Here is a 55,404-nt window from a genome sequence, read left to right as displayed (position 1 = left end):
CGTGGTCGATGACGCAGGCGATCCGCCCGTCGCGGATCATCACGTTGTTCTCCCAGAGGTCCCATTCGACGAGCACCGGCTCGGTGACCTCGTCGAGGGTGCCCGCGTGCTCGGCCAGCACCTTCCGCACTTCGGCGTAGTCCCAGCCCAGGTCCACCGCCCGGCGCTCGCCGTCGGCCAGGATGTTGTCGAACATCGTCGTGAAATGGGCGCGCCACGAGGCGGCGAACGGTCCGCCGAGCGGCCCGAACCCGGGCCCTCGGAGGGCATTGAGTTCCCGTGTGACCGCGCCGAGCGCGACGTTGTAGCGCTCGAGTTCGGATGGCGGTAACTGCCCCTTGACCATGCCCAAGTTGGACGCGTCGACGTACCCCATGAAGAAGTAGTCGGCATCGCACAGCTCATGGCTGGAGTCGGCGAAATGGACGTCCGGCACGGGCACGGTCGTGCGTTCGCGAATCAGCCGGATCGCCTCGAGTTCGGTGGCCATCGCCCCGCGTTCGTAGGTCAGCACCTCCACCCCGGCCGGCGGCGCGATTTTGAGAACCACCTGCGCGCCGTCGCGCAAACGGATCCGGTACGCGACGTTGAACCACCCGTGACTCAGTTCGGTCGCCCAGTCGTCGCCGTCGGCGACGCGGCTCATGCCGTACGCCCGCGAGACCATGGCTCGCAGAGCCGGAAGCGACTGCCGGTTTTTGGTAATGCTCTCCATGGGATCCCCCGAAATCCATGATGTTGGATGCGCGAAGTGCCCAAGCATGGTAGGTCAAAGAGATGACGGCGACTGCGGGACTGTTCCGGCGAAAGCCGGTCGACGACATCACCGACGACACCCGGACCGACCTCAACCCCTCGCTGGGGTTGTTCCAGCTGACCGCGATCGGCGTCGGCGGGATCATCGGCGCCGGCATCTTCGCGCTGGCCGGCGCGGTGGCGCACGAGACCGCCGGCCCGGCCGTGCTGATCTCCTTCCTGATCGCGGGCGTGGCCAGCGCGGCCGCGGCCCTCTCCTACGCCGAGTTCGCGGGCATGATCCCGAGGGCCGGCTCGGCCTACACCTACGGCTACGCCGTGCTGGGCGAGATCGTCGGCTGGTTCATCGGCTGGGACCTGCTGCTCGAATACACGGCGATCGTCGCGGTGGTGGCGATCGGCATCTCCGGCTACTTCTCGTTCCTGATGTCGGACATCGGGGTGCACCTGCCGTCCTGGATGCTGGGCGCGCCGGGCACCGGCAAGGGGCATGTGGTCGACCTGTTCGCCGTGCTGCTCTGCCTGCTCATCGCCTATCTGCTGAACCTCGGCATCCGGGCGGCCGCCCGCACCGAGACCGCGGTCGTCGCGGTGAAGGTGGCCGTGGTCCTGCTGGTGGTGATCGTCGGCGTCTTCCACGTACGCTCGTCGAACTATCACCCGTTCTTCCCGTTCGGCGTCGGCGGCGCGATCACCGGGGCGTCCACGGTGTTCTTCGCGGTGTTCGGCTACGACGCGATGAGCACCGCGGCCGAGGAGTCGAAGGACGCCCGCCGGCACATGCCGAAGGCGATCCTGTACTCGCTCGCGATCTCGATGGTGCTGTACGTGCTGGCCTGCCTGGTGCTGACCGGCATGCAGAATTACAAGGACGTCGACCCGAAGAGTGGCTTCTCGACCGCGTTCGCCTCGGTCGGTCTCTCCGGCCTGGCCGACGTCATCGCGGTCGGCGCGATCATCGGCATCTTGACCGTTATGTTCACGTTCATGCTCGGCGTGACCCGCGTCTGGTACTCGATGAGCCGCGACGGCCTGCTGCCGCAGTGGTTCGCCCACCTGCACCCGGTGCGCAAGGTGCCGACCCGCGTCACCTGGATCACCGGCGCCGCCTCGGCGGTCATCGCCGGCTTCCTGCCGATCAACGACGCGGCCGAACTGACGAACATCGGCATTCTGTTGGCCTTCGTCGTGGTCTGCGTCGCGGTGATCGTCCTCCGCTACCGCCGGCCGGACGTGCCGCGCAGTTTCCGCCTGCCGGTCATGCCGGTGGTCCCGGCGGTCGGCGTGGTCTTCTCGCTCTGGCTGATCACGTTCCTGTCGCCGATCACGTGGCTGCGCTTCGCGGTCTGGTTCGTGATCGGCCTGATCATCTACTTCACGTACGGCCGGAAGCACTCCCGGCTGAATTAGCCGGCCGGTGCCGGGCCGCTGCGGGCGGCCCGGCGCCGGGTCAGCTTGCGGTGCAGGTCAGATCGGGTACGGGGTTGGAGCCGTTCCACGAACCCAGGAAGCCGAACGAGGTCGTGCCGCCGGCGGCCAGGGCGCCGTTGTAGCTGACGTTCCGCCCGGTCACCGAACTGCCGCTGCTGGTGACCGTGGCGTTCCAGGCCTGGCTGACCGTCTGGCCGTTCGCGTAGGTCCAGGTCACCGTCCAGCCCTTGATGGCGGACGGCCCGGCGGTCACCTTCACGTCGGCCTGGAAGCCGCCGCCCCACGAGCCGGTGATCGAGTAGGCCGCCGTGCAGCCGCCGCCCGAGGAAGGGGGAGTGGTGGGTGGGGTCGTGGGCGGGGTGGTGGGCGGGGTGGTCGGTGGTGTGGTCGTGCTGGTGCCGAAGATGGTGGCCTGCTTCGAGGTGGCCCGGATGCCGTTGGGGCCGTTGACGATCCGCTGGCCCCAGGTGGTCAGCTTGGTGGCGTCGAAGTTGTCGGTCATGTCGAGGATCGGGTCGTTGTTGCCCGCCCATGACCATCCGATGTAGCCGATGCCGCGCTTGACCGCCTCCGACATCAGGGTCTGGTCGTCGACCTGGGTCGAGTCGTACTGCCAGCCGAACTCGCCGATCACCAGCGGCCAGCCCTTCCCGGCGAAGGTGTCCAGGTACGAGGTGATCGACGCGGCCGTGTTGAAGACCGCGTACATGTGGATGGACAGCATCGTGTTGTGCTGCGAATCGGCGTCCAGGACCGTCTGCGCGTTGTCGCGCATCGTGAACTGCCAGTCCTGGCCCCAGTTCGGCGCGTCGACCATCAGCATGTGCTGGAAGCCGTTGCTGCGCATCTTCTGGATCGCGGCGACCGTGGCCGCCGTCCACTGGCCCGGGTTGGTGTTGCCGATCGGCTCGTTGCCGATGTTGATGATGACGTAGTCCTCCTGGCCGGCGAGCACGCTCTTGAGGCCGATCCAGTAGTTCACCGCCTGGTCCAGGGTGTACGCGGCCGAATCCTCGCCGTACCCGGTGGTGTCGTGGTCCTCGAGGACGCAGATCAGCTTGTTCTGCTTGCAGAGGGCGATCACGTTGGCAACGTCGGTGGCGGTGTTGGCGGTCCAGCGTCCGCCGCTGAGGACGACGCGTACGGTGTTGGCGCCGGTCGCCTTGATGTCGGCGAACGAGCCGGTCTGCCCGGCGAACCAGGTGTGCTCGTGGTTGATGCCGCGCATCACGAACTTGTTGCCGTTCGACTCGACGATGCTGGTTCCGCTGATGTGCAGCCCGGTGGCGGCGAGCGCGGGACGGGTGAAGAACAGCGTGGACGCGAGCACGGCGAGCACGGCGGCGCCGATGCTGATCAGACGTCTACTCATGGCCTGCCTCGAATAGAAGAGCAAGATATCGACGTCTACCTATGTACATGAGCATGCACCGGTCCGGCAAGCGCTTTCCTGATCACGCGAAATGCTCGAAGCCATAAATATTCTTAAATGGACTATATGTAAGACTGACTCACGATTAACCTCCGACGACGTCCCCACAACGGAGGTAATCCCCATGAAGTACCGCAAGACGATCATTAGTGGTCTCGTCTCGGTCGTCGCCGCCGGAGGCGTCTGGGCCGGGATGTCGGTCAGCGAGGCCGCGACAACCGGCCTGGCCGTACGCGGCGGCGCGCCGTACATCTACAGCAGCGTGAGCGGCACCAAGGACCCGGTCAACGTCATGAAGGCGACCGGGGTGAAGGCGTTCACCCTCGCCTTCATCCTCAACAAGGGCACCTGCTCGCCGGTGTGGGACTCGGGCACGCTCAACGACTCGGGCAAGCAGAGCATGATCAGCAAGATCCGCGGCGCCGGCGGTGACGTGGTCGTGTCGTTCGGCGGCTACTCCGGCAACAAGCTCGGCAACTCGTGCTCCAACGAGACCGCGCTGGCCGGCGCCTACCAGAAGGTGATCGACCTCTACCAGCTCAAGGCGATCGACATCGATCTGGAGGCGGGCGAGGTCAGCCAGTCGAACAAGGTCCTCAAGGCACTGAAGATCGTCAAACAGAAGAACCCGGGCGTCTCGACGATCCTGACCCTCGGCACCGGCAAGAACGGCCTCGAGGGCGACGAGGCGGTCATCCCGGGTCAGGCCGCCGCGATCGGCTCGCCGGTCGACAACTGGACGATCATGCCGTTCGACTTCAGCGACAACGACTCCGGTGTCGACCACGGCGCGGTCACCGTCTCGGCCAGTGAGGGCCTGCACAAGCAGCTCAAGTCGGCGCTCGGCGGCAGCGACGCGAGCATCTACGCCAAGCAGGGCATCTCGTCGATGAACGCGAAGACCGACGCCAACGGCAACGTCACCGTGGCCAACTTCAACACCATGCTTTCGTACGCGCAGCAGCACGGCCTCACCCGCTTCACGTACTGGGAGCTCAGCCGGGACACCGCCAACCTCGACTACACCAAGGTGATCGGCAAGTTCCAGGGCTGAACCAGAGGGTCCGGGAAAAGACGACAACCTGATCAGCGCGGCTGCGTGGCCGTTCGGGAGCGGGCGCGGAATACTCAGTTACCGATGCTGAGCCCCGCACCGCTTCTCACGCCGCCGTGGTGACCGCGACGAGCCGTCCGCTGCCCCGGCGGTGGCGTGCGGCCTTCGTCGTCGCGTCGGTGGCGGCGTCCTCGCCGGTGCTGGCGCACCCGGCCGGCGCGTTCGCCCGGACGGCCGCGATCCTGCTGATCCTGGTGCAGGCGGCGGCCCTGTGGTGGCTGGCCGACCGGCCGTGGCTCGGCACCGCGGTGGTGCTGGCGGTGAGTGCCGGCCTGCAGCTGATGTTCCCGGCGTTCGGGCCGGGGATCGCGTTCGTGGTGCTGTGCACGTACGCCTGGGTGCGGCCGGCCGCCGAGACGCTGTGGGTCCTCGCGTTCGCCGTGGTCGCGGTGTGCCTTCCGGCGGTCGTGCGCGGGCGGTGGGCGATGGCCGGTCTGTGGCTGGGCGCGGTGCTGCTGGCCTGGAGCTGGGGCGCGCTGGTGCGGGCCCGCGGCGAGCGGCGGGTGGCCGAGCGCCGGCAGGCGGTGCTCGAGGAGCGGGCACGGATCGCCCGCGACCTGCACGACGTGCTCGCCCACACGGTGTCGGTCATGGTGGTGCAGGCGGCCGCGGCCGACGACGTCTTCGAATCCAACCCCGATAAGGCGCGGGAGGCGTTGCGCCGCACCGAGGAGACGGGCCGGCAGGCGCTGGCCGAACTGCGCGGTTTCCTGCGCGCGGTCCGGACCGACACCGGGGCGGACGATCCCGGGCCGCAGCCGACGCTGGCCGACATCAAGCGGTTGATCGAGACGATGGGGGAGGCCGGGCTCGCGGTGACATTGCGGCGCGAGGGCGACGGCGAGGTGCCACTGGGCGTACAGGTCGGCGCCTACCGGATCGTCCAGGAGGCATTGACCAACACGCTGCGGCACGCGCGGGCGTCGGCCGCGGAGGTGCTGGTGCTGGTCGGCGAGGCGGAGGTGCGGGTGCGGGTCCGGGACGACGGCCGCGGTGCCGCGCCGGGGCGCGGCGGCGGCCACGGGCTCATCGGGATGCGGGAGCGGGCCTCGCTGCTCGGCGGCTCCCTGCGGGCCGGTCCGCGGACGGACGCCGCCGGCTTCGAGGTCGAAGCGCTTCTTCCGGTACGGGGTGAGCCGTGACCATCAAAGTTCTGATCGCCGACGACCAGGCACTCGTCCGATCGGGTTTCCGGATGATCCTCGAGTCCCGCGACGACCTCGAGGTGGTCGGCGAGGCGGGCGACGGCGAGCAGGCGATCCGGCTGGCCGGGCAGACCCGCCCCGACGTGATCCTGATGGACGTGCGGATGCCCGGTCTCGACGGCGTCTCGGCGACCGCCCGGCTCACCGCCGCCCCGGACGCGCCCAAGGTGATCATTCTGACCACGTACGACCTGGAGGAGCCGCTCTACGCGGCGCTGCGGGCCGGGGCCAGCGGCTTCCTGCTCAAGGACGTCCGCCCGGCCGACCTGGTCGAGGCGATCCGGGTGGTGGCCGGCGGTGACGCCCTGCTCGCCCCGACCGCGACCCGGCGGCTGCTCGACCGGTTCCTGGCCACCGACGTGACCCCGGCCGCGCCCTCGGGAAGCCTCGACCGGCTCACCGACCGCGAACGTGAGGTGCTGACGCTGCTCGCCCGGGGCGCCTCCAACGCCGAGATCGCCGACCGGCTCACGGTCACCGAGGCCACCGTGAAAACCCACGTCTCGGCCGTCCTGCGCAAACTCGAGGTGCGGGACCGGGTGCAGGCCGTCGTTCTCGCGTACGACCTCGGACTGGTCCGGCCCCGGCCCTCATCCTGAAGTCGTAGACCCAAGACCGGTCCCGCGCCGGAGGCGACCGGTCCCGCGAATTTCTACCTTGAAGAGCATGACTACTCCGCAGCAGCACCGGGCGATCCGTCAGGTCGTGGTCCTGCTCGTCGCGAGCATCTCCACCAGCGTTCTCGTGACTGTCCTGAGCGTGACGTCACACGCCGCCCGGCTCGGACCCAACCAGATCCTGATCCTGCTGGTCGCCCTGCTCTACGTCTGGGTGATCCGCCAGTTGCGGGCCGGCTCGCCCGCCGCCTACCGCCGGGTGCGCATCGTCTCGGCCGCCGGTTTCCTGGTGGTCGCCGGGCAACTCGCGTTCGGCGGCTTCCCGGTCTGGCTGCGTGCGCTCGAGGGAGCGCAACTGGCACTGCTGGCCGGGCTGATCGTGGCAGTGAACCGGCCGGTCGTGCGGGCCGCGTTCCCGGCCGTACCGGATGAGCGGCCGCGCAACCGCCGGGCCGCGCTCGTCCTCGCCGTGCTGGCGCCGCTCTGCGCCGAGGTGAGCCTGGGCACGGTTCCGCTGCGGATGGCGTGGGCGTGGCTGGTCTTCGCGCCGATCTACTCGGCGGGCGCGCTGTTCCTGCGCGAGATCCTCCGGCGGACCGCCGGCGGGTACGGCAACGCGTTGCTGCTGGGCGTGGCCTACGGGCTGGTCGAGGAGGGGCTGGTGCTGCAGAGCCTGACCAGCCCGCACCTGTACGGGGCGGCCGGGTGGGGCCCGCGGCTGCTCGGCGTGAACACGGCCTACACCGAGCTCAACCTCGTCTACCACGCCCTGTTCAGCATCACGATCCCGGTCATCCTGGTCGAGTACCTGTTCGCACGCCACGGCACCGCGCCCTACCTGCGACGGGGCGGCGTGATCGCAACCGGGGTCATCGCGCTGCTCGGCGCGGCACTGCTGCGGGTCAGCGTGCCGCCGGCCGAGGACCCGGGCTACACGATGCCGGCGGTCGCGGCCTCGGTGGTCGCCCTGCTCGCCGTTGCGGTTGTGCTGCTTGCTCGACGCGTACATCTGAAGCCGGCCCACCGGTGGGCCGCACCCGCGACGCCGGCCGTCGCCCTCGCCGCGGCCGTCGCCGCCTTCGGCTTCCTGGCCCTGCTCTGGCCGCTCGGCGACGCCACCCGGTCGCTGTCGATGACCGGCGCCGCGGTGATCGTGGCCGCCGCCCTCTACGCGGCCTGGAACATCGCCTGGACCCGGCGGCACCTGGTGGCCGCATGCTTCGGCGCCCTGGTCGGGCACTCGGTCTTCGGCCTGGTCGGCAACGCGCACACCCTCACCGACCGCCTGTTCCTGGCCGTCGTCGCAGTCGTGACGGCGGCACTCGGAGTTCTCACCCACATCAAAGGAGAAGGTCATGACAACGCACGAGGACGCGTGGAGCGGGACGATCGTGAAGAAGTCCCGGGCGCTGCTGGACGGCTCCAATCTCTATAGGCGCCTGAAGATCCGGCTCGACGACGGCACGCAGCGCGACGTCAAGGTCGGCCGGGACATGTGGCGGCAACTGGAGGTGGGCGACCGGCTCGTGAAACGGCAGGGCGAGGACCCGCGCCGAGGATGACGCGGACGGCAGCGGGTTCCCGCGGTTCGGCGGCCGGCGGCGGTCAGGCCGCGACCAGTCCCAGGGACGGCGTCGTTACGCCCGGGAAGACTGCCGCGGTGTTGGGCAGGCCGCAGCGGACGCGCAGCACCTCGGCGATCACGGCCCGGTAGTCGGTCGTGACGGCCAGGTCGCCGTCGACCAGCTGGGACGCGGCCAGGCCGGGCCACCGCCCGTACACCTTGCCGCCCTTGACGTTGCCGCCCAGCAGCAGCATCGCGTTGCCGTAGCCGTGGTCGAGCCCGCCGGAACCGTTCTGCCCGGCCCGCCGGCCGAACTCGCTGATCGTCACCAGGGTGACCTTGCGCATGCCGTCCGGTCCGAGGTCGGCGGCGAACGCGGCCAGCGCCGACGCGAGCGCGTTCAGGTGGTCGTAGTAGCGCTTGCCCGACACCGCGGTGCCGAGATCCTCGTGCATGTCCCAGTCGCCGTAGTCGAGCGTCGCGGTGCGCAGCCCGACGTTCGCCTTCACCAGCCGGGCGACGTCCTTGAGTGCGGTGCCCAGGTCGGTGTTCGGATAGGTCGCGGCGGGCGGGTAGCCGGCGGTCTGCAGCTGCCGGGCCGCGCCGAGCGCGCCGAGCATCTGGCCGGTGGTGGCGGCGAGGGCGTCCGGCGCACCCGCGTACATCTTGGCCATCGTGGCGGCCAGCGGCCGCCCGTCCACGTCGCCGTCCAGCTTGAACCCGTCGATCGAGGTCAGGCCCAGGTGCGGGGCGTCGCCGGCGAGCACCCGGGCGGGCCGGGCGCTGCCGACCGAGACGCCGCCGAAACCGGCCGGTGACCCGAGGCCGCCGAGCACGCGGTCGAGCCAGCCGGTGCGGATCGAGGTGCCCGGGGCGGCCCGCTCCAACTCCTCCATCGCCGCGAAATGCGACCGGTTCGGCGCGGGCTGGCCCGCCGCCTGCACCGCGGCGAACGTGCCCGCCTGCCAGTACGGCAGCAGCGGCGCCAGCGCGGGATGCAGGCCGAAGAAGCCGTTGCCGGCGAGCAACTGCTTCTGAGGTACGCCGATGGTCGGCCGCAGCCTGTAGTAGTCCGGGTCGGCCGCGGGCACGATCGCCGACAACCCGTCGAAGCCACCCCGCAACGAGAGCAGCACCAGCACGTCCCCGGTGCCGGTCGGGTCGGCGGCGAACGCGAAACGGGTGTCGAGCATCGCCGCGGTCAGGCCGGCGGCCGCGCCGGCGAGCAGGGTCCGGCGTCGGCAGCGCATGTCGTTCAAGGCATTCTCCTTGTCGCGGCTCATCGCAGGGCGAACGTCGGCGAGTTGAGCAGCATCGCCATCAGGTACGGGAACATCCAGTCGACCGCCGGATCCTTGGCCTTCACCGGGCTCGCCGGTGTCTTGCCGAAGAACCCGGCGAGCGCTTCCCGCTGCGGGCCCGGCAGCGTGACCTGCAGCAGGCGGTTGGACACGGCGTCGATCAGTGCGCCGTACGTGGCCGGTGCCGGCGTACCGGAAAAGGCCGTGACCAGCGACGAAGGCCGCACCAGCGTGGGCGGCCAGTAGCCGGCACCGATGTTCAGGTGGGCGTTCCAGCGCACCAGCTGACCTGAGGGCGAAGCCCAGGCGGCGGCCACATCCGGATAGCCGTTGGGCGGGCCCCAGGCCAGCGGTGCCTGACCGGCGTTCGAGCAGATCCAGTAGAGCGACTCGATCGCCTTGGTGCCCGACGGCTCGGGACCGTAGTCGAGGGTGCGCAGCGTGGCCACGACGTCCTCGTACGGCGTCCGGGTCTTCGCCCCGGCCGAGGCGGCGAACTCGGGCGACGAGAACAGGGCCCGCAGCACCGGTGCGATCGCCGACCGGTTGTCGACGTAGACCTTGACCAGGTTGGTGACCAGAGTTGCCGGCGGCTCGTCGGCGACGAACCGGGTGCACAGCTTCGTGACGATCCGGACCGCCGTCGCGGGATGCACGGCAAGGTAGTCGAGCAGGGCGAGCGCGGCCTGCTCACCGCCGGCCGCGGTCGCGTTGGCGTGGGTGAAACCGAGGACCGTCACCGCGCCGACCGCGTGCCGGCTCGGGTCGTACTGATATGTGCCGGTGGTGTAGTTGACGGTCAGGCCGGTGAGCAGGCGGGCGGCGTTCTTCACGTCCGCTTCCGCGTAGGTCAGGCCGACCGTGTGGAGTTCGAGCAGCTCGCGGCCGTAGTTCTCGTTCGGCGCGGCCTTGGTCGACGACCGGTTGTCGAGGTAGGTGAGCATCGCCGGGTGCCGGGCGGACGCCTTGAGCAGATCCGCGAAACTGCCGAGAGCGTACTTGCGGATCACCGCCGCGTCGTAGTCGGCGCGGCTGTCCCAGACGTCACCCGTCGGGCACGTCACGTTGAGGTGGTTCGACCAGAACTCGGTCATCACCTCAAGCAGCTGGCGCCGGCTCCAGATCGCCCGGGCCGGCGTGGCGAAACTGACCTGCCACATGGGCGTCCAGTCGTACTGCTTCAGCGTCTTCGCGGCGACCGCGGCGTGGATCGCCGGGATCGTCGCCGCGCACCACGGGAACCGCGCGACCAGGCCGTCCGTGACCGGGTCGGCGATCGAGGCCGGCTTGAGCTGGGCATCCAGCCACCCGGCGGCGCCGAGCGCCCGGATCTCGGCGATCGAGGCGGGGCTCGGGCCGTACGTGGCCCGCCGCAGCAGGTGCAGCAGAGGGTCGGAGGTCGTCACGTCAGGACCATCGGCCGCGATGTCGGATCATGGGGCAGTTCGTCGCCGCCGCAACGAGATTGCTACTGCACGCGGAGCGAGGGGGGCGCGATCACTGTGCGCGCCTTGCCGGTCAGTTCACTGATCGGCGGGTCGGCAGAACATGGCTAAGCGGCGGCGCCTGCCGGGGCCAGCACGATGTCGAAGCGGACGCGGGACCACGGGCGGTTGCCGACGTCGCGGCCGTCCGGGGTGGGGGTGCCGGCCGGCTGCGACTCGAAGTCCTTGACCAGGGAGTCGCGCACGCCGAAGACCGCGTCGGAGGAGAGCCGTTTGTCGCCGCGTACGAAAATGTGCGTGACCAGCGTGCGCAAGCGTGCCGCCTCGACCATGAAATGCAGGTGGGAAGCCCGCATGGGCGACCGTCCGGTCGCCTCGAGGAGGCGGCCCACCGGGCCGTCGTGGGGGATCGGGTACGGCGTCGGGGTGATCGCCCAGAACCGGTACCCCCCGTCCGCGTCGGTGTAGAGGTGACCGCGGGCGGCGACCCGGTCGTCGTCGTATTGAACGTCGTAGAGGCCCTCGTCGTCGGCCTCCCACACCTCGATGAGTGCGCCCGGCACCGGCCGGCCCTCGGTGTCGGTGACCGTGCCCTCGACCCAGCACGGCTCGCCCGGCGCGCCGCCCGAGATGTCGTCGCCGAGCGCGAACTCGGGGGACCGCTCGGTGAAGAACGGCCCGACCACGGTGGCCTCGGTGGCGTCCGCGTACGCCTGGTTGTTGATCGTGATGGTCTGCATCGACACCCCGAGCACGTCCGACAGCAGGATGAACTCCTGCCGGCGGGCATCGGTGATGTGACCGGTCGCGGTGAGGAACCCGATCGCCTGCTGCCACTCGGCCTCGGTCAGCCGGACCTCGCGGGCGAACGCGTGCAGGTGCCTCGTCAGCGCCTGCATCAGCTCCTTGAGCCGCGGGTCGGGGGCGCCGTCGAACGACTCGACGACCCTCTCGGTGAGCTGTTCTTCGCGGTGTTGCTGCTCGCTCACGCTCTTCCTTTCGCGAGGATCGTTACCAGCGCTGACTTGAGCGCGCCTTCCGGGTCGGCCGGCATGGTCGCCGCCCGCCAGCCGATGTGCTTGTCGGGGCGGACGAGCAGCACGCCGTCCTCCTCGACCTCGCGCAGCCGGGCCCAGTCGTAGTAGAGATCGGTGACCGCGCGTCCGGGCCCGATCACCACGGTCCCCAAACTTACGCCCAGGTCGGCCGCGACCTTGGCCGCCGCCTCGGCCCACTTCTCGCCGGCGATGCCGGTGAACAGCGTGAACCGGGTCATCGGGGCCAGGTCGACCGTCGACACCCGGCCCTTCTCGCTGCCCACCCAGGCGTGCGGCAGGCGGGCACCGGGGACCGTGCTCGGCTCGAAGTACAGCTCGGGGTCGCGGGTCGGCTCCCGCCGGGTGCTGCCGTCGGGCACGATCGCCGGCGAGGCGTAGAACTGGCCCATCTCCACGCCGTGCGCATTGAACTCGTAGTGCTTGAGCTCCATCGCCTCGACCAGGGCGGCCCGCTTGGCCGCGCCAGCCGGCGTGTTGGCCTTGCGCTCCTCGATCGCGGCCGCCATCGCGGCCTCGTCCTTGGCGTCGAGCAGGCCGAGCACCTCGAAGAACTGCACGAACTCGCGGCTCGACCGGTTGGCCCGCTTGACGATCTGCTCGGCGATCGGGGCGCGCTCGATCGAGTAGGTCTCGAGGAGTTCCGGGCCGGCGTGCTCCCTGATCACCGCGGCGAGCTTCCAGGCGAGGTTGTACGAGTCCTGGATCGACGTGTTGGACCCCAGGCCGTTCGACGGCGGATGCCGGTGCACGGCGTCACCCACGCAGAAGACCCGGCCGCGCTGCAGATGAGTCGCAAACATCTCGTTGTTGCCCCACAGCGAGGTGCCGGTGATCTCGACCGCGATGTCGGGCAGGCCCAGCAGGTTACGGACGATCTGGATCGCGGCCTCGTCGTCGACCTCGGGCGGTGGCCGGCTGATGTCATAGCCCCAGACGATCAGCCACTCGTTCCACGGGCGGACCATCCGGACCAGCCCGGCACCGATGCCACCCACGTCGGACCCCGGCTGGATCACCCAGTAAAGAACACTCGGCCGGTGGCCGACGTGCTGGGAGATGTCGGCCTTGAACGTGATGTTCATCGAACCGGCGATGTCCATCGCGCCCTCCATCGGCAAGCCGATGTCGGCCGCCACCTGGGAGCGGGCGCCGTCGGCGCCGATCAGATATTTCGCGCGGATCGTGTAGGTCTCGCCGCTCAAACGGTCGTGCACCTCGATCGTTACGCCGTCGGCGTCCTGGGTGTGGCTCACGTATTCGGTCGAGAAACGGAGTTGGGCGCCGCGGGCGGCGGCGTTCTTCACCAGGATCGGCTCGAGATAGGTCTGCGGGATGTCGACCGGCAGGCACGGCGACGCCAGGCGGTAGTCGGCCTCCCGGGCCGGATGCGTGCCCCACGTGAGGATGCGGCCGATCTCCTCCCCGGCGATCGACGTGCAGAAGACGGTGTCGCCCATCAGCTCGTGCGGGGTCGCGTCGGCCTGGACCTGATCTTCTATGCCCAGGTCGCGGAAGATCTCCATGGCCCGTTGGTTGGTGATGTGAGCTCGTGGGGTGTTGGCCGTCCAGCGGTACTTGCTGATCATCACGGTCGGTATGCCCAGCGTGGCCAGGAAGAGCGCCGCGCTCGCGCCGGCGGGGCCGGAGCCGACCACGACAACGTCGGTGTGGATCTCGGTCATCGCCATCCCGTCCTGGTTCCTCGTGTGCGGCCATTCTGCGGGGTGGGCGGTGTCATGCCGGTGTCTTGGGCGGAAACGCGATAGTCCGGCGGAATCGCACACGCGGCCGGCGTCGAAGAACAGGAATATGACATCATGGTTGTCATGTCTGAGGTGCGTGGGTCATCCCTCTACGCCGTTGTGCGGGAGGTGCGTCCGCTGGTGCTCAACTCGGTTCGGGTCGTCGAGGCCGGCGGGCGGGCGAACGGGCTGAGCGTCGGGATGCGTGCCGTCCTCGAGGTGCTCGCCGAAGCGGGCGCGGTCACGGTGCCGGAACTGGCCGCGCGGCTCGAGCTGGCCCGGCAAGGAGTGCAGCGGCTGGTCAATGAGCTGATGGGGCTCGGCTACGTCGAGGCCCGGGACAATCCGCGGCACCGGCGGTCGGTGCTTATCGCGGTGACGCCGGTCGGGCACGGCGTCTTCTCGCGGCTCCGGGCGGCCGAGCTGGAGCAGCTCGGTGGGATGGCGGTGGAATGCAGCCCGGAGGAGATCGCGGCGGCGGCGAAGGTGCTCCGGGCGCTCAATCGGGACGTACGGAAGCGGGCGCTCGAGCTGGGCGGGGCGTCGTGATCCCCGAGGCGGAGATATTCAGACTGACCAGCGACAACCGTTTGAGGATCGCGGCCGTACTGGAGGAGCTGGACGACGCGGCGTGGGAATCGCCGACGCTGTGTCCGGGGTGGACTGTGCACCACATGGCGGCGCACCTGGTGCAGCCGATGCTGGTCGGGTTCGGGCGGTTCTTGCTGGTGTCAATGCGCTTCCGGGGCGACACCGCGCGGACCGTGGACCACTTCACCCGCCGGTTGGCGCGCCGGTCGCGGGACGAGCTGGTCGCGCTTCTCCGCCGTCACGCCGGTGACCGGCTGGACCCGCCGCGGGTCGGGCCGATGGGACCGTACGCCGACACCTGCGTGCATCTGCGCGACATCGCGCGGCCGCTCGGCCTGGACGCCGACGTGCCGGTCGGCCAGTGGCAGATCCTGCTCGACTATCTGACCGGCGGTGACGGCCGGGTCGCTCCGGGGCTGGTCCAGCCGGGCCTTCTCGACGGGCTGCGTTTCGCGGCGACCGATACGGAGTGGACCGCTGGCCAGGGTGCCCTGCTGAGCGGGCCGGCCGAGGCGCTCGGCATGGCGATCACCGGCCGGGCCGTCGCGCTGGCCGACCTTCGAGGGCCCGGCGTCGAGGTGCTGGGCCGCCGCCTCCAGCCGCGCTGAGCGACCCAGGCCTGGGCGGGGGATCGCGGAAGGGGAATCAATGGGCCTGCCGGCGTACGCCGCACCGGCTAGGTCAGCGGGGCCGGTGGGCGTGGGCCTGCCGGCGTACGTCGGACGGGCGGAGCCCGAAGCGGGAGAGGAACGCCTGGCTGAACCGGCTCGGGGTGCCGAAGCCGCAGCGGGACGCCACCTCGGAGACCGGGAGCTGCGGGGAGCGGGTCAGCAGGGCGTGGGCGCGGTCCAGGCGCCGGGTGAGGACGTATTGCGGGAAGCTCGGGCCGGCGAGGGCGAAAGCGCGGGAGAGGTGGCGTTCGCTGATGCCGATCGCGGCGGCCACCCGGGTGGCGGACAGGCCAGGGTCGGTCAGGTGGTCGTCGATGTAGGCGTGGGCGTTGGCCAGGTGGACCGGCGCATCGGCGCGGGGCCGGCCGCCGAGGACGGTAGCCAGGAGGCCGAGCGCCGCGTCCTCGTCGAAGAGGCCGGTGGAGTGCGGACCGGTGGGAAGTGGGCCGGGGGAGAGCGGGCCGAGGGCTCGGCCCGTCAGGCGGGCCAAGGCGCGGGTGGCCGGGTCGGCGGTATTCGTGAAGGTTCGGACCAGGGGAGCTGGGAGGTCGGGGCGGCCGGTCAACTCGCGGAACAGGGGTCGGGGGATCTTGATCGCCAGTTCCTCGAGGCCGCCGGCGAAGCCGCGCATGAAGGGGCGGTCGGCGTCGCAGATCAGGGCCTGGCCGGGGTGCAGCGTGAGCAGGCCGTCGGAATGGTAGAAGAAGGCCTCGCCGACCAGCGTGAAGTAGACCGCGATCGAGTCGGACGGTTGTCGGCGGATCAGCGGGGCGGGGCGTTCGACGACGTGGGCGTTGCCGCGGACGCGGGCCAGGTGGATGCGGTCGAGCTGGAGGTTGAGCTCGGTGGCGTCGAGCTCCGGCTCGCCCAGCATCGAGCAGCGCAGGCCGATGAGCGCGTGGGCGTTGTGTTCCTCCCAGAGCGCGACCCGCTGGGCCGTGGGGAGACCGGCCGTGCTGAAGCTGACCGCCTGCGGCATGAGCACACGATATCGCCGTCGTGGTGCTGCTCGACCGCGCGCATCTCGAACTGCCTGCTGGGCGGCACCGACAACTTCGCGGCCGACCGGGCGGTTGTCGCGCCGGTTCCACGTACGCGCGGCGACTCTCTTGACAGCGCGTATGGTCGCATGACAAGTTGCTCTACGACAAGGCAATCTGGCAGGTCGGACCGTAGGCACAGCCGCGCCGTTTGTTGTCGCATGGGCAGGGCTTGACATGGCACGCTTATGACAGCATCCGCCGAGAGGTGAGGCGATCCGATGAGCGTGGCAATGCTGGAACATCCGGAGCCGTGGACCGAGGACGAATACTTCGCGCTCGGCGAGACCGCGAACCGGGTCGAGCTGATCGATGGGAGCTTGTGGGTGAGCCCCGCACCGAGCAAGCGCCATCAGCACATTGCCTTTTTGCTTGCGGCGGCGCTTTATCAACCCGCCGAGCGGGCCGGGCTCCTGGTCCTCCAGGACGTCAACCTTCGGTTGACCGGTGGTCGCATCGTGCAGCCGGACGTCGTGGTGGCCATGACGGACGACATCGGCACGACGGTCGAGGCCGCCGAAGCCAGACTGGTCGTCGAAGTGGTTTCGCCGGGCAACGCGGGGACGGATCGGCTGCTCAAACCGCAGTTGTACGCGGCGGCCCGAATCGGATGGTACTTGCGGGTCGAGCAGCCGGGCGATTCGGTGGAACTGCATTTCGACAGGCTGGCCGGCGATCACTACGTTCGGGTTGCGTTGGCCGCGCCGGGCCAGGTGCTGGCTTCTGAGGAGCCGTTTGCGTTCGAGGTGGAGGTGGCCTCGCTGCTGCGTCGCCGGGCCCGTGACTGACCTTGGACATGCCTCGGCGCGGTAGGTTCGTTGCGGCCTCGACGGAGAGGGAGCGATGAACGACTACCCGCGGGGGATCGCCACGCCGGCGCTCTACTGGTCGGTCCGCACGCTCGCTGGCCTGCATCCCGGTCCCGGCGCGATCCCCGAGACCTGTGACATCACCGTCGACGGGTCGCGGTGAACCCCTACGACGAGCTCGTGCGGCGCGACCCCGGGCTGGAACCGGTGCTGACCGCGACCGGCCGCCCCGATCCGTTCGAGTGGCACGACGGTGAGCGGACCCAGGGTGACCCCTTCGCCGGGATGGTGTTGCACATCAGCAGCCAGCAGATCAGCACGGTGGTGGCGTTCCGGCTCTACGACCGGCTGGCCGCCGAGATGGGTGGCCTGCCCGACCCGGCCGGCGTGGCCGCGCTGACCGGGGAGCGCTGGCGGGAGCTCGGCTTCTCGCACGCCAAGGTCAAATATCTGGGTGCGTTGGCCCGGCAGATCCTGGACGGCGAGCTCGACCTGGCCGCGCTGGCCGGCCTCCCGGACGACGTGGTGCGGGCCCGGCTGACCGCGCTGCCCGGCGTCGGCAACTGGACGACCGACCTGTTCATGATTTTCCAGTTGCATCGGCCGGACATCTTCCCGGCCGGTGACCTGGCCCTGCGTCACGCGGTCGGCCGCTGGCTGCCGCCGACCGGCACCTCGATCCGCGAGGTCGAGGAGCGGGCGGCGCGGTGGGCGCCGTTCCGGACGTACGCGGCGGGCGCGTTCTGGCACAGCTTGAAGATCAGCCGGACCGCTTAGCCCGCACCGCGGCGGCGAGCCGGGTCGTCGATGAACTTGGATGCCCTTTCGTTCGTACTCCCCGCCGGGAGGCGAGCGATGAACGACGACACGGTCGAATTTCGGGCGCTCCGCGGCGGGCCGCGCCGGTGGATCCTCTGGTCCGGGGGCGTCTTGGCGTTTCTGGCTGTCGCGGCCGTGGTGCTGCTGACGCTGCCGGTGCCCGGCCTACAGGGCTATCTGGTCGGGCAGGTCAGCGACAAAGTGGCTGCTCAAATGGCCTGCCCCGGCGTGCTGCCGGCGCCGCCCTCGGTGCATGTGGGAGGCGGGCGCCTGGTGCCTCAGGTGCTGCGCGGCCGGTTCTCCGAGATCACGGTTGCGGTGCCGGACGTGACGCTGAGCGGTGTCCCGCACGCGTCGTTCGCGGCGACGATGCGGGACGTCCGGTCGCCGTCCGGCGGGGTGACCCACGTCGGCGCGTTCGACGGCACGATCAAGGTGGGCTTCCGCAACCTGCCGGCGCCGTCCGGTACGACATTCGCGCGGGCCTCAGACGGCACCCTCACCGCGCGGACGGTGGTTCCGGCGTCCGCGTCCGACCAGGTCAAAGCCAAGCTGTTCCTGTCGATGCGGATCAGCGGCGAGACGGCCGAGTCGGTGCCGTCCCGGCTGCAGATCTTCGGCCGGACGCTGCCGGCCGGCCAGGTCGGTGACCTGGCCGGGGGCGTACGCCGGCAGCAGTTGCCGCACCTCCCGGACGGGGTGACCTACCGTTCGATCGAGCCACGGTCCGACGGCGTACACGTGTCGCTGGCCGGGGTGTCGACGACGACGCTGTCGACCCTGCCCGCTTCGGTCGGCGGGCACGACGTGACGTACTCGGCGGCCGACGGGCTTCTCGACATCCACACGTCGATCATCAAGATCCCGGTGGCCGTCATCCGCACCCGGCCGGTGCTGTCGGGCGGCTCGCTCACCCTGCAGCCGACGGCGGTGCACGCGCTCGGGTCCGACCATGCGACCAACGACCCGCTGGCCAGGCTGGTGCTCAGCCAGGTCGACCGGAAGGACCTGACGCGCGCGCTACCCGTCCTGCCCGCCGGCGTCGTCTACCGGTCGGTCGCGGTCGACCCGGCCGGCATCCACGTCACGATCGGCGGTACCACGGTCAAACCGTTCTCGTCGCTGCCGCAGGACGCCGGCCATCCGGCCGTCTTCGGTGCCGCGGACGGCCTGCTCACTGCCACGGCGACCGGGTCGGGGGCGGCCACGCCGATCGTGCTGCACTCCCGGCCGGTGATCCACGGCCGGACGCTCGACCTGGCGCCCTCCGAGGTCGAGATGTTCGGGACCCGGTTCCCGGCGGCCGACGTCTTGAGTCAGGTCAAGGGCCAGCAGACCGCGTACCCCCTGCAGGCGCCGGCGAAAGGCCTGGCCTACGCCGGGGTTTCGGTGCTGGCCGACGGCCTGCTGATCCACCTGACCGGCCGCGACGCCGACCTGCCGCGGGGATCGCTGACCCCAGGGGGCTGCTGATCGGTACGGAACCCGACAGCGCGTGAGGTGACCGAGGCGTAGCGTATTCCCACCCTTCCAGCGTGGGGAGGCCTCCCCATGAGGCTCACCGTGGCGCAGCTCAAACCGTGGATAGTCACCGCGCTCGTCGTGCTGGTGATCCTGCTGGCCGGCGGGTTCTATCTGACCCGGCTGGCGCTCCGCGACCAGCCTCTCGCGGGTCCGTCCTGGGCGCCGGGCTCGCCGACGGCCGCGCCCGCCTCGCCGTCGCCCGAGGCTCCGTCCACGTCCGGCCGCGTGACGTCGGCGCCCCGGCCGTCGTCCCGCTCGCCGGAACAGCCCACCACCACGCGGACACGTCCGACGCCGAGCCGGACCACGCCACCGCCGCCGCCGGTCAAGGTTCCGACCGTGCTCGTGGCCGGCCCGACCGTCGACAACGACTTCCCCGACAGCACGGGCTGCCACGTCTTCTGGGTCGACGCCCCGGGCCTGAGGGTGACCGTCGCGCACGTGGGTTTCCGCACCGGGCAGACCCCGTCGCCCGACCCGTCCGCGTCGCCGAGCGTCGAAGCCCGTCCGCTGCGCGTCGCCTACGTCGCCTGCAATGGGCCTGCCGACAACGGCACCGTCGCGGACGTCGGCTGCGGCACCGGCCGGGTCGTCTCGCAAGGGCACGGCTGCGGGGTGCGGATCTCGGCCGACGAGCCGACCCGGACGGGTCTCTACCAGGGGAAGGTGAGCTTCGACCTGTCCGCGCTCTGCACCGGCACCAGGGCGAAACCGTGTTCGGACATCGACTCCCCGTACCGGCCGTCGTCCGATCGGCCGGTCACGGCCACCTGGGGCGTGACCTGCGCGGTCCGGCTCGACTACCAGGGCGATCCGGGAACATCGGACGTCGATCCGGTGTGCAGTGTCCGATCACCGTGACCCCGCAGAGCCCGCCCTGCGCCCGTTCGGGGCCCGGCTGGAGAAGATCGCCGCGGTGCTGCCGCCGGTCACGGTGATCACGGCGACGCTTCTCTGGTACGGATATGTCGCCACCCGGGCCCGCTTCCGGTACTTCGGCGTCGACCTGGATCTGACCGGCCTCTCCAACCAGCAGCTCCTCTTGTACGGCGCCGAGTCGACGTACCCGGTGGCCGCCCTCCTCCTGCTCGCCGCCCTGGCCGTATTCGCCGCGCACCTGGTGACCCGCCGGGTCCTGCAGTCACCCCGCCGGCGGCGTCTTCTCCCCGCGGCCGCGGTAGCCGCCGCCGTCGGCCTGCTGCTGGTGGGCCGGGCCCTGGTCGGCATGCTCCGGCCTTCGGTGGCCGCGACCGAGAATCCGCCAGGGATCACCCCGCTGTCCCTGACCGTCGGCGCGCCCCTGGTCGTCTACGCCGGTTGGGTGGCCCGTCGGGTGGTCCTGCGCTCCTGGTGGGGGAGCGGCGTCGCCGTCCGCATCGAACGCATCCTGGTCGTGACCGCCTTCGGCGTCCTGCTGATCGGCCTGCTCTGGACGGCGACCAGCTTCGCCGGGGCGTACGGTTCGGGCCGCGCCGAGCAGGACTCCCGCTCCCTGAGCCGGCGCCCCGAGGTCGTGCTGTTCACCGACGATCCGCTGCCCGCGGTGCCGTCCGGGGTGACGGTCACCGACCTGGGGCCGGACGCGAAGCCCCGCTACCAGTACCGCGGCCTGCGCCTGCTCCTGCAGTCCGGCGACCGGCTGTTCCTGGTGCCGGCCGAGTGGACCGACACGTCGGGCACGCTGGTCGTGCCCTACGACGACAAGATCCGGCTGCTGCTGCTCGCGCCGCGATAGCGTGCGTGCCGTGCCGATTCGCGATTTCACCGACCACGACTGGCCGCAGGTCTGGCCGATCATCCGCGACGTGGTCCGCTCCCGGGAGACGTTCCCCTACGACCCTACGATGACTGAGGACGACGCGCGGTCGACCTGGATCGAGTCGCCGCCCGGGCGTACCACCGTCTTCGACGACGGACGGGTGCGGGGCACGGCCAAGATGAGCGCCAACCGCCCCGGTCCTGGCGCCCACATCGCGACGGCCAGTTTCATGGTCGCCGCGGACGCCCGGGGCCGCGGCGTGGGCACCGCGCTCGCCGAGGACGCGCTGGCCTGGGCCCGCGGCACCGGATTCGCGGGCATGCAGTTCAACGCGGTGGCCGAGTCGAACGAGTCGGCCGTGCGCCTCTACCAGTGCCTCGGCTTCAAGGTGCTGGGCACGGTTCCGCGCGCTTTCGAACACCCCGCGCGGGGCCGGGTCGGCCTGCACCTGATGTATCTGGAGTTCTGAGCGCGCGGGCCGGGCGGAACCGTGGTCTGACCTGGCGCGCCCGGGTCAACGAGACGAAGGCCAACCGCGGCACCGTCGACCGGATCGCCGCCACGGTCCCGCTGGCCGCCGCCCATCCCGGGGCGTCGCTGCACACCGGCTATCACCTGCGTTACCAGCCGGCGGCCGGCGGGCGTGACTACGGGCGCTGGATGACGCCGTGCGGGTCCAGCACGTACTTGCGGGCCGCGCCGCGGTCGAAGTCCTGATAGCCGCGCGGTGCGTCGTCGAGGGAGATCGGGGTGGCGTTCACGTTGCGCGCGATCTGCACCTTGTCGTGCAGGATCGCCATCATCAGGTTGCGGTTGTACTTCATGACCGGGCACTGGCCGGTGACGAACGAGTGGGACCTCGCCCAGCCCAGGCCCAGTCGCAGCGACAACGAGCCGACCTTCGCCGCCTCGTCGATTCCGCCGGGGTCGCCCGTCACGTACAGGCCGGGGATGCCGATCGCGCCGCCGGCGCGAGTGACCGTCATCAGCGAGTTCAGTACCGTCGCCGGCATCTCCGTCTCGGCGTCCTGGCCGTGCCCGCGGGCCTCGAAGCCGACCGCGTCGACCGCCGCGTCGACCAGCGGCTCGCCGATCGCCGGGGTGTCCTTGCCGAGGATCTGCTGGACCTGGTCGAGCGGGTCGCCCTCGGCGACGTTCACGGTTTCGCAGCCGAAGCTGCGGGCCTGCGTCAGACGCTCCTCGTTCAGGTCACCCACGATCACCACGGCGGCTCCGAGGAGGTACGCGGAGGTGGCCGCCGCCAGACCCACCGGGCCCGCCCCGGCCACGTACACGGTGGAGCCGGTGGTGACGCCGGCGCTGACGCACCCGTGGTAGCCGGTGGGGAAGATGTCGGCCAGCATGGCCAGGTCGAGGATCTTCTCCATGGCCTGGTCGGGGTCGGGGAATTTCAGCAGGTTCCAGTCGGCGTACGGCACGAGGACGTACGAGGCCTGCCCGCCGATCCACCCGCCCATGTCGACGTACCCGTACGCCGAGCCGGGCCGGTCCGGGTTGACGTTGAGGCAGATCCCGGTCTTGCCCTCCTTGCAGTTGCGGCACCGGCCGCAGGCGATGTTGAACGGCACCGAGCACACGTCGCCGACCTTGATGAATTCGACGTCCGGTCCGACGTCGACGACCTCGCCGGTGATCTCGTGGCCGAGCACGAGGCCCTGCGGGGCGGTGGTACGCCCGCGCACCATGTGCTGGTCGCTGCCGCAGATGTTGGTGGCGACCGTCTTGAGGATCGCCCCGTGCCGGACCTTGCGGCCGATGTTGGCCTTGTTGACGCCGGGCCCGTCCTTCAGTTCGTACGTCGGGTAGTCGATGTCGTGGACCTCGACCCGTCCCGTTCCTTCGTAGACCACCGCGCGGTTTCCTGGCATCGTTGCCTCCCGTCGTGACGTAACTCCTCTCCGGAGTCTTGTCTCTCGGACGGGTCGGCAAAACCGCCGCATTGTGGCAGGTCCCGCCGATTGCGGCATTGCCCCACAAACTTCCTAGACGCCCTTGCGGTTCAGGTCGTGCAGGATCTCGCGCAGGATCGCCGGGGTACGCCCGGGCGGCTCGGCGTCGATGAACAGCCGGCTGATCGCCGCCGCGTACAGGTCTACGTCCTCGGTCTTCTCCAGGTAGAGCCCGCTGGTCAGGTGCTCGATGTAGACCACGTCGGGCAGCTCCTCGTGCGGGAACCGCAGGATGCTGAACGCGCCGCCGGCCGCCGCGTGACCGCCCGAGTCGAACGGCATGACCTGCACCCGTACGTTCGTCGTGTTGCCGAACGCGAGCAGCGATTCGATCTGCTCGCGCAGCACCGGGTAGCCGCCGATCGGCCGCCGGAGCACCGCCTCGTCGATCACCGCCCAGAGCCGCGGGCCGTCCTCACGTTCCAGCAGCTGCTTGCGGGCCATCCGGAGCCGGGCCCGCCGGTCGATCTCCTCCTTGGACGCGTTGTCGTGCCCGAGCCGGATCACCGCCCGGGCGTACGCGTCGGTCTGCAGCAGGCCGGGCACGAACTGCACCTCGTACGTGCGGATCAGCTCCGCCGCCTGCTCGAGGTCGAGGTAGTTCTGGAACCAGGTGTCGAGGACGTCGCCGTACTGGTGCCACCAGCTCGGCGTGTTGGCCTCCTTGGTCAGCAGTTTGAGGCGCTCGTGCTCGTCGGGGTCGTCGACGCCGTAGAGGATCAGCAGGTCGGTGACGTCGCGCTCCTTGAAGCCGACCCGGCCCAGCTCCATCCGGCTGATCTTGGACTCGGACGCGCGGATCGCGTATCCGGCCTGGTCGCGGCTTATGCCCTTGGCCAGGCGCAGCGCACGTAACCGCGCGCCCAGTTGTAACCGGCGCACGGTGGAGCCGCCGGTGTCGCTTCCTGTGGTCACGAAGACCTCCCCGCCGGACCGGGCATGTTTCGCCCGGGCGCCCCCGGCCGTCCTGTCGACGGTGCTCGGTTCCCCTGAACACGAGCACCGTTCGCCCCTGCTTATCCAGGCGGTCCATAGTGGAGCCGCCTTGATCGTTTGGCGCAAGCATACCCAGGTGCCGGTGTGGGCATGCGTCAATGCGTAACCGTTTCACGTCCGACGGTGACAAGCGGGGCGAGGACGACAATTAGGGCGCGGGTCAGCCGGCGACGGCGAAATAGACCAGAGCGACGATCGCGATCACGAACAACAGCACAAGCGCGCCGACCAACAGCGTTCCGGCGATGCCGCCGCCCTCGTCCTCCTCGGATTTCGGGCGCTTGGCGTCGGTGCTCGGCATGGGGGGCCTCCAGCAAGGATCTCGAATGAACCTCGCGGAGGCTAATGGCGGCGCGACCCGGCCCACGAGAGCCGATTCCGCACCGCGAAACTCAGCCGTGGTGAGAAAGCACCTGGCGCACGAGACGGCCCGTGCGATGCAGGTGGGAATGCGGAAAGCGCGGAGCCGAACCGAGCACGGCCAGCGCGCCCACGACCCGATCGTCCTCGTACACCGGGACTGCGGCGCCGGCCATGCCGGCCAGGAACTCGCCCGACTGCATCGCATAACCCCGCTCGCGACTGGCGTCGACGTCGGCGGCCAGCCGCCGCGGATCGACAATCGTTGCGACCGTACGCGCGGTGAGCCGCAACCGGGGCACGACGGCCGCCACACCCTCGGGTGAAAGGCCGGACAGCGCCGCCTTGGCCAGGCACCCGCTGGCGAGCGGGTAGCGGTTGCCGACCGCCGAGGTGACCGCGGCCGCCGGGCGCACGGGATGGCGCTTGCCGATGATCAACAGCGACAGGCTCTCCCAATCGACCTCGGCCACCAGGACCGTCTCGCCGGTGCGCCGGGCCAGCTCGTCGGCCGCCTCCCGGGTGCGCCGGGCGATCGCCGAACCCTCGGCCACCACACCACCCAGCTCGAGCAGGCGCGGGCCGAGCAGGTAGGTGCCGTCGGCGGCCTGGCGCAGGAAACCGTGCTCCATCAGGGTCACCGCGAGCCGGCGCACGCTGGGCCGGGGCAACCCGACCGCGTCGGCCAGCTCCGACAGGTGCAGCCGGGGATGCGCCGGGCTGAACGCGCTCAGGATGTCGAGCGCGCGGGCCACCGACCGAACCTCATTGGACATCGGGACTGTTTTAGCCGCCGAGCCGGTGCGATGGCAAGTCCGGCCGGCCCAGACCCAGAATGCGTGGGAAGGTCACCGCGAAGAAGTCGTCGATCGGTCCGGCGCTGCCGGTGGCCTTGGCCAGCAGGGCGGCACCCTCCCAGGCGCTGCCCAGGGCCCGGGCGACCTCGTCCGGCCGGCCGCCGGCGGGCAGCGCTCCGTGCTCGGCCAGGCGGCCGACCGGAACCGCGAGGGCGTCCAGCCAGGCGGTGAACGAGTCACGCACCGCGGTGTCGACCCGGGTGCCGCTGCGGGCCACCTCGGCCGCGAAGTTGCCGAGCAGGCAGCCGCGGGCGAAGTCGTCCCTGGCCAGGTCGGAGCGGAGATAGTCGAAGTGCCTGCGGAGGGCGTCGAGCGGCTCGGACGCCGGATCCAGAAGGATGTCGGTGCCGCGGGATCCGGCGTACTGCTCGACTATGAGGACGCCGAGGGCGTCTTTGCTCGGGAAGTGGTTGTAGAAGGAGCCTTTGGGGGCACCGGCCCGGGTGGCGATCGCGGCTACGCCGGTGGCGGCGTAGCCGTTCTCGTGGAACTCGGTGGCGGCCGCTCCGAGGAGAGCGTCGCGAAGGCTGCGTTGGGCCATTTCCCCAGGTTAGCTCCAAGGCGACCGATCGTCTCCGGGCCGTTCCCGTAATCTGGCACCGTGTTTGCACATCAGATAGGTTCGGGCACCCCGGTAGTACTGCTCCACGGATTCGGTCTGGACCATCGAAGCCTGCTCCCGCTGGATCCGACGTTCGAACGCTCGGGGCAGTGGCGGCGAATCTATCTCGACCTGCCAGGCGCGACCCGGTCACCAGCGAATGCGGTCAGCAGCTCGCAAGAGGTCGCCGACGCGGTGATCGACGAGATCCGGGCGCGCGTCGGCGAGCAACCGTTCGCCGTCCTGGGAAACTCGTTCGGCGGGATGATCGCCCGCTACGTAGCCCACGAGCTTCGCCCGCAGGTTCTCGGACTCGCCACGGTGGCCGGCGTCTTCATCGCCCCGCACGCCGAGCGAACCGCACCGTCCCGGACGGTGTTGCGGCAGCAACCGGAGATCGAGCCGCTCCTCGGGGAGGCGCTCGAACACTACCGGGTGGACGCCGTGGTGGAATCACTCGACGACGCACGGGCATTCCAGCAGTACGTTCTGCCCGGCATCGAGGGCGTCGATCAGCGTGCCGTGGATCGCATCTCGGAGCACTACGCACTCGACCACGAACCGGAAGACGCGCACCCCGAACCTTTCCAGCAGCCGACCCTGCACATCACGGGCCGGCAGGACGACGTCGTCGGCTACACCGACGCCTGGAGCCGAATCGGTCACTACCCACGTGCGTCCTTCGCCGTACTCGACGCGGCCGGTCACAACATCCTCTTCGAGCAACGTGAGCTGTGCTCGGCTCTCATCGCCGACTGGCTGCGGAGAATCCGGCAGGGCATATGACGGCCCCGGGCGGATGGCGTTCTCCCCGACACCCGAGGCGACGACGCGAGCAAGAAGGTCGGTGGCCCCGCTCAGAAGGGGTGGAGGCCGGGGTGGCCGTCCCGGAGGGCGAAGGATCTGAGGGTGGTGGCGGGGGCGCCGGGGAGCTTGACGTAGTCGAGGGCGCGGAAGTCGGCCGTCAGCTGAGTGGGGGTGATGCGGGCTCGGCCGTAGCCGCGGAGGTTGGAGAAGAAGCGTAGGTGGGGGTTGGTGGCCTGGCCGGGTACCTCCGTGTCTCCGGTGCCGTCGCCGCCTGAGGTGAGTGAGGTGCAGATCAGTTCGGTGCCGACGGTGGGGGAGTGCTCGTCGCGGTAGTCGGCCTTCAGGTCGTTGGCCCACGCCTGGTGGATGTCGCCGGTCAGGACGACCGGGTTGCGGACGTGGCGGTCCTGCCAGCCCTGCTGGATGCGAGCGCGGGAGGCCCGGTAGCCGTCCCACGAGTCCATGTTGCCGACGCCGGTCGGGTCGAGGCGGCCGGCGAAGAATACCTGCTGGCCGAGGATGTCCCAGGTGCCGTGGTGCTGGGCGAGGCCGTCGAGCAGCCAGGCCTCCTGGGCGGCGCCGGTGATGGTGCGGGCGGGCAGGTCCGCCTCGGCGCAGGCCTTCCAGCCGCCGTTGCAGGCCAAGCGGCTGCGGAACTGGCGGGTGTCGAGCATGTGGAAGGTGGCGAGCCGGCCCCAGTAGAGGCGGCGGTACAGCTGGATGCTGTTGCCGATCGGCGACGAGGACGGGCGCAGGGGCAGGTGCTCGTAGTAGGCGCGGTAGGCGGCCGCCCGGCGGGTCACCCACTGGGCCGGGGTGAGGCGCGGGACGTCGTCGAAGCGGAACGTGCCGGCGTAGTCGTCCTCGACGTCGTGGTCGTCCGGCACCACGACCCAGGGGGCGCCGGCGTGGGCGGCCTGCAGGTCGGGGTCGAGCTTGTACTGGCCGTACCGGCGGCGGTAGTCGGGCAGGGTGAGGACTTCCGGGCCCAGGTGCGGGCGTACGACGTAGGGCCGTGCCGCGCCCTCGTAGATGTAGTCGCCCAGGTGCAGGATCAGGTCGGCGTGCTCCTCGGCCATCCGGCGGTAGGCGGTGAACCAGCCGGATTCCAGGTTGGAGCAGCAGGCGAAGAGCATCGTGAGGTCGCGGCCGGGTGCGTCGAAGGCGGGCGTGGTGAGCGTACGGCCGGTCGGGGAGATGTGGCCGCGGGCGCGGAACCGGTAGAAGTACTCGGCGTCCGGGCGGAGCCCGTTCGCGACGACGTGGACGCTGTGCGCGTCGGCGTACCGGGCCTGGACCGTGCCCGAGGTGACCACCTTGCGGAAGGTGGGGGTGGTTGCGATCTGCCAGTCGACCGGCACGTCGGCGTCGGGCATGCCGCCCTGGCCGTCGGCGTCGAGCGGGGACGGGGCGAGGCGGGTCCAGAGGACGACGCTGTCGGGCGCCGGGTCGCCGGAGGCGATGCCGAGCCGGAACGGGTCGGCGGGGCGCGGGCGGACGAGGGCGGCCGCGGCGGTGCCGAGGACGAAGGTGCGGCGGCTGATGCTGTTCACGGCTGCCTTCACGAGGCAAGGGGGGCGAGATGCCGCGACCATATCGCACTAAATGTCCGGTCCGGGCGGGAGAAACGGGAAGATCGCTGATGGTGATCCACATCACGTCGTCCGCACTGAAGGCCAGCCGCTCGACCGCGTCTCTGCCTGCGTGCGATGTCCACGATGGACGCCCGGCAGCGAGAGGCAGGTGGATGTCAGCAACGCCGTGGTCTACCTCGTGTCGAACGAGGCGCGGTACATCACCGGCACCGTGCTCGACGTCGACGCCGGGCTGGTCAACCTCTGGAAACCTCCGGAGAACGGCTACCGTTGCGCACGTGGATCCGTTGGCCGGCGTCGTCCCGCGGCGGCTGCTTCAGGCGGCCGTCGACCAGGGCATGATCTTCGTGGTTTTCTTCGTGCTGCTCAACGTGGCGGTGTTCACCCATCGGAAGGCCCTGCTGTGGGCCGCCTTCGCGCTGCTGCTCACGCTGCCGTTCGCCGTGCACGTGCTGCTGGCGTCGCGCAGCGGCCGCACGCCGGCGATGCGAATCACCGGGCTCCGCATCGTGACGACGGCGGGCACCCGGCCGCGCTTCCGCGCGTACGTCATCCGCTGGCTCCTGATGGTCGCCGACGGCGCCCTCTTCGGGCTGGTCGGTCTTGTGGTGATCCTGGCGACGCCGCGCCGCCAGCGGGTCGGCGACATCGTCGCCGGCACGCTGGTGGTGCGTGAGGCCGCCCTGCGAGCGGCGGAATCGCCGGTCAGTGCACGAGCCGATGCCGCCATGCCCAGATAGCGATCTCGGTCCGGTTGCGCGCGCCGAGCTTGCGCTGCACCGAGCTCAGGTGGGTCTTCACGGTCGACATCGACACCACCAGCTCCGACGTGATCTCGGCGTTGGTGCGGCCCTGCGCGACCAGACGCACGACGTCGGTCTCGCGGGACGTGAGGGAGTCCGGCAGATCGGGTTCGGGTGGGGGCGGCAGGTCGGAAAGAAGCCGCCGCGTCATCGAGGGAGACACCAGCGAGTCGCCGTCGGCCGCCGCCCGCACCGCCTCGACCAGCAGCGCCGGACCGGCGTCCTTGAGCAGGAAGCCGAGCGCCCCGGCCCGCAGCGCGGCATGCAGGTTGGCGTCCAAGTCGTAAGTTGTCACGATCACCACGGCCAGGGGCGAGCCGACGGCCTCTCCGGCCAGCATGCGGGTCGCCTCGATGCCGTCGATCCCCGGCATCCGGATGTCCATCAGCGTGACGTCGGGCCGCAGCCGCAGCGCCTCGCGGATCGCGGTCTCGCCGTCGGCCGCCTCGCCGACCACCTCGATGTCGTCCTCGGCCGACAGGATCAGCCGGAACCCGGTGCGGATCATCGCCTGGTCGTCGGCGATCAGCACCCGGATGCCCATTCAGACCCCTCGCTCGGCGGGCCCGTCCAGCGGCAGCCGGGCCATGACCTCCCAACGCCCGTCGCCGGTCGGTCCGGCCCGGAGCGTACCGCCCGCGTCCCGCACCCGCTCGGCCATGCCGACCAGCCCGAATCCTTCGCCTCGCGGCTGCGCCGCGTCGGCGTCGTTGACGACGGCCAATTGCAGGACGGCATCGAACGCCGACCTTTCCGTACGCGCGGAGACCGTGATCCCGGTGGCTCCGGGCGCGTGTTTCCGGGCGTTGGTCAGCGCTTCGAGCGTCAGCCAGTACGCGGTGGCGACGACCTTCGGAGGCAGCGCCCCGACGTCGGAGACCGTGAGCCGCACCAGCGGATCGTCGCCGGCCGCGATCCGCAGCGAGCGTTCCAGGTCGTCGGTGCGTTCCGGTGCGGCCTCGTCCGTCCGCAGCGTCCGCACCAGCCGCCGCATCGCGGTCAGCGCCTCCTTCGCCGCGTCCTCGATCTCGGCGTAGCCGGCGGTGCCCGCCACTACCCGGGACGCCTGAGCCAGCACGACGATCCCGGTGACGTGGTGGGCGACCACGTCGTGTAGTTCGCGGGCGATCCGCAGGCGTTCGGCCGTCCGCGCCTCGGCCGCCGAGGCCCGCCGCCGGGTGTCCGCGTCGCGCAGCATCAGCCCGACCGCAACGGCGACGCCCCACAGCACCGCCCCGCCCACGGCCGACCACAGGTGTGCACGCCCGGTTTCGACCAGGACCGCGCCGCCGGCCGCCGAGAGCGCCACCGCGACCAGCGGCGTCAACCGGCGGCACGCGGCACCGACGACGACCGCCGCGGCAAGTGCGGCCAGCGTACTGGGGCCCGGCGCGGCCGCGATCGCCGCCAGGGCGAGGGCACCCGCCCCGGCGGCGGGCCGGGCGAGCCGCCCGCGCAGCACCGCCAGGACCGCCGCGGCCACGCCCGCCGAGTGCGGGACGCCCGACCAGGGGAACCCGGCGCGCAGCCCGATCACCGCGTCGACGACCGCGACCACGACGAACGCCGCGACCTCGGCGACGAGCAGCCCGGACCGGCCCTCCGGCCGGCCGTCGTGCCCGTCGCTCGTCATGCCCCCCAGCATGCCCGGCGGCGGCCCCGGCATCTCGCCGCCCTCTTCCGGCCGGGGATCTAGTCGCGCGGGTAGCGGTCGGCGGCCAGGCCCGCGGCGACCCGCACCGAGTCGACGGCGAGCAGGGCCGCACAGATCCAGGCGATCACCACGCCGGAGCGGGTCTGCAGCACGTCGCCGACGGCCTGCCAGACGAACAGGACCGTCGCGATCAGCATCAGGACCAGCACGAGGATCGCGCGACGGCGGGGGACGGGGCGGTACCACCAGCGGGAAAGAAATGACATGACCTCATGCTTCCCCGCGAGCCGGCCCGGCAAGTCGTACCCGGGTATGAAATGGCGGACATGGGGCATCGGCCAGAAGGACGAGTACGCTTCCCGCCATGATCGACCGTCTTCGGGAGGGCGACCTGGTCGCGCTGGTCGCCCCGTCCGGATGGGTGCCTCCCGCGCGGGCCGTGGCCGCGGTCGACGTCCTCACCGGCTGGGGTCTGCGGACCCGGATGGGCAAGCACGCGCTCGGCCGCCACACCTACCTTTCCGGCACCGACGAGGAACGCCTGGCCGACTTCAACGACGCACTGCGCGCACCCGAGGTGCGCGGCGTCCTGTGCCTGCGCGGCGGCTACGGCGCCCAGCGCATCGTCGACGGTCTTGACCTCCGGGCGGCCCGGTCCGATCCGAAGCTGGTGCTGGGCTTCTCCGACGTCACGGCGCTGCACCTCGCGCTCTGGGCGGGCGCCGGTCTGCCCAGCGTGCACGGTCCGACGGTCACCCAGCTCGACCGGGGCGCCGCGTCGCTGACCGCTACGGCGGCGCGGCACGCCCTGATGTCGGGCGAGCCGGTCACGGTCACCGCGCCGGCCGAGGAGGGTACGCGGGGTCTGAACGTTCCCGGCCGCGCCGAGGGCCTGCTGCTGGGCGGCAACCTGACCCTGCTCGCGACGTCGGCCGGCACGCCGCACCGCCCCGATCTGCGCGGCGCGATCCTGCTCCTCGAGGACGTGCACGAGGAACCGTACGAGATCGACCGCTATCTGGTGCAGCTGCTGCGGGCCGGCTGGCTGGACGGCGTGGCCGGCGTGGCGGTCGGCCAGTTCACCGACTGCGGCACCCGCGACGTCTACCAGCCGTCGGTGGTCGACGTCCTGTCCGAGCGCCTGACCCCGCTCGGCGTCCCGGTGCTGGGCGGCCTCCCGATCGGCCACGGCGACCAGCAGGTGGCGGTCGGCCTGGGCGTACCGGCCGTTCTCGACGCCACCGCCGGCACCCTGGTGGTGCAGCCGGTCGGGCGCTGACCTACCTGGTGCCCGCTAGGCTGAAGAGAGTGACCCTGACACACCAGCAGATCTTCGAGCGGTACCTGCACGCCGGTGCCTTCACCCGCAACCCCGACGCGTTCGCCGAGATGTTCACCGAGGACGGTGTCTACGAGGCGCCGCTCATGCCCTTACGCCTGGACGGCCGGGAGGCGATCCGGGCCGGCATCGTCGCGCTCCAGGCCCTGCCCGGGCCCGAGGGCACCCTCAACATCGCCGAATCCCGCTACGTCCTGCACGACACCGCCGATCCCGACACTTTCATGGCCGAGATCGACACGGTCTTCGACGGTCCGGCGGGCGGCCGTACGACGATGGCACTGATGCAGATCTTCCGCGTCCGCGGGGAGCGCATCGCCGTGCTCCGGGACTACTTCCGGTAGCGTCCCGGCGACAGTGACGACGGGAGGGCTCAGTGGCCGACGAGACGCGGACGCCCACGGCGTCCGATGTCGCCCGGGTGGCCGGCGTGTCCCGTCAGACCGTGGCCAACGTCCTGCATGCTCCGCATCGAGTTCGCCCGGAGACCCGTCGTGATGTCGAGCGCATCATCGCCGAACTCGGCTACCGGCCCAATCGGGCGGCCCAGGCGCTGAAGTTCAAGGCGTCGCGCACGATCGGCTACCGGATCGAGCCGGTGGCTCCCGGCGCCCTGTCCTCGATCCACGATCGTTTCCTGCATTCGCTGGCCGAGGCGGGCCGGGAGGCCGACCGGCACTTCCTCGTCTATACCGCCGAGGACGCGGCCGGCGAGGTCGCCGCCGCCGAGCGGCTGCACCGCAGCGGTTCGGCCGACGCGTTCGTGCTGTACGACGTCGCGGTGGACGATCCGCGCCCGGCCGCGTTGCTCGAGCGGGACGTGCCGTTCGCGACGTTCGGGCATACCGGGTCGGGCAGCGACGGACGGCACCCGTGGGTCGATGTGGACAACGTCGCAGGGATCGGCCTGGCCGTCGATCACCTGGTGCATCGGGGTCACCGCCGGATTGCGTTCGTCGGCTGGCCGGCGGGCACGACGATCGGTGACCGCCGGGCCCGCGGCTGGCATGCCGCGATCGAGCGCCACGGCCTCGCCGGCGAGTGCGGCCCGCTCGAGGCGCGCAGTGCGGATTCCGCTGCCTCGGCCGCCGCGCTGGCCGTGGGCCTGCTCGGCCGGGCGGAACCGCCGACGGCGTTCGTCGCCGCCACCGACACCTTGGCGGTGGGTGTGCTGCGGGGCTGTCAGCGGCGGGGCCTGGAGGTCGGCCGCGATGTCGCCGTGGTGGGGTTCGACGACACCCCGACCGCGGCGGCGCTCGAGCTCAGCAGTGTGCGGCAACCGATTGAAGCGGTCGGCCGGCATCTGATCGCGGCCCTGCTCGGCGAGCCGGGCACCGGCAAGCTGCTGCTTCCGGAACTGGTCATCCGGTCGTCCAGCGCTTGACGGCCCGGCAGGCGGTCTGCAAATCTGATCGGCGTCCATCGATTTGCACGTGCAAAAGACGAGAGGACTGGCCGGTGACCCTCATCCGAACCGCAACTTTGGTCGTGTTGGCCATGATCGGCGCCTCGCTGCCGGTCGTCGCGATCCGTCCGCCGGCGGCCCACGCCGACACCGGGCAGGTCGACAGCGCCGTCATCGGCTGGGACGGCGACACCGACGCCGCGATCGCGCACCGCGACGGCAGCTTCGACATCCGGGCCGGTAAGAACGTCACCGTCCACTTCGGCATCTACAACAACCCGTCGAAGATGCAGTGGTCGAACGCCGGCGGCTACTACCCGGCCCTCGTCACCCAGTTCGAACGCGACAACGCCACGGTGACGATCACGAACTTCGGCGACGCGGTCACCGTCGGCGGCAACGCGTACGTGGCCGTCTACAGCCGGGTCTCGGTCTTCAACCACGACACCGTTGCGCACACGCTGGATCCGGCACCGTCAAGTCAGCTCCTGCCGCTCAACTCGGCCGCGAACGCCGTGGCGCCCGGGCAGACGGTCGCGCACGACTACGTGGTCGCGGTCGATCGGTTCGGCGCTTCCTACGCCTGGCCGTCGAACTCCGCGCTGACCACCGCTGGTGGCTACGACACGCACTACCAGCACATGTCGGCGTACTGGGATGCGAAGCTGGCCGGCATCGCCGCGATATCGGTGCCCGACCCCCGGCTCGTCAACGCCTTCAAGGCCGGCTACATCTACACGAACATCGTCAAGGACGGCAACCACCTCAACGTCGGCGAGAACGGCTACGACCAGCTGTTCGACCACGACCTGCTGGGGATTCTGGTCAGCCTCATGGAAGAGGGCGACCTCACCAACGCCCAGGCGTACCTGCGCACGCTGATCACCAACCAGTACCCGGACGCGATCTACAAGCTCGTCTGGCCGTGGGCCGTCTACCTTCAGAAGACCGGCGACACCGGCTACGTCTCGGCCAACCTCGCCACCCTCAGCAACGCCATCCACCAGATACCCGGCGACGAGACCGGTCCGGGTAAGACGATGATGCGGTCCAACGCGATCGACACCAACGGGTACTGGACCGTCGACGACGAGTCCGCCCTGTTCGGCCTGCTCGCCTACCGCTACATCGCCCAGCGGCTGGGCAACGGCACCGAACAGAGCTGGGCCCAGAGCCAGTACGACACGCTCTTCGCCGCGGTGAACCGGCAACTGCAGTCCACTATCGACACCAATCACCTGACGTACGTGCCGTGTGCGGTCGATCAGAGCGACACCGCCAACCGCTGCAGCACCACCAACGACGCCAACTGGGCCTCCATGCTGCTGTTCGGGCGGTGGAACTGGGACGGCCTGCTCTTCGGCGCGACCGCGACCGGGCCCATGGCGAGCCTGCTCGACGCCACCTACGACTACGGATTCGCCCACCTCTCCGGCCTGCCCGCACACACCTACGGCGGCTACACCGGCTACAGCACCGCCTACAACGCCGGTTATGGAGAGGCCGCCCTGGCCGGGAAGATCCATCGCGCCGAGGGCGTGTACGACTACCAGTTCATGATCAATAACACGCAGAGCGGCCCGTACTCGTGGTGGGAGGGGATACCGACCGCGGGCGCCACCAACTGGACGCCCGGCGGTCACGCCACCTCCGGCACCGGATCGAGCCCGCACATGTGGGGCCAGGCCAACGCCTCCAAGGTCCTGCTCAACTCGCTCATCGCCGAACGCAGCGACGGCCGGGTCATCGTCGGACGCGGCGTACCTGGCGAATGGCTGCGCGACGGCCAGCCGGTCGGGGTGGCCAACTACCCGATCGCCGGCGGCAAGCGCATCGGCGCCACCATCTCCACCTCCGGCAACGCCGTCACGCTCACGCTGTCCGGTGCCACACCGGCGGGCGGCGTCGAGTTCGACGTCCCGGCCTTCATCGGCAACATCGCCTCGGCTTCCGCCGGCACGGTCGACAAGGCGAACGGCACGGTCGTCCTGCCCGCGGGCACCACCGGCGTCACCGTCACCCTTGCCACCGCGCCGTCGTTCAGGGCCACCGGCGGTCTCGACCTGTCCGGCTACTGCACCTCGATCGGCAACATCGGCGGAGCGGCCCTGGACGGCACCACCGCGTACGACTGGAAGTGCGTCTCCAGCGCCGGCACCCACGTACCCATGTCGCTGGACGCCGCGTGCGCCGGGCAGTACCGCACCATCGAGGGGGTGTTCGCCCGCTTCTCGGCCATGACCGACCCGTACAGCTGGCAGTGCTATTCGTCGTGACCGAGCGCCGGACCCGCTCGCCACGCCCAGGAGACGACGGCAACCCGGTTGGCCACGCCGAGTTTCGCCTGGATGTTGGCGATGTGGGTTTTGGCCGTGCCGCCCGCGGCGGCGACCTGTTCGCGCGGGCCGGCCAGTCCCCGGCCGCCGGAGCCCGGCCGGCGCCGCTGCGGCGGTGCGCCGCCCGCCATATCGTTGTGTACCCGCACCTCGACGCCCGAGACGCCGCCGGTCACGGACACGTCCACCCGGCTCGCCGTCGCCGCGTGCCGGGAAGCCGGTGCCGGTCGCCCTCGCGGTCGGGCCGGCGTCGGTGGTCGCCGCCGTCCTCGTCCCGGCCGGGCTGATGATGATCTGGACGATGGATGTCCGGCAGGGCTGGGCGCTGCAGGTGCCGGGCGTCTTCCGGCTGTTGTGGAGCGCCGGCCCGGCCGCCGCGACGTACGCCTACTATCTGCGCCGCCGCGGCGTCTGCCGATTTTGCGGCCCGGGCGGCTGAGCCCCGGCCCCGATTCAGGCTGCGGGAGCGGGCTTCGCCGGGGAGGCGGCGGGGGAGACCGGCCGCGCGGACGACACGGTTTCGTCCTCGTCGATCATCGAGGTCGGGTCGAACGGGTCGTCGCCGGAGAGCACCGCCCGGGCGCGGTCCCGGTCGAACTCGCCGGTCCAGTTGCCGATCACGACTGTGGCGACCGCGTTGCCGGCGAAGTTGGTCAGGGCGCGGGCCTCGGACATGAACCGGTCGATGCCGACGATCAGGCCGACGCCGTCGACCAGTTCGGGCCGGTGGCTCTGCAGACCGCCGGCCAGCGTGGCCAGGCCGGCGCCGGTGACCCCGGCCGCGCCCTTGGACGCCACGATCATGAACAGCAGCAGCGAGATCTGCGCGCCCAGCGAGAGCGGCCTGTCGAGCGCGTCGGCCACGAACAGCGACGCCATCGTCAGGTAGATCGCGGTGCCGTCGAGGTTGAACGAGTACCCGGTCGGCACCGTGATGCCGACGACCGACTTGCTCACGCCGAGGTGGTTCATCTTGGCCATCAACAGCGGCAGGGCCGAGTCGGACGACGACGTCGACAGGATCAGCAGGAACTCCCGGGCCAGGTAGCGCAGGAGGCTGAACAGGTTGATCCGGGCGAACGTCCACAGGATCGCGGCCAGCACCACGAACACGAAGATCGCGCAGGTGAGGTAGAAGCCGAGCATCATCTGCAGCAGGCTGGCCAGCGCTTTCACGCCGCCGGCCCCGGTCACCGCGGCCATCGCGCCGAACGCGCCGATCGGGGCCAGCCACAGAATCATCGACAGGATCTTGAAGACCAGCGTCTGGATCGACTGGACGCCTCGCAGGATCGGCTCGCCTTTCGGACCGAGCGCCTGGATGCCGAAGCCGACCAGCAGCGCCACCAGCAGCGTCTGCAGCACCTGACCCGAGGTCAGCGCGCTGAGCAGCGTCGACGGGATCCAGCCGAGGATCAGGTCCTCGGCGCCCTCGGACACCGTGACCTGCTTGTGGCCGGCCGCGGCGACGTCCGGCGTGAGATGCAGGCCCGACCCGGGGTGGATGATGTTGCCGACGATCAGGCCGATGATCAGCGCCACCGTGGACATCGTCAGGAAGTAGCCGAGGGCGAGGCCGCCGACCTTGCCCACCTGGGCCGCCTTCCGCACCGAGCCGACACCGACCACGATGGTGCAGAAGATGATCGGACTGATCATCATCTTGATCAGGCTGACGAATCCGGTGCCGACCGGCTTGAGGTCGACACCGAGCTTCGGAAAGAGAAGGCCCACCACGATGCCGGCCACCACGGCCACGATCACGGCGAGATAGAGGATGTGCGTTCGGTCCCGCCTGACCCGCGGGTTGGGGCTCTCGGTCGCCATGCCGCAGACTGTGGCCTGCGTCTCAAGTCGGGGGCACCCTTGCGTTCATTCTGGTCACGCACGCCGATACCGGCCGGGCGCTGGAGCATCGCCCGGCAACTGTTCGTGCTGCAAGTACTGGTGGTGACCCTGCTGGTCGCCATCGGCACGGCGGGCGCGGTGCTGCTCGCCAGCAACGACGCCGACCAGGCCGCGGTCGACCAGGTCACCGGCATCGCCGAGGCCGTCGCCCGCTCGCCGCTGGTCGTCGAGGCGATCGGCACGGCCGACCCGACGGTCAGCCTTCAGCCGTACGCCGAAGCCACCCGCCTGGCCACGCACACCGACTTCATCGTGGTGATGGCTCCCGACCGCACCCGGTACACCCATCCGACCCCGTCGCTGATCGGCCGGCCGTTCGTCGGCACGATCGACAAGGCCCTGCACGGCGACCGGGTCGTCGAGAAGCACGCGGGCAGCCTGGGCGAGTCGGTGCGTACCGTCGTGCCGGTGGAGGACGCGAACGGCAAGGTGATCGGCCTGGTATCGGTCGGCATCACGACCAACGCGATCAAGGAGAAGCTGTGGCAGCGCGCCCCCGCGGTGCTGATCCCGGCGGCGCTCGGCCTGCTGCTGGCGGCGGCCGGTTCGTGGCTGCTCAACCGTCGTCTGCGCCGGCAGACCCACGGCCTGGGCCCGGCCGAGATGACCCGCATGTACGAGTACCACGACGCCGTACTCCACTCCGTACGGGAAGGGCTGGTCGTCGCCGACCGCGAAGGCCATGTCACGCTGATCAATGACGAGGGCCGGCGTCTGCTCGGGACCTCCCTGCCGCCGGAGATCGCGGCGCTGCTCGACGCGCGTACGCCGGTGGCCGACGAGCCGGTCCTGGCCGGCGACCGTCTTCTGGTCGCCAACCAGCGCGTCATCCGGTTCGAGGACAAGGTGATCGGCACCGTTCTCACCCTGCGCGACCACACCGAGCTGCGGGCGCTGACCGGCGAGCTCGACTCGGTGCGCGGCCTCACCGAGGCGCTGCGCTCGCAGGCCCACGAGGCCGCCAACCGGCTGCACACCGTGCTGACGATGGTCGAGCTGGGCCGCACCGAGGAGGCGGTCGAGCTGGCCACCGCCGAGCTGGCGCACGCCCAGCAGCTGACCGACCAGGTCGTCGGCGCGGTCGGCGAGCCGGCGCTGGCCGCGCTGCTGCTCGGCAAGTCGGCCCAGGCCGGCGAGCGCGGCGTCCAGCTGGCGGTCGACGAGGCCTCGCACATCGACGGCGGCGCGCTGCCCAGCCGCGACCTGCTCACGGTGGTCGGCAACCTGGTCGACAACGCGTTCGAGGCGGTCGCGGCGACCGCCGCGCCGCGGCAGGTCACCGTGCTGGTGGTCGAGGAGGGCGGCGAGGTGCTGGTGCGGGTGAGTGACACCGGTCCGGGCCTCGCGGACGCCTCGCTGGCATTCCGCCGCGGCTGGTCGACCAAGGCCGAGGGGCGCGGGCTCGGCCTCGCCCTCGTGCGGCAGGTCGCCCTCCGCTACGGCGGCGGCTGCGACGTCGGCTCCGCCGAGGGCGGCGGAGCGGTGGTCACGGTGAGACTGCCGGTGCCGGCATGATTTCCGTACGCGTCCTGGTCGTCGACGACGAACCCCTGATCGCCGAGGCGCACGCCACCTACACGGCCAAGGTGACCGGCTTCGAGGTCGCCGCGACCGCGCACACCGCGCAGGAGGCGATGGCCGCCCTCCGCGCCACGCCGGTCGACCTGGTGCTGCTCGACCTCAACCTGCCCGACCGCAACGGCCTCGACCTGTGCCGCGCCCTGCGCGCCTCGGGCAGCGCCGTCGACGTGCTGGTGGTGAGCTCGGCCCGCGACCTCGCCTCGGTCCGCGCCGCGGTCTCGCTCGGCGTGACCCACTACCTGCTGAAGCCGTTCACCTTCGCGACGTTCCGCGAGAAGCTGCTCGGCTACGCCCGCTACCGGGCCCAGATGCTGGCGGCCGGCGAGGTCGGCGCCCAGCACGAGATCGACCGCGCCCTGGCCGTGCTGCGCGGCACCCCCCAGGATTCGCTGCCCAAGGGGCTGGACGTGAGCACGCTCGACCTGGTGCTGGGCGCGCTCCGCGAGGCCGCGCCGGGCACCGGCCGGTCGGCGAACGAGGTCGCCGCCCGCATCGGCACCTCGCGGGTCACGGCGCGGCGCTACCTGGAGCACCTCGCCGACACCGGTCAGGTCTTCCGCAGTCCCCGCTACGGCAGCCCGGGCCGCCCCGAGGTCGAATACCGCCGCGCCTGACCCGGCAGTTCATGCCGGCCCCCGGCGGAAGAGCGGGTCCTCGGCCAGGACCATGAAATGCCAACTGCCGTCGCGCCGACCGGCCCGACGGTCGGGGCCGTTGAACTGGCTCAGGCCCGCGGGACCCCCGAAACGATGGATCTCGCTGTTGACCGCGACCTGATCACCGCACCAGGTGAGTTCGTCGCCCGCATCGAGCAGCGCGCGGGCCGACCCCGTCAACAGCAGGGTGTCGGCGTGTTCGGCCGCCCGCAGGTCAAGGTGCTCCCAGTCCCGCTCCGGCGTCTCCGGCCGGGGCCGGGCGGCCGGTGCCCGCATGGTGGCCGGGACGCTGCGCCGCAGCCGGGCCCGGAGCGCGGGCCAGGCCGACGGCCGGAGCGACGCCTCGTCGCGCGCGATCACCAGGTCGGCCACGCCCGGATCGCGGGCCCAATGGGCGAAGGCCTCGCTCGGGGTGTTTTCCCGCAGGGGCAGGTACACGACGGAGTGCGGGCTGGTGGCGGCCAGGCGGAACAGCGCGCCCAGGCGCAGCAGGTCGGCCCGGGAGCCGATCAAGGCCCCGCTGTGTCTCCAGTGGACCTTGCTGATGTGGGTGCGGGACAGCGGGTTCGCCGGCATCAGGACCCGCCGGAGCGAGGTATGGCCGGGCAGACGGTGAACCCGCATCGGCAAGCGCATCCGGCCGTCCATCCGCGCACCTTAGGTCGCGACGCGCCCGCCATCAATCGCTTTCGCCGCTCGGGCCACGTCGTCCGCGCGGCGGCTGACCGCCCGGTACAGCAGGGCCATGCCGGCGATCTGCGCCAGGTGGTACGCCGAGGTGGGGTCGAGGCCGACGCGGCCGGTGACCGCCGGGGGAACCACCTTCATGACCGCGGCCGCGCCGCTGGCCAGGACGGCCGCCAGCACCGGCCGGGCCAGCGGATGGTCGCGCCGGGCGGCGTGCACCCAGAGTCCGAGCACGCTGAGCATCGTGAGGCTCTCGCAGCTGAGCATGGCGGTCACGCCGGCGTGCCCGGTGACCGCCGCGCCCAGGTAGGCGGCCAGTCCGACCGAGCGCAGCAACCAGAACACCCGGGCCCGGCCCGGGCCCAGCACCTCCCGCACGGTGGCGGCGAGCAGGTACGACACCGCGACGACGACCAGCACGCTGATCGCGGCCCAGCTGATCTGGGCCGGCCGGGCCCACCGAACCGCCACGGCGTGGTGCACTGCCCCCGCGACCGCCGCGAACCCGGACCACCAGAACGGCGCGAGCCAGTACCGGGGGACCGCGGGTCTGCGCCGCAACTGCACGGCGAGAACCAGGACCACGACCCCGAGGAGGAGGTCGGTCAACGACTGGGCCGGCTGCGCGAGCACCATCGCACCGTACGCCTGACCGATGCCGGAAACGGTTGTCGCCTGCTCAGGCCGAGGGCATAGCGTTGGCGCATGGTCATCACCGATACCGCTGCCGGCGTACCGTTCACCGCGTTGCCACCGGCGGGTGGCGGACCGGCCCCGCTGGTGGTGACCTGGCACATGATGGACGCGCCGTGCACCGATGCCGCGTTCGCCGCCGCGCTGCCGCTGACCGGGGTCGCGGCATGGCGGGTTCATCTGGGCATGCCCTGGTGCGGCCCCCGCTCCTATCCCGAAGGACGCGAGCTGTCCCGTCGCGACCCGATGATGCTGTATGTGGAGCCCGTAGTCCGCCAGGCCGCCGAGGAGTTCCCCGCCGCGCTCGCCGACCTGCGGGCACGGTTCCCGATCGCCGACGCACCGATCGGGGTCGTCGGTGCCTCGCTGGGCGGTGCGGTCGCCCTCACGGTGACCGCGAGCGGCGTCGTGCCGGTAGCGGCGCTGGCCGTGGTCAACGCGGCCGTCCGCGCCTCATCCGTCGTCGCGCTCGTCGCGGAACAGTCCGGGCGGCCCTACCCGTGGGAGGCCTCCTCGCGGGCCGCCGCCGACCGGCTGGATTTCGTCGCGCGGGCCGCCGGCCTCGACGGCACGGCACTGCTGGTGGTCAGCGGCGACGACGACTACCCGGCCTTCCGCGCGGACGCCGCGGCCCTGGCGGCGGCGGTGCCCGGCGCGCGCCTGACTACCGTGCCCGGGCTGGCACACCCGCTCGCCGAACGGCCCGGCGAGCAACCCGCGCCACCGACACCACAGGCGCGGACGGTGGACGCCGCGATCACCGGCTGGTTCGCGACCCACCTCGCCACCTGAAGCTGGAGGAAAGATGACAGTCGAAGACGAAGTCAGGGCGCGGTCCGCGGCCTGGGATTCGGCCCTGGTCCGTAACGATGCGCCCCTCGTCGCCCGTTTCATGACCGAGGACTGGGTTTATGTCGGCCCGACCGGCCCCACGCCGAAGGCCGACGTCATCGGCTGGATCGCGGCCGGCCGGCTGGTGCACCACACGATGGTCGTGGCCGGCGGTGAACGGGTGGTGCCGGCGGGGGACACCGTCCTGCTCACCGCACGCAAGACGAGCTCGGGCAGTTGGGACGGCGCACCCTACGAGGCCGATGAGTGGATCAGCGAGGTCTACGTCCGGACGGACAACGGGTGGCGATGTGCTCTGAGCCAGAAGACCGTGGCGGTCGCCGGTTGACGACCGCTCACGGTCGGCGGGTCGTCGTGCCGGTGACCGTCGTGTAGTGCATGACGAAGGTGCCGCCGGCCGCGTCGATCACCTCGGCGTAGCCGTCGAGCAGGGTGCGCAACACGTCGGGCGGTACGCGCGAGCCCAGGCCGCCGAACGTCGGCAGCACGTCGAGCCACGCCTCCGTCGAGTAGGTGAAGTCCCACTCGAAGCGCCACTCCTCGACCGGGTGGAACGACCCCGTGGAGTCGAGGCCCTCGGCGGCGGTGGCGACCATCCGGGCGTACCCGTCGGCGATGGAGCCCTCGAAAGCCCAGGCGTTGGGTGCCTTCGGCAGCACCCGGGCCTGCACCTCGCCGAAGGCGCGCCGGATCTCGGGCGGCGGCTCGAAGGCGTTCCAGAACAGGGCGAGCCGCCCGCCCGGCCGGAGCACCGACGCCGCCTTGGCCGCGCCGGCCACCGGGTCGATCCAGTGCCAGGTCTGGGCGGCGGTCAGCGTGTCGAAGGCCCGGCCGGCCGGGTCCCAGTCCTCGAACTTCGCCACCTCGCACTCGATGCCGGAGTCGCGGGCCGCCGCGGCCATCCGCGGGTCCACGTCGATGCCCAGCACCCGGCCGCCCGCGTCGCGGAAGAGCCGGGAGGCGATCCCGGTGCCACAGCCCACGTCGAGCACGCGCGGACCGGGGCTCATGGCGACAACGCGGTCGATGAGTGCGGCCGGGTAGCCGGGCCGGGCACGGTCGTAGCGCGAGGCCTCCGCGCCGAAGGACTCGGCCACCTCACGTTGCCGGTGAACGTCGGTCATGGGGCCTCCCCGTCGAAGTGGGCACGTGCCCACAAGCTAGTGGGCATGTGCCCACTCGTCAACGGCGGCCGGCGGGCGTCGGCTTCATCGGTTTTCCTTCTCGAAAGCCCCATTCGGGACGCCGAAAGTTCCGGTAGGTCCCGGCAAGCTATGTGGACCGGTACTCTCCCGTCAATGTGCTATGTACCAGCAAGATCGTTGCGCCAGAGTTTCGGCCGGTGCCGGCCCAGGGCTTGACGCCATAGATGACCACCTCTACGTTACGGATGTCCGGCCGGAATGTTTCCGAAACTTCCGGCTGTGCTCGACTCCATAGCGTGCTCGACCTTCATCGCCGTCCCCGATGCAAGGGAGATTTCCCCATGACCACCAGACGCGAGATGCTGGCGCTCGCCTCCGGCGCGGCCGTCGCGGCCGCCGTCTCACCGGCCGCGGCGGCGTCCGCCCACGGGCGCTCGTCGCACGACGTAGGCACCTGGGCCGCCCCGCCGACGACCATTCCGCCCACCGGCCTGCTGACGCTGTCCGACCGGACAGTGCGGCACGTCGTGCACATCAGCACCGGCGGCGACCGGCTGCGGGTGCGGCTCACCAACGAGTTCGGCAACACGCCTCTGCGGATCGGCGAGGTGCGCGTCGCGCGCCGCGCCGGCAGTGGGGCGAGCACCGACGCGGTTCCCGGCACCGACCGGGGCGTCACCTTCGGCGGGCATCGGTCGGCGCTGATCCCGGCCGGTGCGCCGCTGGTCAGTGACCCGGTCGAGCTGCGTGTTCCGGCCGCGGCCGACCTGCTCGTGAGCATCTACCTGCCGGCGGCCACGCCGGTCACGACGCTGTTCGCGTTCTCCTACCAGGACAACGTGATCGCCGCCGGGAACGTCACCGCCGCCCGGCACGTGACCGCCACCCAGACCCTCCAGCAGGTGCTGTTCCTGTCCGGGGTCAGCGTGCAGTCGACGGCGAGCGCGATCGTCACGCTCGGCGACTCGATCACCAACGGCGCCAACACCACCGCCGATCTCAACCACCGCTGGCCCGACCTGCTGGCCGCGCGCCTGCGCCAGGCCGGCATCGACCGCGGGGTGGTCAACGTCGGCATCTCCGGCAACCGGATCCTGCACGACCCCAACCCGCCGGCCGGCAACCCGGCCGAGGCCTACGCGGCGTACTTCGGGCAGAGCGCGCTGCGCCGCTTCGACCGCGACGTGCTCGCCCAGCCCGGTGCCTCCGACGTGATCGTGCTGCTCGGCATCAACGACCTCGGCCACCCGGGCACCAGCGCGCCGGAGAGCGAGGTGGTCTCGGCCGACGACCTGATCGCCGGGCACCGCCAGATGATCGCCCGGTCCCGGCAGGCCGGGCTGCGGATCTTCGGCGGAACGATCCTGCCGTTCAAGGACGACACCCTCGACTTCTGGAGCGCTGAGAACGAACGCAAACGCCAGGCGGTCAACCGCTTCATCCGTACGGGCGGGGAGTACGACGGAGTCATCGACTTCGACCGGGCCATGCAGGCGCCCGGCGACCCGTTGCACCTCAACCCGGCGTACGACAGCGGCGATCACCTGCACCCCAACGATGCCGGCATGGCCGTGATGGCCGCCGCCGTACCCCTGAGGTTCTTCCGATGAAGTCATTTCTCGCTCTGCTCCTGCTGTCCCCCGTGGTCGCTGCCCCGGCGTCGGCCCACGTCCCGCCCGCTCCCGAGGCCGGTTATGTCGCCTTCGAGAACGGCCCCGGCCGCTTCCCGGTGGTGGGCGCGCCCCTCGTGGTGAGCGCTGACGACTACTCGGGCGTGATCCGGGTCGCTGACGATCTGCAGTCGGACATCCAGAAGATCACCGGCGTGCGGCCCGCGGTCAGCCACGGCACGGTTCCGGCCGGACGCGACCCGATCATCATCGGCACCATCGGCAAGAGCCCGCTCGTCGACTCGATCATCGCGCGCGGCAAGCTGGACGTCAGCTCCGCCAAAGGCAAGTGGGAGACCACGGTCGAGCAGGTCGTCGACCACCCGCTGCCGGGTGTGCGGCGGGCGTTCGTGATCGCCGGCTCCGACCAGCGCGGCTCGATCTACGGCGCCTACGACCTGTCCAAGAGCATCGGCGTCTCACCCTGGTACTTCTGGGACGACGTGCCGGCCGCCCACCACGACGCCATCTACGTGACGCCCGGGCGCCACACCCAGGGCACGCCCGCGGTCAAATACCGCGGGTTCTTCATCAACGACGAGAACCCGGCGACGGGGGAGTGGGCCCCGGGCTACTTCGGTCCCGGCAAGGCGCCCGGCTACCCGGGCGGCCTCAACGCGGCCTACTACGCCAAGGTCTTCGAGACGATGCTGCGGCTCAAGGCCAACTACCTCTGGCCGGCCGTGTGGGGCCGGGCCTTCGCCGAGGACGACCCGCTCAACCACGCGACCGCCACGCTGTACGGCGTGGTCATGGGCACCTCGCACGAGGCGCCGATGATGCGCGGCATCGAGGAGTGGAACCGGCACGCGGTCAACGGCACCGATCCGTACGGTGGAAACGGGCAGTGGAGCTTCGTGCACAACGCGGACGCGCTCAAGGCGTACTGGCGGGACGGCGCCCAGCGGATGGCCGCTCAGGACATCGAGGGCGTGATCACGCTCGGCATGCGTGGCAACGGCGACACCGGACTGCCGGACGGCGACGGCATCGGCCTGATGAGCAACATCATCGACACCCAGCGGCAGATCCTGAAGGACACCGGGCTGATCGACCGGCCCCAGGTGCAAACCCTCTACAAGGAGGTCCAGCGCTACTGGGACGAGGGCTACCGGCCACCGGACGACGTCACGGTCGTCTTCTGCGACGACAACTGGGGCAACCTGCGCCGGCTCCCGCAGGCCGAAGACCTGAAGCGCAGCGGCGGGTTCGGCATGTATTACCACTTCGACTACGTCGGGGCGGGCCGCAACTACAAGTGGGCCGACACCGCCAACCTCACCAACACGTGGGAACAACTGCACCGGGCGTACGCCTCGGGCGTCAACCGCCTGTGGATGGCCAACGTCGGCGACCTGAAGAACGAAGAGGTGCCGACCCAGTTCTTCCTCGACTATGCGTGGAATCCCCAGGCCATTCCGCTGAACGGTCTCGGTGACTGGCTCACCGCGTACGCGAAAGAGAGTTTCGGCCCGGCGCTGGCGCCGGCCGTCGCAAGCCTGCTCAGCGAATACTCCCTGCTGCAGTCCCGGCGTAAGCCGGAGCTTCTGAACCGTCGCATCACCGTCGACCCGAACAAGGACCTGAGCACGGATCCGACCGCGGTCATCAACGACGACCAGGGAAATCCGTTCAGCCTGACCGCCTATCGCGAGATGGACCGGGTGACCGCGCAATGGCAGGCGCTGGCCGCCTGGGCGTCTCAGGTCCGGCAGAAAATTCCGGCGGCCTGGCAGGACGCGTTCTATGAGCTGGCCTATTACGAGATCAAGGACACCGCGCTGATCTATGCGCTGCGGCAGGCCGAATTCACGAACATCGAATATGCCGGACAGGGCCGGGCGGGCACCAACGCTCTCGCCGATCGGGCGGAACGGTTGTTCGCCGAGGACCAGGCGATGAGCGACTACTACAACAACACCCTGGCCGGGGGTAAATGGTCCCATTGGCAGACCCAGCCCAAAATCGGCTACGGGGATGTCGAGCGCTACGGTCCCAATGCGCCCTGGCAACAGCCGGAACTGAACAATGTGGCGCTGCCGGACGAGATCTATCCGCATCTGCAGCGGATCACCGTGCCGTCCGCGGCCGCGATGGGTGTCGCTCTGGACGGTGGCGATGCGGTCAAGCTCCCGGAGTTCAGCCCGTGGCAGTCGCAGCCGGCGCAGTACATCGAGGTCTACAACAAGGGCACGACCGGCTTCAACTACCGGATCTCCGCCGCCCGGCCCTGGGTTCACGTCACGCCCTCGTCCGGCCGGGTGACCGATCAGATCCGGGCGACGGTGCGCGTGGACTGGCGGTTCGCGCCACGCGGTCTGACCTCGGTGCCGATCACGATAAGTGGTGCCGGCAGCACGGTCACCGTCCAGGCGCCGATCAGCAATCCGACGGTGAAGCCGAGCGGCTTCCTCGAGGCGGACGGCTACGTGGCGATGCAGGCCGACCACTACACCGCCAAGTCCGGCGAATGGCAACTGCTCCCCGGCGTCGGCAAGACCGGAAACGGGCTCACCCCACTGGGCGGGAACGGCGCGCACCTGTCGTACGCGATGACGCTGACCACCACCGGCCCGGTAAAGGTGTCGGCCTATCTGTCGCCGCGCAACAACGTGTTCCCGACGAGCGGATTGCATTACGCGGTGTCGATCGACGGCGAGACGCCGCAGGTCGTCGACATCGTCCACGCGACCGGCTCGGACGACGGCACCATGAACAACCAGTGGGCCCGCAACACCTCCGACAACATCAACGTGACGACGACCGTGCATCAGGTGGACCGGCCCGGCCGGCACACGCTGACGTTCTGGATGGTCGATCCCACCGTCATCGTGCAGCGCCTGGTCGTGCAGACCGCGCCGCTGCCGTACAGCTATCTCGGGCCGCCCGAGAGCAGGAGGGCCGCATGAACCGGCGTACCGTCCTCGGCTTCGGCGCCGCCGCGCCGGCGGCCTTCATCGGGCATGGTGTTTCCGCACCCCGCCGCCGCCGGTGGGTACACACCTGGGTCTCGATGCCCCAGCTGACCGAGCCGGGCAACCTGCCGCCGGCGCCGTTCACCGGCACCGCCTCGACGCTGGTCGACACGACCCTGCGGCAGACCGTGCACACCTCGCTCGGCGGGTCGCAGGTGCGGGTCCGGTTCTCGAACGCGTTCGGTGGGGCGGCGTTGCCTCTCACCGCGGCGTCGGTCGCGTTGCCCGCCGGGGGCGCGGCCGGGGTCTCGGCGATCCGGCCGGGCACGAGCCGGCCGCTGACCTTCGGCGGGCACCCGTCGACGGTCGTGCCGATGGGCGCCCAGGTGGTCTCCGACCCGGTCGACTTCCCGGTCGCGCCGATGTCCAACCTGACCGTGTCGTGCTACCTGGCCACCGGGCAGGCGACCCTCAACCTGACCTCGCACCCCGGCTCCCGCACGACGACCCACCTGATCAACGGCGACCATCATCTCGACACCGACCTCCCCGGTTCGGCCGCCGCCGATCACTGGTACCTGCTCAGCGGGGTGGAGGTGGTAGCCGGCAGCTCCGCGCTGGTGATCGTCGGTGACTCACTGACCGACGGCCGGGGATCCACCACCAACGGGAACAACCGGTGGCCCGACCAGTTGCTGTCGCGGCTGCACGGCCGGATCGCGGTGCTCAACCAGGCGGCCGGCGGCAACCGCATCCTCAACGACGGCCTCGGACCCAGCGTGCTGGCCCGCCTCGACCGCGACGTGCTGGCCCTCGGCGCGGTCGACTGGATGCTGATCTTCGAGGGCGTCAACGACATCGGCACGGCCGAAGCCACCGACACCGCCCAACGCCAGGTGACCGACGACCTGATCGCAGCCTTCCGGCAGGTGGCGACCCGGGCCGCGGCGCGGGACATCGCGGTCTACGGCGCGACGATCACGCCGTTCGGCGGCAACACCGGCTACGACGACGCCGCCGGCCTCCGGGAACGGTCGCGCCAGGCGGTCAACGCCTGGATAAGGCACAGCCGTACGTTCGACGCGGTGGTCGACTTCGACGCGGCAGTCCGCGACCCGGCCAACCCACGGCGGCTCCTCCCGGCGTACGACGTAGGCGACGAACTACACCTCAACCCGGCCGGTTACGGCGCGCTGGCCGCCGCAGTACCGCTGGGTCTTTTCACCGGCGCCCGGGAACCGTCCACCCGGGTAGCGCCGACCGGCTGAGGCCGCCGGCGTACCTCCGCCGCCGGTCGCGGGCCCAGCAGCCGCGACCGGCGGCGGTTTTCCCACGAGCGCAGCTTTCGTCGTGACGACACTGCCGCCACGATCTCCGGGTCGAGCGGGTCATTAAGCGGTGCGAGGTCGTTGTGGCTGTTGGCCGGCGATGGGATTGGTGGCCGGGGCAGGCGGACAGAGTTTGCCGGCGACGCCTGTGCGTCGCCTGGCAGCCGCGGGAAAGGGACTTGTCTCGGCAATGTCAGCGTTTGCCGATGGCACTACCGGACGTTCCTATAGTTCCTTCCATGAGCGAACACGTGGTGGTCGCCGAGGATGACGTCCGCCAGGCTGAGGTGGTCCGGCGTTACCTCCGAGCGGCCGGATACCGGGCGTCGGTCGTCCACGACGGCCGCAGCGCGATCGAGCTGGTTCTTCGATCTCGGCCGGATTTGCTGGTGCTCGATGTGATGATGCCGGGGCCGGACGGAATCGCGGTCTGCCGGGCGCTGCGCCGGGAGAGCAACGTCCCGGTGTTGATTCTGACCGCCCGGCGCGACGACGACGACCTGATCCTCGGGCTCGAGGCCGGTGCGGACGACTACCTGATGAAGCCGTACAACCCGCGTGAGCTGATGGCACGGGTCCGCACCATGCTGCGCCGCAACCAGTGGTCGCCGGACGCCGCGCTGCGGGTCGGTGAGGTCACGGTGGACGTGCCCGGTCATCACGTGACCGTCGCCGGACGAAGGGTGGATTGCACGCCCGGCGAGTTCGAGATCCTGGCCGCGATGGCGGCCGCCCCGGACCGGGCGTTCACCCGGGCGCAGCTGCTGGAGAAAACCCGCGGGTTCGAGGTTTCCCCGACCGACCGGACCGTCGACATGCACGTCATGAAGCTGCGCCGCAAGATCGAGCCGAATCCGCGCCGGCCGGCGTACCTGCTCACCGTGTACGGCATCGGTTACAAGCTCACCGACGGGTCGCAATGAGGTCCCGGAGCCTGGTGGGGCGTCTGCTGTCCATGTCGCTGCTGGTCGTGCTTTGTGCCGTGCTGGCCACCACCTGGCTGGTGGTGAACAGCACCACGTCGCAGCTCCGGCAGGAGCTGGGTCAGGGCATCGGCTACGACGCCAGGATCTACGAGGGGGTGCTCGACTACGCCGCCGCGCACACCACCTGGTCAGGCGTGCAGCCGTTGCTGGCCGACCTACGCCGGCTGACCGGCCGGGAGATCACCCTCACCCGCGAGGACGGCACCTTCCTGGCCAGTTCGCAAGGCCGGCGGCCGGACCTTCCGGCCCGCCGGTCCGCGCTGGTCGACCCCCTCTACGTCGAGGGATTTCTCGCCACCCGGGAGTCGGAGCCCACTGGTATCTACGACGGGGTGCTCGGTCCGTACCGCTTGACCCCCGCCGAGCACCGGATGCTGTCCGCCCGGGTCCTGAACGCCGAGCGGTGCATGACCGAGCAGGGCATAGTCGTCGGGGCCGACATCGACGGTGCGGGCCGACCGTCGCTGGAGCCGTACTTCACGAAGGCGGACGTGGTCTCGGCGCAGCTGGCCGACTGCTATCGGAAGTCCGGCGCCGACGTGGTGACCGACACCGAGCGTGCGGCCTTTGCTCAGCTCACCAAGCTCACCAACGCGTGCCTGGTGGGGAACGGCGCTGCACCCCGGGTGACCGTGCTGCCCAACTTCGTCCTGAAACCGACCGGCAACGCCCGCTTGGACGTCGTCCTGAAACTGACCGGCAACGCCCGCGCCCCCAGCCGGACGCAGGAATGCATCGATGCGTCCCGCCGGAAGCAGCTCGCGCCGTACGTGGCCCCGCCGGCCTACCTCTACGTCGCCGGCCCGGCCCGGCAGGCCGGCACGGTATTCGATCTTTCCCGGGGCGGCACCGTGCGGGTCGCGACCGTGGCCGGGCTCGTCCTGGCTGTCGCGTTCGCGGTCACTCTGCTGGTCGGCCTGCGGATCTCCCGGCCCCTGCGTGCGCTCACCCGCGCCGTCGAGAGCGGCGCGAGCGACCTGCCGGTCCGGAGCCGGGACGAGATCGGCCGGCTCACCGCCGCGTTCAACGATCTCTCCGAGCGCCGGGAGGCCGTCGAACGGCAACGGCGCGCCATGGTCAGCGACATCGCCCACGAGCTCGGCTCGCCGCTGACCAACATCCGCGCCTGGCTGCAGGCCGCCCGTGACGGCGTGACCGGGCCCGGCCCGGAGCTGCTGGACCTGCTCGCCGACGAGGCCGAGTTGCTCGAGCACGTGATCGACGACCTGCGCGACCTGGCCGCCGCCGACGCCGGCCGGCTGCGCCTGCACCCGGAGCTGGTCTACGTCAACGAACTACTCGGCCAGGTCGTCGCGGCGTACGGCAGCCGCGCCGACGGAGTCACGATCGCGGTCGAGACGACGGGCGACCCGGAAGTCATGCTCGATCCCAACCGGATCCGCCAGGCCGTCGGCAACCTGCTCTCCAACGCCGTACGGCACTCGCCGCCCGGTGCCACCGTGACCGTGCGCTCGCGGCTCGACGGCGACGACCTGGTGATCGAGGTCGCCGACACCGGCACCGGGATCGCCGAGCACGACCTCCCGCACGTGTTCGACCGTTTCTGGCGCGCCGACAAGTCGCGCAACCGGAACACCGGAGGCAGCGGACTGGGCCTTGCCATCGTCCGCAAGCTCGCCGAGGCCCACGGCGGCACCGCCACCGCCACCAGCCGGTTCGGTCACGGCAGCACCTTCACCGTCCGCCTGCCCACCTGACATCCCTCCATCCCCCACCGTGAGCGGCTGTGCCACTCACGGCGATGACCCCTGCTTAGGAGACGGCCGATCATGGCTGCGAAAACGAACCGCCTGCTGGCCCTGGACGGTCTCCGGCTGCTGTGCGCGCTGGCGGTGGCCTTCTACCACCTCGGCATGGCCTGGTCGGTCGACGGCGTACGGCCGACCACCGCCTATCTGCCGCAACCGGTGAAATCGGTGCTGATCTACGGCTTCCTCGGCGTCGAGATGTTCTTCATGATCAGCGGCTTCGTGATCTGCATGAGCGGCTGGGACAGGACCCCGCGCGAGTTCCTCGCCTCCCGTGCCGCCCGGCTCTACCCCGCCTTCTGGGCCTGCGTCCTGATCACCACGGCGGTCATGACAATGCTGCCGCTCACCGAGGGCATCCCCCTGCCGCACGGGCTGACCAGCGCCGACATCGCCGTCAACCTCACCATGCTGGCCGAACCGCTGAACGTGCCCTATGTCGACACCGTCTATTGGACCCTCTGGTACGAGCTGCGCTTCTACGCGCTGTTCGCCATCCTGATCCTCATCGGGCTCACCCGTCGCAGGGTCGTCGTCACCGGCGCCGGTTGGCTGGTCGTCTCCATCGTCGTCCCGGCCGGGGCGCCGCTCGCCGAGCTGGTCATGCCGCAGTTCGCGCCCTACTTCGTCGCCGGTATCACGATCTATCTGATTCGCCGCCACGGGCCGCGCCTGCCGTTGTGTGCGCTGCTGGCCGCCTGCTGGGCGGTGACTCTCTTCCGCGTACGGGAGCGCGTGCTTCTCGCCAACCCGGGCTTCCCGGTGCCGGTCTGGCCCGCATGGCTGATCATCACGCTGGCCTTCGTTGTCCTGGTGGCCATCGCCCTCGGAGTCGCCGACCGCTGGAACTGGCGTTGGCTCGCCGTCGGCGGCGCCGTCTCGTACCCGCTCTATCTGCTGCATCCCCGAATCGGTTACACGATGATTCGGTACGCCCACGACAACACCGGGCTGCCGGTGCCCGCCCTCATCGTCGCCGCGGTCCTGGTGCTGCTCGTCGCCGCCTGGCTGGTCCACCACCTGGTCGAGCGGCCGGTCGGCCCCGCCCTGCGCCGCTGGATCGCCACCGGATCGATCCGCCTACCGCGGATCCGCAATGGTCAGCACCACCGGTCGGCAGCGATCCGGTCTGGCCAACCCTGGTGACGCAAATACAGGTCGCCGTCGAGAGGATGGAATCCGGTGTCGCGTACATCGTCGGCGTAGCCCCTTGTGGTTCCCACTGGGCGGGTATGTCGGCCAGCGGCCGGCCCGGCGGCGGCGAGGTGCGCGGAGACCCGGACGACGTCCTCGGCGGTTGGGCGCTGCAGCATGCTGCCGTCGATCATCGCCTCGATGTCGGCGGGGGTGACGCGCAGCCAGTCCAGTGCCCGGGTCACGAAGCTCGAACGCGGAGTCTCGCTCATCGTCGTCTCCTCCACGGCTCGCTCGTGGACCACAGTGGGCAGGATTTGCTCGAAGCTGAGCTTCACGCCGAAGCCGCCGGCGACGATGTACAGGATGCCGGCACAAGACGGTCAACCGGGCGCCCGCGGCGAGCGATCGCCGCGCTCAAGACCTGGAAGATCCTGGCCAGGCTCCGCTGCCGCCCGCGCCGAGCGACCACGATGGTGCAGGCCGTCCTCGTCCGCACCACGTCGAAGCCAACCGTTACGCGGGACGAGAAAGGCCTGTCTTGCCTGGAGCCGCGCTACCAGCTCCTGCACGTCACGGCGAAGATCACCCCACCGCCCGGGTCACCACCCTGCGCATCGCCGCCGAGTGGCCCTGGACCGATCAACTCTTCGCCGCGTTCCAACGCCTCGCCGCGTTACCCGAACCCGTCACCTGACAACGGAATCCCCGCACCAACCACCACGACCACGGAGAAGCCCGGCCGGCGGCCGGGCGATACCGTCTGCCCCGGCCACCAATCCCATCGCCGGCCAACAGCCACAACGACCTCGCACCGCTTAATGAAAGACCGAGGCCAACAGCCCGACGGCCTCCGCCGCCGTACGCGCCATCAGCCCCAAGCCGAACGCCCCGGGCGCCCGCCGCCCGCTGCCCTCTGTTGTGGCGGCGCCAGCTCCGGCCGTTGTGTCAGCGCTGGCTCCGGCTGTCGTGACGGCGCAGACTCCCGCTGTCGTGGCCCCGCCGCCCCCTGTCTTGGCGGAGCCGGCTTCGGCTGCCTTGGCGGAGCCGGCTTCGGCTGTCGTGGCGGTGCAGACTGTCCCGTCCCGCTTGAATTGGTGTTGTCTCGCAGGAGTTGGTTCGATCTGCGGTTTCCTCTCGCTCAAGTTGCTCTCGGGCTGCTGTCGTCGTCTGGCGCTTGTGTTCTCAGTCGTCCTTGCGCAGGTAGAGGTCGCGTAGCAGGCAGATTTCCGCGCCGTGGTGGATGACTTCGCGGTGGATGTGCATGACGAGCCTGGCCATCGGGACGTCCGCGTACTGAGGTGGGGAGAGCTTGCCCTGAGGCTGGATGAGACCTGCCGTGCCGAGGTTGCGTACGTCCCGGACCCAGGCATCGTGACCTTCGTCGAGTTGACGCAATGCCGTTTCGGCGGTTCCCGCGTAGTCGATGACGTGTTGACCGTGACCGGTCCAGGGTTGGTCGAAGTGGAACGCGTCCGGTGGCCCGAGCACGGCGATGAGATGTGCCAGCCGCCAGGCGATCGTGGTGACGGGTTCACGATCGTACGGCGGTGGGGCGTAGTCCATCGTGAAGTCGCCGGCGCCGAGCGGCATCGGCGCTGTGCTCTCAGCGCGGCGAGTCAAGGTCCAGCAGTCGGAGACCGGCTGCCAGAAGTACTCGTCGTCGGTCAGCCCGTCCAGCCGGGGCCGGAGCTGGTTGTCCCAGTGCCACTCGAGCTGGTCGAGCAGTTCGGCGTTCCAGTCGATGTCCACGCTTGGACATTACAGATCGGGTTCACCCGGGCAGCCGTTCACCCCGGTTGTTGAAGGTGCCGGCCGAGTGCCGCCGGCGGGTGACGGCTGGCTCTCTATGGGTTGATTGCCGTGGCTCCGGCAGGATCGGGCGGGTCTGCGGCGTTATCTTCAGTAGGTGACTGCGGCGCCTGTTTCCGTTGCCGATAAGGGGTTCGACGTCGAGTTCCTGGAGGCCGGCGGCGTGGTCCGGCGGGCAGATCTGTCGACGTGTTGGGGATGCGGTTCGAGGACGTGCCGCCGGTGCGCTCGTTTCCCTCGCTGCGAGGCCAGGCTCATTTTCCCGGGTTGCGGTGGTCGGCTACTTCAGGGCGGCATGTGGGGTATGAGTCTTGGTTGGAGCGTGACCACGCGATGCTGCTGGACTTCGACCCTGAGGTCGTCGGGTATTCGTCCCAGCCGTTCTGGCTGCGCTGGCATGACGGGTGCCGTCGGCGGCATGCCCCGGACTTCTTCGTCCGGTTGATCGCCGGCACGGGCGTGGTGGTCGATGTCCGCGCCGATGACCGGATCGAGGTCCGGGACGCCGAGGCGTTCGCGGCGACCGAACGAGGGTGCACGCAGGTGGGCTGGAGGTTCCGGCGGGAGCCTGTCAAGATTTTTGTGTAAGTGATCTTGTGGTTTGTTAGTTGATGTAGGGGCCGATGCGGTCGGGGTAGTGCAGGGCCAGGGCTCCGAGGGCTTGGCG

The 55,404-nt window shown here is 70.5% G+C and carries 56 protein-coding genes and 1 pseudogene (1 of these 57 only partly in view); 34 read left to right on the top strand and 23 right to left on the bottom strand.

Going from position 1 to position 55,404, the window contains the following annotated elements:
* Positions 1-715, bottom strand: partial view of a phosphotransferase family protein gene (locus ACIA5C_RS43820; protein WP_396066292.1) — the 5' portion only. The gene continues 269 nt to the left of window position 1, outside the view; only the first 715 of its 984 coding nucleotides appear in the window; the start codon lies at positions 713-715; its stop codon lies off the left edge, out of view.
* Positions 716-777: 62 nt separating this feature from the next.
* Between ACIA5C_RS43820 and ACIA5C_RS43815 the strand changes: the two genes are divergently transcribed.
* Complete coding sequence (locus ACIA5C_RS43815) at positions 778-2,166, top strand: amino acid permease (protein WP_396066290.1); 1,389 nt, start codon at positions 778-780, stop codon at positions 2,164-2,166.
* A gap of 40 nt (positions 2,167-2,206) precedes the next feature.
* Here ACIA5C_RS43815 and ACIA5C_RS43810 read toward each other — a convergent pair whose 3' ends face one another.
* Positions 2,207-3,559 carry a cellulase family glycosylhydrolase gene (locus ACIA5C_RS43810; protein ID WP_396066288.1) on the bottom strand — a complete coding sequence of 451 codons (1,353 nt, stop codon included), beginning with the start codon at positions 3,557-3,559 and terminating at the stop codon, positions 2,207-2,209.
* A gap of 184 nt (positions 3,560-3,743) precedes the next feature.
* Between ACIA5C_RS43810 and ACIA5C_RS43805 the strand changes: the two genes are divergently transcribed.
* The 5 genes from ACIA5C_RS43805 to ACIA5C_RS43785 all read left to right on the top strand — a co-directional run bounded on the left by ACIA5C_RS43805 (position 3,744) and on the right by ACIA5C_RS43785 (position 8,117).
* On the top strand, positions 3,744-4,673 hold the full coding sequence (locus ACIA5C_RS43805) for a hypothetical protein (RefSeq protein ID WP_396066286.1): 930 nt from the start codon (positions 3,744-3,746) through the stop codon (positions 4,671-4,673).
* Between the two features lie 119 nt (positions 4,674-4,792).
* Positions 4,793-5,875 (top strand): sensor histidine kinase, encoded by a 1,083-nt coding sequence (locus ACIA5C_RS43800; RefSeq protein ID WP_396066284.1) that lies wholly within the window; start codon positions 4,793-4,795, stop codon positions 5,873-5,875.
* The gene (locus ACIA5C_RS43795) at positions 5,872-6,537 is read left to right on the top strand and encodes a response regulator (protein ID WP_396066282.1); all 666 of its coding nucleotides are present in this window, start codon (positions 5,872-5,874) and stop codon (positions 6,535-6,537) included. Before ACIA5C_RS43800 ends, ACIA5C_RS43795 begins: the two co-directional genes overlap by 4 nt.
* Positions 6,538-6,604: 67 nt before the next feature.
* Positions 6,605-7,990: a hypothetical protein gene (locus tag ACIA5C_RS43790; RefSeq protein ID WP_396066280.1), complete on the top strand. Its 1,386-nt coding sequence runs from the start codon at positions 6,605-6,607 to the stop codon at positions 7,988-7,990.
* On the top strand, positions 7,911-8,117 hold the full coding sequence (locus ACIA5C_RS43785) for a hypothetical protein (protein ID WP_396066278.1): 207 nt from the start codon (positions 7,911-7,913) through the stop codon (positions 8,115-8,117). The genes ACIA5C_RS43790 and ACIA5C_RS43785 overlap by 80 nt, the downstream gene beginning before the upstream one ends.
* Positions 8,118-8,160: 43 nt before the next feature.
* Here the strand turns inward: ACIA5C_RS43785 and ACIA5C_RS43780 are convergent, their stop codons facing one another.
* The 4 genes from ACIA5C_RS43780 to ACIA5C_RS43765 form a co-directional block, all read right to left on the bottom strand.
* The gene (locus ACIA5C_RS43780) at positions 8,161-9,369 is read right to left on the bottom strand and encodes a DUF1501 domain-containing protein (RefSeq protein ID WP_396066440.1); all 1,209 of its coding nucleotides are present in this window, start codon (positions 9,367-9,369) and stop codon (positions 8,161-8,163) included.
* 29 nt (positions 9,370-9,398) lie between these two features.
* Positions 9,399-10,826: a DUF1800 domain-containing protein gene (locus tag ACIA5C_RS43775; protein WP_396066276.1), complete on the bottom strand. Its 1,428-nt coding sequence runs from the start codon at positions 10,824-10,826 to the stop codon at positions 9,399-9,401.
* Positions 10,827-10,972: 146 nt separating this feature from the next.
* Positions 10,973-11,854, bottom strand: coding sequence for an intradiol ring-cleavage dioxygenase (locus ACIA5C_RS43770; RefSeq protein WP_396066274.1), 882 nt, complete (start codon positions 11,852-11,854; stop codon positions 10,973-10,975).
* A complete protein-coding gene (locus ACIA5C_RS43765; RefSeq protein WP_396066272.1) occupies positions 11,851-13,605 on the bottom strand; it encodes an FAD-dependent oxidoreductase in 1,755 nt (584 codons plus the stop codon). Before ACIA5C_RS43765 ends, ACIA5C_RS43770 begins: the two co-directional genes overlap by 4 nt.
* 144 nt (positions 13,606-13,749) lie before the next feature.
* On the opposite strand from ACIA5C_RS43765, the gene ACIA5C_RS43760 reads away from it, so the two are divergent.
* Positions 13,750-14,214, top strand: coding sequence for a MarR family winged helix-turn-helix transcriptional regulator (locus tag ACIA5C_RS43760; RefSeq protein WP_396066270.1), 465 nt, complete (start codon positions 13,750-13,752; stop codon positions 14,212-14,214).
* Positions 14,211-14,864 (top strand): maleylpyruvate isomerase family mycothiol-dependent enzyme, encoded by a 654-nt coding sequence (locus tag ACIA5C_RS43755; protein ID WP_396066268.1) that lies wholly within the window; start codon positions 14,211-14,213, stop codon positions 14,862-14,864. Before ACIA5C_RS43760 ends, ACIA5C_RS43755 begins: the two co-directional genes overlap by 4 nt.
* A gap of 73 nt (positions 14,865-14,937) precedes the next feature.
* On the opposite strand, the gene ACIA5C_RS43750 is transcribed toward ACIA5C_RS43755, so the two are convergent.
* On the bottom strand, positions 14,938-15,906 hold the full coding sequence (locus ACIA5C_RS43750; protein ID WP_396066266.1) for a helix-turn-helix domain-containing protein: 969 nt from the start codon (positions 15,904-15,906) through the stop codon (positions 14,938-14,940).
* Between the two features lie 282 nt (positions 15,907-16,188).
* On the opposite strand from ACIA5C_RS43750, the gene ACIA5C_RS43745 reads away from it, so the two are divergent.
* From ACIA5C_RS43745 to ACIA5C_RS43715, 7 genes are all read left to right on the top strand, one after another.
* On the top strand, positions 16,189-16,755 hold the full coding sequence (locus ACIA5C_RS43745; RefSeq protein ID WP_396066264.1) for a Uma2 family endonuclease: 567 nt from the start codon (positions 16,189-16,191) through the stop codon (positions 16,753-16,755).
* 55 nt (positions 16,756-16,810) lie between these two features.
* Entirely contained in the window at positions 16,811-16,939 is a 129-nt protein-coding gene (locus ACIA5C_RS43740; RefSeq protein WP_396066262.1) for a hypothetical protein, read from the top strand.
* Positions 16,936-17,553: a DNA-3-methyladenine glycosylase family protein gene (locus ACIA5C_RS43735; protein WP_396066260.1), complete on the top strand. Its 618-nt coding sequence runs from the start codon at positions 16,936-16,938 to the stop codon at positions 17,551-17,553. Before ACIA5C_RS43740 ends, ACIA5C_RS43735 begins: the two co-directional genes overlap by 4 nt.
* Before the next feature lie 78 nt (positions 17,554-17,631).
* The gene (locus ACIA5C_RS43730; protein WP_396066258.1) at positions 17,632-19,068 is read left to right on the top strand and encodes an LmeA family phospholipid-binding protein; all 1,437 of its coding nucleotides are present in this window, start codon (positions 17,632-17,634) and stop codon (positions 19,066-19,068) included.
* Positions 19,069-19,146: 78 nt separating this feature from the next.
* Positions 19,147-19,980 carry a hypothetical protein gene (locus ACIA5C_RS43725; RefSeq protein WP_396066256.1) on the top strand — a complete coding sequence of 278 codons (834 nt, stop codon included), beginning with the start codon at positions 19,147-19,149 and terminating at the stop codon, positions 19,978-19,980.
* On the top strand, positions 19,964-20,854 hold the full coding sequence (locus ACIA5C_RS43720) for a hypothetical protein (RefSeq protein WP_396066254.1): 891 nt from the start codon (positions 19,964-19,966) through the stop codon (positions 20,852-20,854). Before ACIA5C_RS43725 ends, ACIA5C_RS43720 begins: the two co-directional genes overlap by 17 nt.
* A 10-nt stretch (positions 20,855-20,864) precedes the next feature.
* A complete protein-coding gene (locus ACIA5C_RS43715; protein WP_396066252.1) occupies positions 20,865-21,347 on the top strand; it encodes a GNAT family N-acetyltransferase in 483 nt (160 codons plus the stop codon).
* A 178-nt stretch (positions 21,348-21,525) separates the two neighbouring features.
* Here the strand turns inward: ACIA5C_RS43715 and fdhA are convergent, their stop codons facing one another.
* The 5 genes from fdhA to ACIA5C_RS43690 all read right to left on the bottom strand — a co-directional run bounded on the left by fdhA (position 21,526) and on the right by ACIA5C_RS43690 (position 25,602).
* Positions 21,526-22,767: a formaldehyde dehydrogenase, glutathione-independent gene (gene fdhA / locus ACIA5C_RS43710; RefSeq protein WP_396066250.1), complete on the bottom strand. Its 1,242-nt coding sequence runs from the start codon at positions 22,765-22,767 to the stop codon at positions 21,526-21,528.
* Between the two features lie 114 nt (positions 22,768-22,881).
* Positions 22,882-23,763 carry a helix-turn-helix domain-containing protein gene (locus ACIA5C_RS43705; RefSeq protein WP_396066248.1) on the bottom strand — a complete coding sequence of 294 codons (882 nt, stop codon included), beginning with the start codon at positions 23,761-23,763 and terminating at the stop codon, positions 22,882-22,884.
* A 241-nt stretch (positions 23,764-24,004) separates the two neighbouring features.
* Entirely contained in the window at positions 24,005-24,145 is a 141-nt protein-coding gene (locus ACIA5C_RS43700) for a hypothetical protein (RefSeq protein ID WP_396066246.1), read from the bottom strand.
* A 91-nt stretch (positions 24,146-24,236) separates the two neighbouring features.
* On the bottom strand, positions 24,237-24,980 hold the full coding sequence (locus ACIA5C_RS43695) for an IclR family transcriptional regulator (protein WP_396066244.1): 744 nt from the start codon (positions 24,978-24,980) through the stop codon (positions 24,237-24,239).
* A gap of 10 nt (positions 24,981-24,990) precedes the next feature.
* Entirely contained in the window at positions 24,991-25,602 is a 612-nt protein-coding gene (locus tag ACIA5C_RS43690; RefSeq protein ID WP_396066242.1) for a TetR/AcrR family transcriptional regulator, read from the bottom strand.
* 60 nt (positions 25,603-25,662) lie between these two features.
* Between ACIA5C_RS43690 and ACIA5C_RS43685 the strand changes: the two genes are divergently transcribed.
* Positions 25,663-26,448 (top strand): alpha/beta fold hydrolase, encoded by a 786-nt coding sequence (locus ACIA5C_RS43685; protein WP_396066240.1) that lies wholly within the window; start codon positions 25,663-25,665, stop codon positions 26,446-26,448.
* A gap of 71 nt (positions 26,449-26,519) precedes the next feature.
* Here the strand turns inward: ACIA5C_RS43685 and ACIA5C_RS43680 are convergent, their stop codons facing one another.
* Complete coding sequence (locus ACIA5C_RS43680; protein WP_396066238.1) at positions 26,520-28,022, bottom strand: alkaline phosphatase D family protein; 1,503 nt, start codon at positions 28,020-28,022, stop codon at positions 26,520-26,522.
* Positions 28,023-28,342: 320 nt separating this feature from the next.
* On the opposite strand from ACIA5C_RS43680, the gene ACIA5C_RS43675 reads away from it, so the two are divergent.
* Positions 28,343-28,804: an RDD family protein gene (locus ACIA5C_RS43675; RefSeq protein ID WP_396066236.1), complete on the top strand. Its 462-nt coding sequence runs from the start codon at positions 28,343-28,345 to the stop codon at positions 28,802-28,804.
* Here ACIA5C_RS43675 and ACIA5C_RS43670 read toward each other — a convergent pair.
* Genes ACIA5C_RS43670 through ACIA5C_RS43660 form a run of 3 tightly spaced genes read right to left on the bottom strand, consistent with a single transcriptional unit; the run spans position 28,770 to position 30,787 of the window.
* Positions 28,770-29,411 carry a response regulator gene (locus ACIA5C_RS43670; RefSeq protein WP_396066234.1) on the bottom strand — a complete coding sequence of 214 codons (642 nt, stop codon included), beginning with the start codon at positions 29,409-29,411 and terminating at the stop codon, positions 28,770-28,772. The two genes, ACIA5C_RS43675 and ACIA5C_RS43670, sit on opposite strands and share 35 nt — an antisense overlap.
* The gene (locus ACIA5C_RS43665) at positions 29,412-30,500 is read right to left on the bottom strand and encodes a sensor histidine kinase (RefSeq protein ID WP_396066232.1); all 1,089 of its coding nucleotides are present in this window, start codon (positions 30,498-30,500) and stop codon (positions 29,412-29,414) included.
* Between the two features lie 59 nt (positions 30,501-30,559).
* Entirely contained in the window at positions 30,560-30,787 is a 228-nt protein-coding gene (locus ACIA5C_RS43660) for a hypothetical protein (protein ID WP_396066230.1), read from the bottom strand.
* Between the two features lie 98 nt (positions 30,788-30,885).
* Between ACIA5C_RS43660 and ACIA5C_RS43655 the strand changes: the two genes are divergently transcribed.
* From ACIA5C_RS43655 to ACIA5C_RS43640, 4 genes are all read left to right on the top strand, one after another.
* Positions 30,886-31,800, top strand: a complete 915-nt coding sequence (locus ACIA5C_RS43655) for an LD-carboxypeptidase (protein ID WP_396066228.1) — start codon at positions 30,886-30,888, stop codon at positions 31,798-31,800.
* A 29-nt stretch (positions 31,801-31,829) separates the two neighbouring features.
* A complete protein-coding gene (locus tag ACIA5C_RS43650; RefSeq protein ID WP_396066226.1) occupies positions 31,830-32,204 on the top strand; it encodes a nuclear transport factor 2 family protein in 375 nt (124 codons plus the stop codon).
* Between the two features lie 32 nt (positions 32,205-32,236).
* Positions 32,237-33,244: a LacI family DNA-binding transcriptional regulator gene (locus ACIA5C_RS43645; RefSeq protein WP_396066224.1), complete on the top strand. Its 1,008-nt coding sequence runs from the start codon at positions 32,237-32,239 to the stop codon at positions 33,242-33,244.
* Positions 33,245-33,318: 74 nt separating this feature from the next.
* A complete protein-coding gene (locus ACIA5C_RS43640; protein ID WP_396066222.1) occupies positions 33,319-35,541 on the top strand; it encodes a hypothetical protein in 2,223 nt (740 codons plus the stop codon).
* Here the strand turns inward: ACIA5C_RS43640 and ACIA5C_RS43635 are convergent.
* Positions 35,529-35,789, bottom strand: coding sequence for a hypothetical protein (locus ACIA5C_RS43635; protein ID WP_396066220.1), 261 nt, complete (start codon positions 35,787-35,789; stop codon positions 35,529-35,531). The two genes, ACIA5C_RS43640 and ACIA5C_RS43635, sit on opposite strands and share 13 nt — an antisense overlap.
* A gap of 32 nt (positions 35,790-35,821) precedes the next feature.
* Between ACIA5C_RS43635 and ACIA5C_RS43630 the strand changes: the two genes are divergently transcribed.
* A complete protein-coding gene (locus ACIA5C_RS43630; RefSeq protein ID WP_396066218.1) occupies positions 35,822-36,040 on the top strand; it encodes a hypothetical protein in 219 nt (72 codons plus the stop codon).
* Positions 36,041-36,054: 14 nt separating this feature from the next.
* Here the strand turns inward: ACIA5C_RS43630 and ACIA5C_RS43625 are convergent, their stop codons facing one another.
* Positions 36,055-37,428 carry a cation:dicarboxylate symporter family transporter gene (locus tag ACIA5C_RS43625; RefSeq protein WP_396066216.1) on the bottom strand — a complete coding sequence of 458 codons (1,374 nt, stop codon included), beginning with the start codon at positions 37,426-37,428 and terminating at the stop codon, positions 36,055-36,057.
* A 39-nt stretch (positions 37,429-37,467) separates the two neighbouring features.
* Between ACIA5C_RS43625 and ACIA5C_RS43620 the strand changes: the two genes are divergently transcribed.
* Together ACIA5C_RS43620 and ACIA5C_RS43615 are read left to right on the top strand one after the other, a co-directional pair.
* Complete coding sequence (locus tag ACIA5C_RS43620; RefSeq protein ID WP_396066214.1) at positions 37,468-39,024, top strand: ATP-binding protein; 1,557 nt, start codon at positions 37,468-37,470, stop codon at positions 39,022-39,024.
* Positions 39,021-39,704, top strand: a complete 684-nt coding sequence (locus ACIA5C_RS43615; protein WP_396066212.1) for a response regulator — start codon at positions 39,021-39,023, stop codon at positions 39,702-39,704. The genes ACIA5C_RS43620 and ACIA5C_RS43615 overlap by 4 nt, the downstream gene beginning before the upstream one ends.
* Before the next feature lie 9 nt (positions 39,705-39,713).
* Here the strand turns inward: ACIA5C_RS43615 and ACIA5C_RS43610 are convergent, their stop codons facing one another.
* Together ACIA5C_RS43610 and ACIA5C_RS43605 are read right to left on the bottom strand one after the other, a co-directional pair.
* Entirely contained in the window at positions 39,714-40,394 is a 681-nt protein-coding gene (locus ACIA5C_RS43610) for a hypothetical protein (protein ID WP_396066210.1), read from the bottom strand.
* Positions 40,395-40,403: 9 nt separating this feature from the next.
* Positions 40,404-41,066 carry a DUF6962 family protein gene (locus ACIA5C_RS43605; protein WP_396066208.1) on the bottom strand — a complete coding sequence of 221 codons (663 nt, stop codon included), beginning with the start codon at positions 41,064-41,066 and terminating at the stop codon, positions 40,404-40,406.
* A 72-nt stretch (positions 41,067-41,138) separates the two neighbouring features.
* On the opposite strand from ACIA5C_RS43605, the gene ACIA5C_RS43600 reads away from it, so the two are divergent.
* Both ACIA5C_RS43600 and ACIA5C_RS43595 read left to right on the top strand, forming a co-directional pair.
* The gene (locus ACIA5C_RS43600; RefSeq protein ID WP_396066206.1) at positions 41,139-41,918 is read left to right on the top strand and encodes an alpha/beta hydrolase; all 780 of its coding nucleotides are present in this window, start codon (positions 41,139-41,141) and stop codon (positions 41,916-41,918) included.
* 13 nt (positions 41,919-41,931) lie between these two features.
* Complete coding sequence (locus tag ACIA5C_RS43595; RefSeq protein WP_396066204.1) at positions 41,932-42,306, top strand: nuclear transport factor 2 family protein; 375 nt, start codon at positions 41,932-41,934, stop codon at positions 42,304-42,306.
* A 7-nt stretch (positions 42,307-42,313) separates the two neighbouring features.
* On the opposite strand, the gene ACIA5C_RS43590 is transcribed toward ACIA5C_RS43595, so the two are convergent.
* A complete protein-coding gene (locus ACIA5C_RS43590) occupies positions 42,314-43,102 on the bottom strand; it encodes a class I SAM-dependent methyltransferase (protein WP_396066202.1) in 789 nt (262 codons plus the stop codon).
* Positions 43,103-43,464: 362 nt separating this feature from the next.
* Here ACIA5C_RS43590 and ACIA5C_RS43585 point away from each other — a divergent pair, with 362 nt between their 5' ends.
* From ACIA5C_RS43585 to ACIA5C_RS43560, 6 genes are all read left to right on the top strand, one after another.
* Positions 43,465-44,733, top strand: a complete 1,269-nt coding sequence (locus ACIA5C_RS43585) for an SGNH/GDSL hydrolase family protein (RefSeq protein ID WP_396066200.1) — start codon at positions 43,465-43,467, stop codon at positions 44,731-44,733.
* Entirely contained in the window at positions 44,730-47,702 is a 2,973-nt protein-coding gene (locus ACIA5C_RS43580; protein ID WP_396066198.1) for a glycosyl hydrolase 115 family protein, read from the top strand. The genes ACIA5C_RS43585 and ACIA5C_RS43580 overlap by 4 nt, the downstream gene beginning before the upstream one ends.
* Positions 47,699-48,976 (top strand): SGNH/GDSL hydrolase family protein, encoded by a 1,278-nt coding sequence (locus tag ACIA5C_RS43575; protein ID WP_396066196.1) that lies wholly within the window; start codon positions 47,699-47,701, stop codon positions 48,974-48,976. The genes ACIA5C_RS43580 and ACIA5C_RS43575 overlap by 4 nt, the downstream gene beginning before the upstream one ends.
* A 299-nt stretch (positions 48,977-49,275) precedes the next feature.
* Entirely contained in the window at positions 49,276-49,959 is a 684-nt protein-coding gene (locus ACIA5C_RS43570; RefSeq protein ID WP_396066194.1) for a response regulator, read from the top strand.
* Positions 49,956-51,740, top strand: coding sequence for a sensor histidine kinase (locus ACIA5C_RS43565; RefSeq protein ID WP_396066192.1), 1,785 nt, complete (start codon positions 49,956-49,958; stop codon positions 51,738-51,740). The genes ACIA5C_RS43570 and ACIA5C_RS43565 overlap by 4 nt, the downstream gene beginning before the upstream one ends.
* Before the next feature lie 72 nt (positions 51,741-51,812).
* Positions 51,813-52,937 carry an acyltransferase family protein gene (locus ACIA5C_RS43560; RefSeq protein ID WP_396066190.1) on the top strand — a complete coding sequence of 375 codons (1,125 nt, stop codon included), beginning with the start codon at positions 51,813-51,815 and terminating at the stop codon, positions 52,935-52,937.
* Here ACIA5C_RS43560 and ACIA5C_RS43555 read toward each other — a convergent pair.
* Positions 52,892-53,263 carry a hypothetical protein gene (locus ACIA5C_RS43555; protein ID WP_396066442.1) on the bottom strand — a complete coding sequence of 124 codons (372 nt, stop codon included), beginning with the start codon at positions 53,261-53,263 and terminating at the stop codon, positions 52,892-52,894. The two genes, ACIA5C_RS43560 and ACIA5C_RS43555, sit on opposite strands and share 46 nt — an antisense overlap.
* A 54-nt stretch (positions 53,264-53,317) precedes the next feature.
* On the opposite strand from ACIA5C_RS43555, the pseudogene ACIA5C_RS43550 reads away from it, so the two are divergent.
* A pseudogene (locus tag ACIA5C_RS43550) lies at positions 53,318-53,451 on the top strand (IS5/IS1182 family transposase); the annotation flags it as partial.
* 659 nt (positions 53,452-54,110) lie between these two features.
* Here ACIA5C_RS43550 and ACIA5C_RS43545 read toward each other — a convergent pair.
* Positions 54,111-54,677: a DinB family protein gene (locus ACIA5C_RS43545; RefSeq protein WP_396066188.1), complete on the bottom strand. Its 567-nt coding sequence runs from the start codon at positions 54,675-54,677 to the stop codon at positions 54,111-54,113.
* A 258-nt stretch (positions 54,678-54,935) separates the two neighbouring features.
* Here ACIA5C_RS43545 and ACIA5C_RS43540 point away from each other — a divergent pair, with 258 nt between their 5' ends.
* On the top strand, positions 54,936-55,325 hold the full coding sequence (locus tag ACIA5C_RS43540) for a TnsA-like heteromeric transposase endonuclease subunit (RefSeq protein WP_396066186.1): 390 nt from the start codon (positions 54,936-54,938) through the stop codon (positions 55,323-55,325).
* The last annotated feature ends 79 nt before the right edge of the window (positions 55,326-55,404 follow it).

This window comes from Actinoplanes sp. NPDC051343 (assembly GCF_044455125.1).
Lineage (GTDB): Bacteria > Actinomycetota > Actinomycetes > Mycobacteriales > Micromonosporaceae > Actinoplanes.
This window is presented reverse-complemented; position numbering and strand designations above follow the sequence as displayed.

Excerpts from the sequence above, each read along its gene's own strand:
- ACIA5C_RS43590 (WP_396066202.1), bottom strand. The coding sequence starts at position 43,102 with ATGACCGACGTTCACCGGCAACGTGAGGTGGCCGAGTCCTTCGGCGCG.
- ACIA5C_RS43540 (WP_396066186.1), top strand. The coding sequence starts at position 54,936 with ATGCGGTTCGAGGACGTGCCGCCGGTGCGCTCGTTTCCCTCGCTGCGA.
- ACIA5C_RS43750 (WP_396066266.1), bottom strand. The coding sequence starts at position 15,906 with ATGCCGCAGGCGGTCAGCTTCAGCACGGCCGGTCTCCCCACGGCCCAG.
- ACIA5C_RS43570 (WP_396066194.1), top strand. The coding sequence starts at position 49,276 with ATGAGCGAACACGTGGTGGTCGCCGAGGATGACGTCCGCCAGGCTGAG.
- ACIA5C_RS43695 (WP_396066244.1), bottom strand. The coding sequence starts at position 24,980 with ATGTCCAATGAGGTTCGGTCGGTGGCCCGCGCGCTCGACATCCTGAGC.
- ACIA5C_RS43580 (WP_396066198.1), top strand. The coding sequence starts at position 44,730 with ATGAAGTCATTTCTCGCTCTGCTCCTGCTGTCCCCCGTGGTCGCTGCC.
- ACIA5C_RS43790 (WP_396066280.1), top strand. The coding sequence starts at position 6,605 with ATGACTACTCCGCAGCAGCACCGGGCGATCCGTCAGGTCGTGGTCCTG.
- ACIA5C_RS43700 (WP_396066246.1), bottom strand. The coding sequence starts at position 24,145 with ATGCCGAGCACCGACGCCAAGCGCCCGAAATCCGAGGAGGACGAGGGC.
- ACIA5C_RS43565 (WP_396066192.1), top strand. The coding sequence starts at position 49,956 with ATGAGGTCCCGGAGCCTGGTGGGGCGTCTGCTGTCCATGTCGCTGCTG.
- ACIA5C_RS43585 (WP_396066200.1), top strand. The coding sequence starts at position 43,465 with ATGACCACCAGACGCGAGATGCTGGCGCTCGCCTCCGGCGCGGCCGTC.
- ACIA5C_RS43660 (WP_396066230.1), bottom strand. The coding sequence starts at position 30,787 with ATGTCATTTCTTTCCCGCTGGTGGTACCGCCCCGTCCCCCGCCGTCGC.
- ACIA5C_RS43740 (WP_396066262.1), top strand. The coding sequence starts at position 16,811 with ATGAACGACTACCCGCGGGGGATCGCCACGCCGGCGCTCTACTGGTCG.
- ACIA5C_RS43725 (WP_396066256.1), top strand. The coding sequence starts at position 19,147 with ATGAGGCTCACCGTGGCGCAGCTCAAACCGTGGATAGTCACCGCGCTC.
- ACIA5C_RS43665 (WP_396066232.1), bottom strand. The coding sequence starts at position 30,500 with ATGACGAGCGACGGGCACGACGGCCGGCCGGAGGGCCGGTCCGGGCTG.
- ACIA5C_RS43625 (WP_396066216.1), bottom strand. The coding sequence starts at position 37,428 with ATGGCGACCGAGAGCCCCAACCCGCGGGTCAGGCGGGACCGAACGCAC.
- ACIA5C_RS43655 (WP_396066228.1), top strand. The coding sequence starts at position 30,886 with ATGATCGACCGTCTTCGGGAGGGCGACCTGGTCGCGCTGGTCGCCCCG.
- ACIA5C_RS43690 (WP_396066242.1), bottom strand. The coding sequence starts at position 25,602 with ATGGCCCAACGCAGCCTTCGCGACGCTCTCCTCGGAGCGGCCGCCACC.
- ACIA5C_RS43575 (WP_396066196.1), top strand. The coding sequence starts at position 47,699 with ATGAACCGGCGTACCGTCCTCGGCTTCGGCGCCGCCGCGCCGGCGGCC.
- ACIA5C_RS43615 (WP_396066212.1), top strand. The coding sequence starts at position 39,021 with ATGATTTCCGTACGCGTCCTGGTCGTCGACGACGAACCCCTGATCGCC.
- ACIA5C_RS43785 (WP_396066278.1), top strand. The coding sequence starts at position 7,911 with ATGACAACGCACGAGGACGCGTGGAGCGGGACGATCGTGAAGAAGTCC.
- fdhA (WP_396066250.1), bottom strand. The coding sequence starts at position 22,767 with ATGCCAGGAAACCGCGCGGTGGTCTACGAAGGAACGGGACGGGTCGAG.
- ACIA5C_RS43810 (WP_396066288.1), bottom strand. The coding sequence starts at position 3,559 with ATGAGTAGACGTCTGATCAGCATCGGCGCCGCCGTGCTCGCCGTGCTC.
- ACIA5C_RS43760 (WP_396066270.1), top strand. The coding sequence starts at position 13,750 with ATGTCTGAGGTGCGTGGGTCATCCCTCTACGCCGTTGTGCGGGAGGTG.
- ACIA5C_RS43610 (WP_396066210.1), bottom strand. The coding sequence starts at position 40,394 with ATGGACGGCCGGATGCGCTTGCCGATGCGGGTTCACCGTCTGCCCGGC.
- ACIA5C_RS43765 (WP_396066272.1), bottom strand. The coding sequence starts at position 13,605 with ATGACCGAGATCCACACCGACGTTGTCGTGGTCGGCTCCGGCCCCGCC.
- ACIA5C_RS43780 (WP_396066440.1), bottom strand. The coding sequence starts at position 9,369 with ATGCGCTGCCGACGCCGGACCCTGCTCGCCGGCGCGGCCGCCGGCCTG.
- ACIA5C_RS43560 (WP_396066190.1), top strand. The coding sequence starts at position 51,813 with ATGGCTGCGAAAACGAACCGCCTGCTGGCCCTGGACGGTCTCCGGCTG.
- ACIA5C_RS43815 (WP_396066290.1), top strand. The coding sequence starts at position 778 with ATGACGGCGACTGCGGGACTGTTCCGGCGAAAGCCGGTCGACGACATC.
- ACIA5C_RS43730 (WP_396066258.1), top strand. The coding sequence starts at position 17,632 with ATGAACGACGACACGGTCGAATTTCGGGCGCTCCGCGGCGGGCCGCGC.
- ACIA5C_RS43670 (WP_396066234.1), bottom strand. The coding sequence starts at position 29,411 with ATGGGCATCCGGGTGCTGATCGCCGACGACCAGGCGATGATCCGCACC.
- ACIA5C_RS43745 (WP_396066264.1), top strand. The coding sequence starts at position 16,189 with ATGAGCGTGGCAATGCTGGAACATCCGGAGCCGTGGACCGAGGACGAA.
- ACIA5C_RS43595 (WP_396066204.1), top strand. The coding sequence starts at position 41,932 with ATGACAGTCGAAGACGAAGTCAGGGCGCGGTCCGCGGCCTGGGATTCG.
- ACIA5C_RS43805 (WP_396066286.1), top strand. The coding sequence starts at position 3,744 with ATGAAGTACCGCAAGACGATCATTAGTGGTCTCGTCTCGGTCGTCGCC.
- ACIA5C_RS43600 (WP_396066206.1), top strand. The coding sequence starts at position 41,139 with ATGGTCATCACCGATACCGCTGCCGGCGTACCGTTCACCGCGTTGCCA.